At 37.9% G+C, this 57671-nt stretch carries 48 protein-coding genes and 1 other RNA gene (1 of these 49 running past the window's edge); 5 read left to right on the top strand and 44 right to left on the bottom strand.

Annotation, left to right across the window (positions count from 1 at the left end; genetic code table 11):
* The 6 genes from leuS to IJ535_RS06910 form a co-directional block, all read right to left on the bottom strand.
* Positions 1-2337, bottom strand: the 5' portion of a protein-coding gene (gene leuS, locus IJ535_RS06935) for a leucine--tRNA ligase (protein WP_294300507.1). It extends 69 nt beyond the left edge of the window; only the first 2337 of its 2406 coding nucleotides appear in the window; the start codon lies at positions 2335-2337; the stop codon falls past the left edge of the window.
* A 107-nt stretch (positions 2338-2444) separates the two neighbouring features.
* Entirely contained in the window at positions 2445-4106 is a 1662-nt protein-coding gene (locus IJ535_RS06930; protein ID WP_294300504.1) for a cation:dicarboxylate symporter family transporter, read from the bottom strand.
* A gap of 19 nt (positions 4107-4125) precedes the next feature.
* Positions 4126-5130, bottom strand: coding sequence for a hypothetical protein (locus tag IJ535_RS06925; protein ID WP_294300502.1), 1005 nt, complete (start codon positions 5128-5130; stop codon positions 4126-4128).
* 236 nt (positions 5131-5366) lie between these two features.
* The gene (locus IJ535_RS06920) at positions 5367-7712 is read right to left on the bottom strand and encodes a hypothetical protein (RefSeq protein ID WP_294300496.1); all 2346 of its coding nucleotides are present in this window, start codon (positions 7710-7712) and stop codon (positions 5367-5369) included.
* Between the two features lie 298 nt (positions 7713-8010).
* Complete coding sequence (locus IJ535_RS06915) at positions 8011-8724, bottom strand: DUF3592 domain-containing protein (RefSeq protein ID WP_294300493.1); 714 nt, start codon at positions 8722-8724, stop codon at positions 8011-8013.
* A gap of 56 nt (positions 8725-8780) precedes the next feature.
* Entirely contained in the window at positions 8781-10877 is a 2097-nt protein-coding gene (locus tag IJ535_RS06910) for an elongation factor G (RefSeq protein WP_294300492.1), read from the bottom strand.
* A 226-nt stretch (positions 10878-11103) separates the two neighbouring features.
* On the opposite strand from IJ535_RS06910, the gene IJ535_RS06905 reads away from it, so the two are divergent.
* Together IJ535_RS06905 and aroA are read left to right on the top strand one after the other, a co-directional pair.
* Positions 11104-12204: a prephenate dehydrogenase gene (locus tag IJ535_RS06905; RefSeq protein ID WP_294300489.1), complete on the top strand. Its 1101-nt coding sequence runs from the start codon at positions 11104-11106 to the stop codon at positions 12202-12204.
* Positions 12204-13481 carry a 3-phosphoshikimate 1-carboxyvinyltransferase gene (gene aroA, locus IJ535_RS06900; RefSeq protein WP_294300486.1) on the top strand — a complete coding sequence of 426 codons (1278 nt, stop codon included), beginning with the start codon at positions 12204-12206 and terminating at the stop codon, positions 13479-13481. Before IJ535_RS06905 ends, aroA begins: the two co-directional genes overlap by 1 nt.
* 11 nt (positions 13482-13492) lie before the next feature.
* Here aroA and IJ535_RS06895 read toward each other — a convergent pair whose 3' ends face one another.
* The 24 genes from IJ535_RS06895 to IJ535_RS06780 all read right to left on the bottom strand — a co-directional run bounded on the left by IJ535_RS06895 (position 13493) and on the right by IJ535_RS06780 (position 37038).
* The gene (locus IJ535_RS06895) at positions 13493-14278 is read right to left on the bottom strand and encodes a ZIP family metal transporter (protein ID WP_294300483.1); all 786 of its coding nucleotides are present in this window, start codon (positions 14276-14278) and stop codon (positions 13493-13495) included.
* 97 nt (positions 14279-14375) lie between these two features.
* Positions 14376-14885 carry an SEC-C metal-binding domain-containing protein gene (locus tag IJ535_RS06890; RefSeq protein WP_294300480.1) on the bottom strand — a complete coding sequence of 170 codons (510 nt, stop codon included), beginning with the start codon at positions 14883-14885 and terminating at the stop codon, positions 14376-14378.
* A 107-nt stretch (positions 14886-14992) separates the two neighbouring features.
* Complete coding sequence (locus IJ535_RS06885; RefSeq protein ID WP_294300477.1) at positions 14993-16063, bottom strand: C40 family peptidase; 1071 nt, start codon at positions 16061-16063, stop codon at positions 14993-14995.
* Between the two features lie 98 nt (positions 16064-16161).
* The gene (locus tag IJ535_RS06880; RefSeq protein WP_294300474.1) at positions 16162-17082 is read right to left on the bottom strand and encodes a bifunctional riboflavin kinase/FAD synthetase; all 921 of its coding nucleotides are present in this window, start codon (positions 17080-17082) and stop codon (positions 16162-16164) included.
* Between the two features lie 2 nt (positions 17083-17084).
* Complete coding sequence (gene truB, locus IJ535_RS06875) at positions 17085-17990, bottom strand: tRNA pseudouridine(55) synthase TruB (protein WP_294300471.1); 906 nt, start codon at positions 17988-17990, stop codon at positions 17085-17087.
* Positions 17990-18967, bottom strand: a complete 978-nt coding sequence (locus IJ535_RS06870; RefSeq protein ID WP_294300468.1) for a DHH family phosphoesterase — start codon at positions 18965-18967, stop codon at positions 17990-17992. The genes truB and IJ535_RS06870 overlap by 1 nt, the downstream gene beginning before the upstream one ends.
* A gap of 56 nt (positions 18968-19023) precedes the next feature.
* The gene (gene rbfA, locus IJ535_RS06865) at positions 19024-19392 is read right to left on the bottom strand and encodes a 30S ribosome-binding factor RbfA (protein ID WP_294300465.1); all 369 of its coding nucleotides are present in this window, start codon (positions 19390-19392) and stop codon (positions 19024-19026) included.
* Positions 19392-22004: a translation initiation factor IF-2 gene (gene infB / locus IJ535_RS06860; RefSeq protein WP_294300463.1), complete on the bottom strand. Its 2613-nt coding sequence runs from the start codon at positions 22002-22004 to the stop codon at positions 19392-19394. The genes rbfA and infB overlap by 1 nt, the downstream gene beginning before the upstream one ends.
* Positions 22005-22020: 16 nt before the next feature.
* Complete coding sequence (locus tag IJ535_RS06855; protein WP_294289813.1) at positions 22021-22326, bottom strand: L7Ae/L30e/S12e/Gadd45 family ribosomal protein; 306 nt, start codon at positions 22324-22326, stop codon at positions 22021-22023.
* Positions 22316-22582: an RNase P modulator RnpM gene (gene rnpM, locus IJ535_RS06850; protein ID WP_294300461.1), complete on the bottom strand. Its 267-nt coding sequence runs from the start codon at positions 22580-22582 to the stop codon at positions 22316-22318. The genes IJ535_RS06855 and rnpM overlap by 11 nt, the downstream gene beginning before the upstream one ends.
* On the bottom strand, positions 22582-23775 hold the full coding sequence (gene nusA / locus IJ535_RS06845) for a transcription termination factor NusA (protein WP_294300458.1): 1194 nt from the start codon (positions 23773-23775) through the stop codon (positions 22582-22584). Before nusA ends, rnpM begins: the two co-directional genes overlap by 1 nt.
* Positions 23776-23789: 14 nt before the next feature.
* Positions 23790-24260, bottom strand: a complete 471-nt coding sequence (rimP, locus tag IJ535_RS06840) for a ribosome maturation factor RimP (RefSeq protein ID WP_294300455.1) — start codon at positions 24258-24260, stop codon at positions 23790-23792.
* Between the two features lie 148 nt (positions 24261-24408).
* On the bottom strand, positions 24409-25587 hold the full coding sequence (locus IJ535_RS06835; RefSeq protein WP_294300452.1) for a phosphoribosylaminoimidazolecarboxamide formyltransferase: 1179 nt from the start codon (positions 25585-25587) through the stop codon (positions 24409-24411).
* A 131-nt stretch (positions 25588-25718) separates the two neighbouring features.
* Positions 25719-26438: an IMP cyclohydrolase gene (locus tag IJ535_RS06830; protein WP_294289822.1), complete on the bottom strand. Its 720-nt coding sequence runs from the start codon at positions 26436-26438 to the stop codon at positions 25719-25721.
* Between the two features lie 321 nt (positions 26439-26759).
* Positions 26760-27536 (bottom strand): hypothetical protein, encoded by a 777-nt coding sequence (locus tag IJ535_RS06825; protein ID WP_294300448.1) that lies wholly within the window; start codon positions 27534-27536, stop codon positions 26760-26762.
* A 113-nt stretch (positions 27537-27649) separates the two neighbouring features.
* Positions 27650-28408: an imidazole glycerol phosphate synthase subunit HisF gene (gene hisF / locus IJ535_RS06820; protein WP_294289501.1), complete on the bottom strand. Its 759-nt coding sequence runs from the start codon at positions 28406-28408 to the stop codon at positions 27650-27652.
* Positions 28409-28476: 68 nt separating this feature from the next.
* Entirely contained in the window at positions 28477-29082 is a 606-nt protein-coding gene (gene hisH / locus IJ535_RS06815; protein ID WP_294300445.1) for an imidazole glycerol phosphate synthase subunit HisH, read from the bottom strand.
* Positions 29079-31022, bottom strand: a complete 1944-nt coding sequence (locus tag IJ535_RS06810; RefSeq protein WP_294300442.1) for a hypothetical protein — start codon at positions 31020-31022, stop codon at positions 29079-29081. The genes hisH and IJ535_RS06810 overlap by 4 nt, the downstream gene beginning before the upstream one ends.
* Before the next feature lie 62 nt (positions 31023-31084).
* Positions 31085-32008, bottom strand: a complete 924-nt coding sequence (locus tag IJ535_RS06805; protein ID WP_294300439.1) for a chemotaxis protein — start codon at positions 32006-32008, stop codon at positions 31085-31087.
* 32 nt (positions 32009-32040) lie between these two features.
* On the bottom strand, positions 32041-32820 hold the full coding sequence (locus IJ535_RS06800; protein ID WP_294300437.1) for a hypothetical protein: 780 nt from the start codon (positions 32818-32820) through the stop codon (positions 32041-32043).
* Between the two features lie 84 nt (positions 32821-32904).
* Positions 32905-34416 carry a sensor histidine kinase gene (locus IJ535_RS06795; RefSeq protein ID WP_294300435.1) on the bottom strand — a complete coding sequence of 504 codons (1512 nt, stop codon included), beginning with the start codon at positions 34414-34416 and terminating at the stop codon, positions 32905-32907.
* Positions 34394-35083, bottom strand: a complete 690-nt coding sequence (locus tag IJ535_RS06790) for a response regulator transcription factor (RefSeq protein WP_028243638.1) — start codon at positions 35081-35083, stop codon at positions 34394-34396. Before IJ535_RS06790 ends, IJ535_RS06795 begins: the two co-directional genes overlap by 23 nt.
* A gap of 24 nt (positions 35084-35107) precedes the next feature.
* Complete coding sequence (locus IJ535_RS06785; RefSeq protein WP_294300433.1) at positions 35108-35728, bottom strand: hypothetical protein; 621 nt, start codon at positions 35726-35728, stop codon at positions 35108-35110.
* Positions 35729-35799: 71 nt separating this feature from the next.
* Positions 35800-37038, bottom strand: a complete 1239-nt coding sequence (locus IJ535_RS06780) for an MFS transporter (protein WP_294300431.1) — start codon at positions 37036-37038, stop codon at positions 35800-35802.
* A gap of 104 nt (positions 37039-37142) precedes the next feature.
* Between IJ535_RS06780 and IJ535_RS06775 the strand changes: the two genes are divergently transcribed.
* The gene (locus IJ535_RS06775; protein WP_294300429.1) at positions 37143-38228 is read left to right on the top strand and encodes an endonuclease/exonuclease/phosphatase family protein; all 1086 of its coding nucleotides are present in this window, start codon (positions 37143-37145) and stop codon (positions 38226-38228) included.
* On the opposite strand, the gene IJ535_RS06770 is transcribed toward IJ535_RS06775, so the two are convergent.
* The 4 genes from IJ535_RS06770 to IJ535_RS06755 all read right to left on the bottom strand — a co-directional run bounded on the left by IJ535_RS06770 (position 38225) and on the right by IJ535_RS06755 (position 45131).
* Entirely contained in the window at positions 38225-39430 is a 1206-nt protein-coding gene (locus IJ535_RS06770; protein ID WP_294300427.1) for a hypothetical protein, read from the bottom strand. The two genes, IJ535_RS06775 and IJ535_RS06770, sit on opposite strands and share 4 nt — an antisense overlap.
* 20 nt (positions 39431-39450) lie before the next feature.
* On the bottom strand, positions 39451-40143 hold the full coding sequence (locus IJ535_RS06765; protein WP_294300425.1) for a hypothetical protein: 693 nt from the start codon (positions 40141-40143) through the stop codon (positions 39451-39453).
* 137 nt (positions 40144-40280) lie between these two features.
* Complete coding sequence (locus tag IJ535_RS06760; RefSeq protein WP_294300423.1) at positions 40281-41519, bottom strand: DUF5716 family protein; 1239 nt, start codon at positions 41517-41519, stop codon at positions 40281-40283.
* 15 nt (positions 41520-41534) lie between these two features.
* Entirely contained in the window at positions 41535-45131 is a 3597-nt protein-coding gene (locus tag IJ535_RS06755; RefSeq protein ID WP_294300421.1) for a DUF5717 family protein, read from the bottom strand.
* A 107-nt stretch (positions 45132-45238) separates the two neighbouring features.
* Between IJ535_RS06755 and IJ535_RS06750 the strand changes: the two genes are divergently transcribed.
* Entirely contained in the window at positions 45239-46333 is a 1095-nt protein-coding gene (locus IJ535_RS06750) for a pyridoxal phosphate-dependent aminotransferase (RefSeq protein WP_294300420.1), read from the top strand.
* Between the two features lie 290 nt (positions 46334-46623).
* Here IJ535_RS06750 and IJ535_RS06745 read toward each other — a convergent pair whose 3' ends face one another.
* Together IJ535_RS06745 and IJ535_RS06740 are read right to left on the bottom strand one after the other, a co-directional pair.
* A complete protein-coding gene (locus IJ535_RS06745) occupies positions 46624-47628 on the bottom strand; it encodes a glycoside hydrolase family 25 protein (protein WP_294300418.1) in 1005 nt (334 codons plus the stop codon).
* Between the two features lie 4 nt (positions 47629-47632).
* Positions 47633-48154 carry a GNAT family N-acetyltransferase gene (locus IJ535_RS06740; RefSeq protein WP_294300415.1) on the bottom strand — a complete coding sequence of 174 codons (522 nt, stop codon included), beginning with the start codon at positions 48152-48154 and terminating at the stop codon, positions 47633-47635.
* 125 nt (positions 48155-48279) lie between these two features.
* On the opposite strand from IJ535_RS06740, the gene IJ535_RS06735 reads away from it, so the two are divergent.
* Positions 48280-48930 (top strand): HAD family hydrolase, encoded by a 651-nt coding sequence (locus IJ535_RS06735; RefSeq protein ID WP_294300412.1) that lies wholly within the window; start codon positions 48280-48282, stop codon positions 48928-48930.
* A gap of 39 nt (positions 48931-48969) precedes the next feature.
* Here the strand turns inward: IJ535_RS06735 and IJ535_RS06730 are convergent, their stop codons facing one another.
* From IJ535_RS06730 to smpB, 8 genes are all read right to left on the bottom strand, one after another.
* Positions 48970-49680: a hypothetical protein gene (locus IJ535_RS06730; protein WP_294300409.1), complete on the bottom strand. Its 711-nt coding sequence runs from the start codon at positions 49678-49680 to the stop codon at positions 48970-48972.
* 5 nt (positions 49681-49685) lie between these two features.
* The gene (locus IJ535_RS06725) at positions 49686-52007 is read right to left on the bottom strand and encodes a hypothetical protein (RefSeq protein ID WP_294300407.1); all 2322 of its coding nucleotides are present in this window, start codon (positions 52005-52007) and stop codon (positions 49686-49688) included.
* 30 nt (positions 52008-52037) lie between these two features.
* The gene (locus IJ535_RS06720) at positions 52038-52532 is read right to left on the bottom strand and encodes a hypothetical protein (RefSeq protein WP_294300404.1); all 495 of its coding nucleotides are present in this window, start codon (positions 52530-52532) and stop codon (positions 52038-52040) included.
* A gap of 175 nt (positions 52533-52707) precedes the next feature.
* Positions 52708-53829 carry a D-alanyl-D-alanine carboxypeptidase family protein gene (locus IJ535_RS06715; protein ID WP_294300402.1) on the bottom strand — a complete coding sequence of 374 codons (1122 nt, stop codon included), beginning with the start codon at positions 53827-53829 and terminating at the stop codon, positions 52708-52710.
* A gap of 130 nt (positions 53830-53959) precedes the next feature.
* Positions 53960-56041, bottom strand: coding sequence for a methyl-accepting chemotaxis protein (locus IJ535_RS06710; RefSeq protein ID WP_294300399.1), 2082 nt, complete (start codon positions 56039-56041; stop codon positions 53960-53962).
* Positions 56042-56156: 115 nt separating this feature from the next.
* Positions 56157-56498: a transfer-messenger RNA gene (gene ssrA, locus IJ535_RS06705) on the bottom strand.
* Positions 56499-56650: 152 nt separating this feature from the next.
* Positions 56651-57196, bottom strand: coding sequence for a Maf family protein (locus IJ535_RS06700; protein ID WP_294300394.1), 546 nt, complete (start codon positions 57194-57196; stop codon positions 56651-56653).
* Positions 57196-57663 (bottom strand): SsrA-binding protein SmpB, encoded by a 468-nt coding sequence (smpB, locus tag IJ535_RS06695; protein WP_028247901.1) that lies wholly within the window; start codon positions 57661-57663, stop codon positions 57196-57198. The genes IJ535_RS06700 and smpB overlap by 1 nt, the downstream gene beginning before the upstream one ends.
* Between the last annotated feature and the right edge of the window lie 8 nt (positions 57664-57671).

The raw sequence follows: 57671 nt of genomic DNA, 5'->3' as shown, positions 1-57671 counted from the left end.
AGCCTTTGCGACAGCTTCGTCAGCCTTGGCTGTGGAAAGAGCTGTGTCTTTGTCGCATCCATTAGGGATGGTAATTGTAGCCTTAAGCTTGCCGTTGACCTGAACTGCGATTTCGATAGTAGATTCTACGATTTTGGCAGGGTCGTATTCTGGCCATGCAGCAAGTGAACAGTAGCCTTCGCCACCAAGCTCTGCATACATCTCTTCTGCAAGATGTGGAGCAAATGGGCAAAGAAGCTTAACAAGGATAACGAGATTGTCCTTTGTAATATGTCCTTCGGCAACGATATCGTTGAGAAGTCCCATCATAGCTGCAATAGCTGTGTTGTACTTCATAGCTTCGATATCTTCTGAAACCTTCTTGATTGTCTTTTGAATACCTGTCTCAATCTTTTCGCTGTTAGCTTCATCTGAAACTATGTCTGTAAGACCTGCAAAACGCTCTAAGAATCTCTTGCATCCACGAACTGAAGCATCTGACCAAGGAGCTGCTGCGCCGTAATCACCCATGAAAAGTACGTAAGTACGAAGTGTGTCAGCACCATAAGCATCTACAATATCAAGTGGGTCAATAACGTTTCCACGAGACTTAGACATCTTCTGTCCATCCTCACCAAGAATCATACCCTGAGCGCTACGCTTTAAATATGGCTCTGGAGTATTAACTACACCAAGGTCATAAAGGAAGTGATGCCAGAAACGTGAGTAAATTAAGTGACGTGTAACGTGCTCCATACCACCGTTATACCAATCAACTGGCATCCAGTAGTTAAGCTTGTCCATAGCAGCAAATTCATTATCGTTGTGTGGATCGATGTAACGAAGGAAGTACCAAGATGAACCAGCCCACTGTGGCATAGTATCTGTCTCACGCTTTGCAGCACCACCACACTTAGGACACTTGCAATTTACAAAGCTTTCTACTCTTGCAAGTGGTGACTCACCATCAGTACCAGGCTCGAACTTCTCCATTACTGGAAGCTTAAGTGGAAGCTCCTCAAATGGGACTGCAACATCGCCACATGTAGGACAGTGAACAATTGGAATAGGCTCGCCCCAGTAACGCTGTCTGTTAAATGCCCAATCCTTCATCTTGAACTGAACACCAGCCTTACCGCAGCCTAATTTCTCAAGCTCTGAAATCATTCTATCAATAGAGTCCTTCTTGTTGTTAAGACCATTTAAGAACTCTGAGTTAATCATGTTACCTTCGCCTGTGTATGCTTCCTTAGTAACATCGCCACCTTCGATAACAGGGATGATATCGATGCCAAACTTGGTAGCAAAATCCCAGTCACGCTGGTCGTGAGCAGGAACAGCCATGATAGCACCTGTACCGTAGCCCATCATTACGTAATCTGAAATATATACAGGAATTTTCTTGCCAGTGATTGGGTTGATTGCATCAAAGCCCTCTACCCTAACGCCTGTCTTGTCCTTAGAAACAAGCTGTGTACGCTCGAACTCAGACTTCTTCTGACACTCAGCTCTGTAAGCTAAGATAGCGTCCATGTTAGAAATCTTGTCAGCGTACTTATCAATGTATGGGTGCTCTGGTGCAATAACCATAAATGTAACACCGCAAAGCGTATCAGGACGAGTTGTATAAATCTCAAGCTTGTCCTCAATACCATCTAATGTAAAATTAACAAAGGCACCCTTAGATTTACCGATCCAGTTAACCTGCTGCTGCTTAATGTTCTCAGGGAAATCAAGTCCGTTAAGTCCCTCAAGAAGCTTATCAGCGTACTCTGTAATACGAAGATACCAAACATCCTTTTCCTTTTGGATAACATCAGTATCGCAGATATCACACTTACCGCCCTGTGAATCCTCGTTTGAAAGAACTACCTTACAATGTGGACAGTAGTTAACTAAAGTCTTATCTCTGAATACAAGACCCTTTTCGAACATCTTAAGGAAAATCCACTGAGTCCACTTGTAGTAATCCTCCTGAGTTGTGTCGATTGTACGGCTGTAATCAAAAGAAAAACCTACGCTCTTAAGCTGTTTAGTGAACTTCTTAATGTTGTCGTCAGTAATCTTTCTAGGATGAGTGTTTGTCTTTACAGCGTAATTCTCTGTAGGAAGACCAAATGCATCGAATCCGATAGGGAATAATACATTGTAGCCCTGCATTCTACGCTTTCTAGAAACTACCTCAACAGAAGAATAAGCCTTGATATGACCAACGTGCATACCAGCACCTGATGGATATGGGAACTCAACCAATCCATAGAACTTAGGCTTATCAGAACCATCAACAGCCTTGAAAATATCGTCTTTTTCCCAGGCTGCCTGCCATTTTTTCTCAATTGCTTTAAAATTGTGCTTCATCTATTTCACCTCGTAATAATCTAACTAAACAAGAATTATAATAAAAGCTGTGTAGATTTGCAATAAATCTACACAGCTTAAAATAATTTTTTATATATAAGCAATAATTAAGTCCTGTAACTCTTTAAAAACTTTTGTTTATCTAATAATCCTTCGCTATTGGCAACTATTGTTGTTACTACCACATCTCCCAAGCAATTGCTGACTGCTAAAAACATTCCTACTATCGGGCTTATTCCTATAACAAGCTCTAAGGCGCTGGTAGGCACATTAAGCTGAGTTAAAAGCGCGGATAAACATATTATCAAGCCTCCTGGCACACCTGGTGCACCAATAGAGAATATAATAATAGAAAGGGCAAATGATAACATTGCCGCAACCGAGACATTTACCCCGTACATTTTAGCAAGTGCTAGTGCTTGTACCGCAAGAAAAATACAAGTTCCATCCATATTGATGGTAGCTCCAAGAGGAATGGAAAAGCTATACACCTTTTTGTCTATACCTAATTTCTTCTCACAGGCTTCCATATTGATAGGAATTGCCGGATTGCTGGCAGCAATAGAAAATACATTAAGCATAGTTGGAAAATATTTCTTAAGAAATACAATAGGATTAAGCCTTCCAAAAATTAAAAGTAACAGGCAATAAATAATCATCATACATATTATGCCAAACAATAATGATGCAACTATGCCAATAAGAGAAAGCAAAGTATCTACCCCAAGTGTAAGTATAAGTGATGTGATTGAGCAGTATACAGCAATTGGCATAAATAGCATAATTATAGAAATAATCTTTAAAAAAAGCTCATTAAAAGCCTGCAAAAGATTTCTAAGTGAAGTTGAATATTCACCAATCATGCCAACAGCAATTCCACATAGGATTGCCAAAAAGATTAGCTGTAGCATATTAGATTCCAAAAAAGGTTTTACAAAATTATCAGGAACAACGCCTACTATGCTATCTAATAACATATCAGACAAAGAGGTCTTTTCTGCTTGCTCTTCCACAAAATCCGGATGATTAACAATTTCCCTTCCAGGCTTTAATAAAAGGAAGGTCATTATCCCAACAAAAGTCGCAATTAATGTGGTGCAAAAATATGATATAAGGGTTTTGATGCCAACTCTTCCAAGCTCCTTATAGTTTGAAAAACCACTAACACATGAAATAATTGAAAAGAAAACCACTGGCGCAACAATAGCCTTTAGAGCATTTAAAAACATAGTTTTGACAGGAACAAGCAAATAGTGACAGAGATTTTCATTAAATGAATCTGCCCCTATGCCCGTAAGCAGTAGCCCGGATAATAATGCAAGTGATAGAGCCCCTAGCGTCCTATATAAAAGGATATGCTTGGATTTATGTATAGTCATTTTTACATTATTTTTTCCTAACTTGTGATTATACTGTAAATCATCTACATAAGCCTTAAATAAAGCACCTCTGATTATGTTTTGTGCTTCGTCACCATCAACACAATCAATAGATTCCTTCACACCTTTAATACCATCTGAGATACTAAATTCCTCTCCTGTAGAATGAAATTCTATGGTAGTTTTGCCAAAGATGCTATTAATTGCTATGTCAATTTCGCTGTCACTTTCAGCATGATCTATAAGACTGCCTAAAGCCTCCTCCACAGTAAGAATCGCCCTGCCTATTTCCTTGGTTGATACATTATGCTTTTTTAAAATACCATTAACGCTATTTAACACCCCATCAACGGCATTATATTTTGCTGGAATTCTTATATGTTTTCTCATATTCTACAAATAAAAGTCATTAATATCCATAACTAACTAATTCCCATTGTCCACCATCTTCTCTTGCAAGCCACCACTCCCAATCTTTATAGATACAATTGGCGCTTACTACTTCTGTGTCTTCAAGAGGGGTTCTAAAATCAGTTACAAATTCAATACATTCTGTATAATTGTTTTCATTACCATTAAGCCATTCAAGATATATATCATCAGCACAATCATCCGAAATATATCTCACATTATGTAATTCATAACCTTCCCAGGTATCAAATTCATCCAAGATTACATTTATTGCACTATCCATATCTTCTTGTGTATAGATATCTGATTCTCCATAGTCATACTCTACATTACCATCAAAGAATTCAAATACTGCTACAAAGTCCGCACTTCCATCTACATCATAGGTAACTGTAGGCTCTGCAGCGTAATCTTCACCATCTTTAGTCCATTTAACAAACGACCAACCTTCATCTAGAGTTCTTGCAGATAATGTATATGTAGCTGGTTCATCAATATTTATTTGAGATGACTGATAGTAATCATCATCAGTAAATTGAGCTTCTGTTCCCTCCATATAGGCAACTTCACCCATTCCATCGATGTTTAAGGTGACTGAATAACCTTCTGCTAAAGCTGTTTCATCCTGTGGTTTGAAATGATATGTATCACCATTTTCAACCTCTACTAAAACTCCATCTTCACCTTCTTCTGAAACTGTTACTATGAATTCCCCATCCTCACCTTCAGCAGTAAGATCTCCGTAAAGAGTTTCACCTACCTGTTCAATATACCAGCCGTGCATTTCACTTGTATTATACAGTCCAACAAACCAACCTGGATATTCGTCAAGTTGGGATTCATCAATGTACAGAGTATTCATATTATCATCTTGAAAATATCCTGTTCTAGTCCATTCAAATGAACCATTATCTGTGTCTTTATGTTTACTGATTTCAAAAGTGCAGCCCATCAATAAAAAAATCATACTTAATGAAATTACTACCCCAAATAATCTCTTCATATGTACCTCCTCATATTTTGATTATTTATTCATGTGAAAACTGATTCGTATGGCAGTTCATCCAGTGTAACTGTTATTTATTACAGAAAATATGATATCAGATAAATTTTTCGAAATTGTGTACATTGTAGACAAATAAAAATCCCCCTTCAGTGGTCTTTCCACTAGAAGAGGGACTATTCTTTATATTGAGTTAATTCTATATGGTTTTACTATTATTCTTCAAACGTCATATTTTACTGCCTTTGGAAAATCAAAATGGTATAGTTTGTTTTATTTCTGCTCCACAGATTATAGAATTCTGTTTTTTCAATGTTAGCACCCTTTTTATTTATTTCTACTGCATTAAAATAATAACTAGTAAAATCATCTTTACCTTTTGCATGTGGTCCTGCAAGGATATAACTAGATTTAAAAATTCCTGTTCTAATCTCACTATCTGTACCTTTAATTAAAGGTGAATATGATAACATTTTGACTGCAGCATCAATAGTAACATTAGTCGCCTCATCTATTCCTTTACCACATGTAAATCCAACTTTGTCAAATAGGTATTCAGATATTGTATAACCCTTAGCTGTACAATAATCTGCTATTGCCTTAACCTGTTCTTCAGATAATGTATAGTTAGTGATTTCTTTAGGTAAGCTCCAGACGGTTACTGTAACACCACTGCTATGACGACCTCTACCACGAGTTTCATGTTTATAGCAATCATTCTCACCATTATATATGTCGATTTCGCCTTTTAAAGCTATATGCTGAGTAGGATCCTGAGACTTATTCACGAAAATAAAATCACTATTATTATTAACAAAGGTGTAGAAATTAGTAATTATACCTTCACTATTTGGATTAAATTTACCATCAACTATGCCACCTGTTCTTTCAAGCATTACTTTTCTAGCATTAGCTACTCCTACAGCGTCATACTTTGTCTTTTCACAAGCGTCTAGTATCATATTTTGAACCGCATAGCCTCTAAGATATACACTTATTTGCCTCAAGACATATGGAGTAATTGCTACTTCCGCTTCTTTTGAAAACATAACGTTATTACATTCCAATTTATATGCTTTCATAATGATTGAGTCACCATTATACGCACTTGGATTGCCAGTTTCAAACACACTAGTAGCATTATTTAAAGCTGTATCTAAATTATCCCATGCTGGTCTATCATATAAAGCTGCTATTTCCATGTCACGTCTAGCTGCATCAATTTCGCCCCTATTATAATCAACCATAATACCATCTATTCGATGCTCTAATGCTTGTGAGGCGCCAACAACTTCTTGTATCTTACTAGCCTGTGTTGTAAACTCTGCAACATTTAAAGTCTGGAGCTTTAATTCTTGCTCTGCCTTTTTTAGATTTTTATCAACTTCTTTAATTTCGTCTATAATCTTACTGGTATCATCTTCGCCTTGTAGCCCTAATACACCTAGTATAAGTTTTTCAAAAGCACCCGATAATGGATCAACACCTAGCGATTTTGTCAATGCCTTTATACAAGCTTTAGTTGTATCTTTTACAGCAGTCTTTGCGGAGGAAACAGCTAAAGCTTCAAGATCTTTTATCTTTTCATCATCAGTGGCAACTATATTACCATCATCTGTTACTATAGATACTGATGTATCTGTAGTTATATCAGGAACTTTAGATTTGGAATAAATAGAAAACTTATTTCCAGTTTGTGAGTTTATAAAATTGCCTTCTTCATCAGGTGTGAATACACGTCCCTCATCATCTGTCCAGGTATAATCACTAAGCTTTAAATTAACCTTGGATAAATCAGATGTAAGAACTCCATCATAATTAGTTCTTGTTCCATAAACATAGAATTCTATGAAATCATTAAGATCATTTACATAACCAAAAAGATCAAGCCTTGGTGTTGATTCTAAGTAAACAGCTGTAACTGTTTCGTTCTTCTGTACATTATTTGAATTTCCTACCCATGTTAAGAATGTATAATTCTCATGTACAGGTGGAGTTGGAATTTGAGTCACACTTGCGTCCTTTGGTACAACAATAGTATCAATCACACTATTATCAAATGAATCTACGTAAGTAACAGTATAGAATCCTCTTGCGTTCCATTCTTCTACGTTATTAAGTAATCCGCACCAGTCTATTTCATTACCAGCTTCATCATATACTTTTATATATCTGAATTCAGAACCATATAAATCATATAGTTTGCCTTCCAGATCTGTAGGATTAATTGTATTTCCATCTTTATCAAAGATTGGAATATTAATATTTGTCTTTTTTGATGCCAATATATCAACCGGGTTAACTTCATTTCCTTGCTCATCATAAATTGGCCTATAATCACCAGATGCATTAGCATTATCATATACATTAGTTGGTGTATTGCTATTATTAGTAGTATTTGTTTTCTCAGTTACATTTTCTGTTGAATTATCAAAATTAGCAAGGAAATTAGGATCATTCAATTGACCAGTGTAATCAACTTCATTTCCATATTCATCGTATAAAGGTGTATACCCCGCACCCGAATTTTCTTCTGCAAATGCAGTAAGCACATTGGTTTGCTCAAATGCAAATATTGCCATTAGCATAAGAGCTATTAATCATTTTCTCATATTGCTACCTCCTTAACTTAAAATGCAATACATGAACCTTCTCACTCAATTGATGTGCCATTTGTTATTTGTTATTAGCATTATATAAAACTATATGTCACACAAATGTCACACTGTATATAACGCTTTGATAATTATTTCTTGCAATATTTATAGCAAATAATTAAATCTATATTGTGAATAATTTAAAAAATATGTGTGAACAGCATAATAAAGGGCTTTACTAAGGATTGAACCGTTAGTAAAGCCCTTCTAATAAATATTCGATTTACATAAATCCATCTTCAGATTTATCACGTACTTCCACATAGTACTTATCTTTATTATATTGGTCTATATAAACATCTATTTTGTCACCAGGTCTATAGAATTCGTTTGGATTGAAGGTAATAGGATGACTCTTAAAGAAATATTTTTCTTTAGTTGAAATATCCTCATAACTGCAATTAACAACATATGGATGTCTATCCATATATGTTCTTTGCATATCAAGCTCTATGCTATCTACCGTTGCATATATATGCTTGCCATTTTCTAACAGTTTTTTATGCTTTAGCTTTCTTAGGAATGTACTAATAAGAATCCCCATACCTACTACAAGTGCAAAACCACCAATACCAAATAAAATCTTTCTTTCAAGTAAGATGTTTTCTTCTGTGTTAACGTTAACAGGATTATCAGGGTCTATGAGTAATATCATTTCCCTTCCTACGTATAGATTTGTCTGCCCAACCGAAAGTTTTACATGTTTATATTCCTTACCATTAAATTCATAAGAAGCGTAATAATCATAGGTGTCAGAGTCCGTCCCTGATGAAGTATGGGAAATATCGACAATCTCGCCTTCCACAGGAACAGCTTTTTCCATAAATTCATTATTGATTTGAATTCTATAAAAGTTTAGTGCGATTACTGCAATACCAAACAAAGTAAAAAAAACTCCTAGTAGTACAACTACATACTTTCGCATTTTTCTTTTCATAAAACACCCCGTTTTCTAATTAACAACAGGCTGCCCCAAGGCAGCCTGCAAAAAACTTACTCTTCGTCCACATCCTTAATCTTGTTAGCTCTTCGCTCCACTTCCTTAGCCTGTACATCAGATGGAACCTGTTCGTATCTTGCCAATTCATAAGAGAATGTTCCATAGCCTCCTGTCATAGAACGAAGTGTGGTATCGTAGCCATAAAGCTCTGCCATTGGTACCTCTGCAAGCACTTCGGTCTTGCCACCTGCATCTGTAGGATTCATGCCAAGTACTCTGCCTCGTCTCTTGTTAAGGTCACCCATTACATCGCCTGTGTATGCATCTGGAACCACTACCTTAAGTGTTTCGATTGGCTCAAGCAGGATTGGATTTGCCTTCATGATACCTTCCTTGAAAGCCCCCTTGGCAGCTACCTTAAATGCCATTTCAGATGAATCTACAGGATGATAGCTTCCATCATACAGATTAGCATGGATTCCAACTACTGGATATGCTGCAAGTGGACCTGCAAGCACTGCCTCCTGCAATCCCTTTTCAACAGCTGGGAAATAGTTCTTTGGAACAGCACCACCTACTACTGATTCTGTAAAGTTGTAATGCTCTTCCATATTGCCAGATGGTTCAAAGGTCATCTTTACATGTCCATACTGACCATGGCCACCAGTCTGTTTCTTATATTTGTATTCAACATCTGACTTGCCACGGATTGTTTCCTTGAAAGCAATCTTTGGTTGACTAAGCTCAATATCTACCTTGTACTTTTCGTTGAGCTTCTGCACCAGCATATCAATGTGTCTGTCACCAATTCCATAAATAAGAGACTGGCTGTTTTCTCCATCATTTACAACCTTAAGAGTAAGATCCTCTGCACACAGCTTTGCAAGTGCCTGTGCAATCTTATCCTCATCACCCTTGTTCTTAGCCTTATATCTCTTGTAGGTATAAGGTGTAGATAAAGGTGTTCTTATATAAAGAATTGGATTAGCCTTTGTTGAAAGGGAATCTGTGGTGGCAACCTTCTGTAGCTTAGAAAGTGCACCAATGTCTCCTGCGTGAAGCTCTGGAACCTCCTCTGCCTTACTTCCTGTCAGGATATAAAGCTTTCCGATTTTTTCTTCTGTTTCCTTATGCTTGTTATAAAGCAAATCGTCTGTCTTAAGTACACCGGAATTTACTTTAATAAGTGAATATTTACCTACGAAAGGATCTACGATTGTCTTGAATACGTAAGCACTCTTAGGCTTAGAGAAATCATAATTAGCCTCGTAAACCTCATTTGTGTTTGCGTTAATTCCAGATACCTTTCTGTCTTCAGGGCTTGGAAGATATTTTACAATATCTACAAGCATAGTGTATTGACCTCTGTTCAGTGTATTGCTTCCCATCATAACAGGAACAATATCCCCTGTTCCTACATTGGCACGGAGAGCCTGACGAATTTCATCCTCAGAGAATTCTTCTCCACCAAAATATCTATCCATGAATTCCTCTGATGTTTCTGCAACAGATTCCATCAGTGCCTCACGGTATTTCTCTAAGTATTCCTTATTGTAATCTGGAACCTCACAATGCTCTGGTGCACCGCTTGCCTTCCATTTCTTTCCAACCTGCTGAATAACATTTACATAGCCAACAAACTCTCCATTTTCTCTGATTGGAAGATGGAAAGGAGCTATCTTTTTGCCGTACAGACCCTGAAGTTCTTCCACGATTTCTCGATAGCTGGCATCATCTATATCCATGTCAGTTACAAAAACCATTCTTGGCAGATTAAACTTATCGCACATCTCCCAAGCCTTCTTTGTACCAACCTCAATTCCGCTTTTACCTGAAATAACAATAATAGCTGCGTCAGCTGCACTAACAGCTTCCTCAACCTCTCCGACGAAATCAAAATAGCCTGGTGTATCTAGGAAATTAATCTTAGTGTCGCCCCAAATGATTGGTGCTAAAGATGTGTAGATAGAAAACTTGTTTTTCTGTTCCAACTTGTCATAGTCGCTGATAGTATTACCAGCCTCGATGGTACCTGGCTTTGTGATTTGACCTGCCAGATATGCCATTGATTCTATGAGACTGGTTTTGCCCGCCCCGCTGTGACCAAGTAACACAACATTTCTAATCTTGTCCGTAGTAAAAACCTTCATGTGCCGTACCTCCCAACTATTTTTTGACGCCTAAAACCCCGCCGCGCCTTGATGTAAACTAGAATCCCCATTCTAGTCAGATTTTCAACCAGCTTATACTTAGCTGACTGATATTATAAATACATTCTATCTAATATTCAGACTATTTACAATGCATAAATGTGATATTATTAAATAAAATAAATGCTTTAAAGTGTTAAAGCGTAATGGATAAAAGGGGCATGCTATGAAAACAAAAACAATCGGCTTTGTTGGACTTGGACTTATAGGTGGAAGCATTGCAAAAGCAATCCTTAAAATCTATCCTAACACCAGAATCCTTGCCACAGCATCTAGAGAAGCTACAATCGAGACTGCATTTGAGGAACGACTAATTGACAACAACGGACTACTTAAGATTCACCAGTTTGGCCAGTGCGACATAATATTCTTATGCTCTCCTGTTAAAATAAACTGTGAATATCTTGAAAAGCTAAAAGATGTTGTTAAGCCTGATTGCATCATAACTGATGTTGGAAGCGTAAAGGGAGATATTACAGCTGTAGCAAGAAAGCTTGGGATAACAAATCAATTCATCGGCGGACATCCAATGACAGGCTCAGAGCTAACAGGATTAGAACATTCTTCTGCTTCCCTGCTTGAGAATGCATACTATATATTAACTGCTGACCCTGAAATGAACCAAGATACCTATAGCCAGTTTGCTGATTACATAAAAAGCCTTGGGGCTATTCCTATTCAGCTTACACCAGAGGAGCATGATGAAGCTACTGCCACTGTGTCTCACTTACCACATGTAGTTGCAGCTTCGCTTGTCAATCTTGTAAATGACAATGATGATGAGCGAAACATTTGTAAAACTATTGCAGCAGGTGGATTTAAGGACATAACAAGAATCGCATCTGGTTCTCCTACTATGTGGCAGCACATTTTCCTTAGCAACAAGGATGCTGTGCTAAAACTGATAGGGGATTTTAAGGAGCAGCTTAGCTATTTTGAAAATTCTATCGCATCCGGAGATGCTGATGAAATACTTAAGCTTTGGACTAAGGCTAAGGATTACAGAGATTCAATCACAATACCTGATGGTGGAAGCTTTAAATTCTTTGAGCTATACTGTGACATTGACGACAAGCCTGGTACCTTAGTTGGGGTACTTCAGCTACTTGCCAATGCTGATATTAGCGTTAAAAATATCGATATCATACATAACCGTGAGTTTGAGCCAGGTGTTCTTCGTATAGAATTCTACTCTCAGGATTCTTTGGACAAGGCAAAGACTGTACTTACACATAACAATTATTACGTACGACAGAGGACAAATTAATGAAAATTACTAAAGCTAAAAGTTTAAAGGGTGAAATTACAGTTCCTGGAGACAAATCCATAAGCCATAGAGGTGTTATGTTTGGGGCCATCTCCGAAGGCATAACAGAGCTTACTGGATTTTTAGATGGTGCTGATTGCAGAAGCACTATTTCATGTTTTCGTGCCATGGGCATTGATATATCCCAGGATAAGGACCATGTAGTGATTCACGGAAAAGGCCTTCACGGACTAACTGCCCCTTCTAATATGTTAGATGTAGGAAACAGTGGAACTACTACCAGACTTATTTCTGGTATCTTAGCTGGTCAAACATTTATCAGTTCATTAAATGGGGATGAGTCCATCCAAAAGCGTCCAATGGGACGAATAATTACACCTTTAACACAGATGGGGGCTAATATCAAATCAATCAAAGATAATGGCTGTGCCCCACTGGAAATTGGTGGAAGTCAGCTACATTCCATCCACTATGATTCGCCTGTTGCCAGTGCCCAAGTCAAATCCTGTGTGCTTCTTGCAGGATTATATGCTGATGGCATTACATCTGTTACCGAGCCTGTTGTATCACGTAATCACACTGAGCTTATGCTTTCTGGTTTTGGTGCAGACATTAAATCAGAAGGACTTACTGCATCTATTATTGGTAATCCTAAGCTTTTAGGTCAAAAGATAGCAGTTCCTGGTGATATATCTTCTGCTGCTTATTTTATTGCAGCAGGACTTATATGTGAAAATTCTGATTTGTTAATTAAAAACGTAAATACGAATCCAACTAGAGCCGGTATTATCAAAGTTGCTTTAGATATGGGCGGAAAATTGGAACTATTAAATGAACGAATTGTATCAGGGGAACCTGTTGCAGATATTCATGTTAGTACAAGCAGCTTACATGGATGCGAAATATCCGGTGATATTATTCCTACACTTATAGATGAGCTTCCTGTTATTGCTGTGATGGCTGCAGTGGCTTCTGGCACTACTATTATTAAGGACGCCGCTGAGCTTAAGGTTAAAGAAAGTGACAGAATTGCTACGGTTACTGAGAATCTTAAGGCTATGGGAGCTGATGTTACGGCTACTGATGATGGAATGATTATTGTAGGCGGCAAAGAATTGCAGGGAACTACAATAAAGACATATAAAGACCACCGCATTGCTATGGCCTTTGCGGTGGCTGGGTTGATTGCGGATGGTAAGACTGATTTTGATGATGAGAAGTGCCCAGTTATCTCATATCCTAATTTCTTTGAAACATTAAATAGGCTTCTCTCATAAATGCTATTTTTTTAGCCTAAAGCTACATCTAATACCATCATAAGCACAAAGCCTAGGGAGAAGGCGATTGTTCCCAGGTTAGAGTGCTTTCCTTCGGACATCTCAGGAATCAGTTCCTCTACTACTACATACATCATAGCGCCGGCGGCAAATGATAGGAAATAAGGCATAAGCGGTACTACAAGGCCTGCAGCAAGAATAGTGATAAATGCAGCAATTGGCTCAACTATGCCTGATAAAACGCCCCATAAGAAGGTCATGCCCTTTGGCATTCCTTCCGATAAAAGAGGCATGGAAACAATAGCTCCCTCTGGAAAATTCTGAATAGCAATTCCAAGTGACAGGGCTAAAGCTCCTGCAGCTGCAATTCCAGCATGTCCTGATACTATACCTGCATATACAACACCTACAGCCATTCCCTCAGGGATATTGTGAAGTGTTACAGCAAGAATCAGTTTGGTGGTTCTTTTTAGTTTACTCTCAGGGCCTTCAGTCTGCTTATCCATATGCATATGTGGTGTTACCATATCAAGAAACAGCAAAAAGAATGTACCAACTAAAAAACCAACAGCCGCTGGTATAAAAGAAAGCCTTCCTAGATATTCGCTGCTTTCAAGTGCTGGTGAAAGCAAGCTCCAAAATGAAGCTGCCACCATAACACCTGCGGCAAATCCCGTTAGAACCTTTTGAAGCTTCTCTGATATATTATCCTTTAAAATAAAAACCATACCAGCGCCTAAGCTGGTACCTATAAATGGGATTAAAATTCCTAAAATAATATTAATATTAAAATGCATAAAAATAGCCCTCCATTATCAGTACAATAATAATGTACCATAAAGGAGGGCTATATGTTGTTAAAATTATGTTAATGATAAATTTTCCTAAAGAAAATTATTTCTTGTTCATGCAGCAGTGCTTATACTTCTTGCCAGAACCGCATGGACATGGATCATTACGTCCAACCTTCTTTTCTGAACGAACAATAGTATGCATGTTCTTAGCTTCCTTTGTAAGAGCCTTTCTCTTGTCCTCGTCAAAGATGTTCTCCCACTGTGGAAGACCATAAAGCCAATCAGCCTTAGCATCAATCATGTTCTTGAAAAGCTTTTCCTTATCAAACTTAAGAGAAACAACTGTATCCTCTTCCATTGTCTCGATTGGGTTAGGAGTAACAAGTGACTCGTTAATTCCATCAAGGAAACCAACCATAGGCATAACCTCGATGTTATATTTCTCAGCAAGCTCTTTAACTGTACCCTTAACTTCTGTATCAGGGTCGTTAAGAAGCTGCTCGTAAATTCCTTTCTCTAAAAGAAAATAATTCTGCCAGAATTTCTGTAAATCAGCCTGTGATTGATTCTGGTTGTAGGCAATCTTTTGCCAGTTTTCTAACAAACTCATAATAATTCCTCTCCAACTTTTACTCAAAATATGTGGCAAGCCACGATAGAAATTATAACACAATGCATAATAAAAGGCTAGCCGAAGCTAGCCTATAAAATCAAATATTAATCGTAAAGTACTCTTACGCATTTAATAGGTGTACGGTACATATAATTAGATATCTTAATACCATCACGCTTATTAGATGCATGAACAATCTGACCACCGCCAATATAAATAGCAACATGGTTGATGCGTCCACCCTTGCCGTAGAAAATAAGGTCACCAGGCTTAAGCTCTGATGTAGAAACCTTAGTTCCTTCGTTAGCCTGAGCACGTGATGAATGTGAAAGATATACGCCGTACTTAGCCATAATCTGCATAGTAAAGCCAGAGCAATCAACACCGTTAGTAAGGGATGTTCCACCCCAAACATATCTGTTACCAACAAACTGAAGAGCGTAATCGCAAAGTGCTGAACGGACATCAGAAACACCCTCACCATATCTTGCTTCAGTAAGTGTCATAGCTGTCTTAAGCGAAAGATCAACATCTACATATTCTGCATATACATAACCCTCATCACCATCAACATCTACCTTAATCCAATCCTGATCCTGTGTATTATCAAGGATGGCTATTTCTTCACCTTCTGCAAGCTGATAGATAATCTCACATTCAGTGTTGCCCTCTGCTCTAACACGAAGACCGCCTGTCTTAGCTGTAGCAACATATTCTGCAAGCTCAACAGCCTTATCCCAAGCTGCCTGACCTGTAAGAAGATATTCTGTAAGTACGTAACCTTCTACTTCACCGGATTTAATGTAGCTCCAGTCTCCCTCTTCCCTAAGAATTTCGCAACCAGCGTTAGCAGGGAACTTACCAGCAAGCTTACCATCTGTAGATGCGCTCTCTCGGATATTAAGATTACCCTCAGAAACATTACAGATACCAAGATTATTATAGCCGTAAATATCACCAAGTGATTTTGCAGTAGCAATAGCATCTGAATCAGTAACTGAAATAGAATTAAGTGATGCAATATCAACAGCTCCAGCTGTGATAGCACCAGCTGTAAGTGTAGCTTCTGTATTAGATGCTGTATGTGTATTTTTATTATTAGAATCTAAGCAAAAATCAAAAATAAGTGCAGATGCACAAACTAATGAGAAAGCCGATATTATGCGCTTTTTCATAAAACCTCCAAAACTAATTCATTTAACGCAACAGCTGTATTATAGCAATTGTTCAACCTGTAGTCAAGATTTTGTAACAATTATGTAATAAATCATGATCAACCCTTGTTAAAATAATCTTTAGCTACTATTTTATCCTTTGACATCTGTGTCTTAAGCTCATCAACAGAACCAAACTTCATTTCAGGACGAAGGAAAGCTTTAAAGGTTACCTTTACATACTTTCCGTATAAATCGCCTTTATAATCCAATATGTGAGTTTCAATGCCTACTATCTTCTTATCTGATACAGACGGCTTTGTTCCTACATTAGTAACGCCATGGTAGATTCTGCCATCAAAATCAATGGTGGTAACATATACTCCAAACTTAGGAACAAGCTTTAGAGCAGATGGCATAATATTAATAGTAGGGATTCCGATTTTAGTTCCAAGGTGTGCGCCGTGAACAACTTCACCCCAAACAAAATAATCGTAACCTAGCATTTCATTTACTATACCAATATGGCCTTCCTTTAGCTCCTCTCGAATGTAAGTGCTGCTAATATCTCTATCGTTAATCTGGATTTTCTTAATCTCCTTGTATTCAAATCCAAGGTCTTTAGAAATATCCTTAAGCATAGAGGTATTACCAGCTCCGTATTTACCAAAGGTAAAATCAGAGCCTGAAACCATATATTTCATGTTAAGATTGTCGCAAAGGAATTTGATGAAATCGAAAGCCTCTGTGTTCATCAGCCTTTCATCAAAAGGACATTCTATTAGATAGTTAAGGCCCCCTTGCTCAAGCATGTACATCCTCTCCTTATTGGTGATTAAGCTAGGACTGTTGTCATCATTAATCACCTGTCTAGGTGAGTTGGTAAATGTAATCATACATGAGGCAAGGCCTTCATTATTCTTACTGATAATATCAGAAGCAAGTAGATGGTGTCCTCTGTGAACCCCATCAAACTTACCTACTGTAATTGCTGTGTCGCAATCTAGTTTTGTGTCAAAAAGTGAATGTAAATACTCCATAATTATTCCAAAAACATTTTCTCCAAAGTAAATATATCATCATTGAAGGAATAAACTCCAATGAATCTGTTGTCAGGTAAATAAATCCTGTATTTATGCCCATTGTTAAAGGCGCTTATTGATTCTGCAAAAACCTGAGATGCAGGAATTGGACTGCCATTAACCGCATGCTTTATTGCTTCTTCCGTAGGAATAACAAAAACAGTCTCCATTCCTTCAAAGGCCTGGTCTATAGGAAGCATTATTCCATCAAGATTGCCAGCCTTAACAATGCGTTCTATCTCATCTAGTGTTCTTGCATCAGAGATATCAAACATACTTACCCTCGTACGTACCAGTGATTTCATTGCACAACCACAGCCAAGCTTCTGTCCAACATCATGACAAAGGGACCTTATATATGTACCCTTGCTACAATGAATCCTAATGCTAACCTCTGGTAAGCTGATATTTAAAATATCGATGCTAAAAATGGTAACAGGTCTAGCCTTTCTTTCAACCTCTATTCCTTCTCGTGCAAGCTCGTATAGCTTCTTGCCGTTGACCTTAAGGGCTGAATACATAGGTGGAACCTGCATGATATCCCCCACAAAGGAATTAATCGCCCCTACAATCTCTTCCTCTGTTGAATTAACTGATTTTCTATCAAGGATACGTCCGCTTAAATCATAGGTGTCTGTTTCAACCCCTAGCATCATTACACATTCGTATACCTTGTCCTTATCTGTGAGCATATCGCAAAGCTTAGTCGCCTTACCAACACATACAGGAAGTACCCCTGTTGCATCTGGGTCTAAGGTTCCGGTATGCCCAATCTTTTTTATTTTTAATATGCCACGAAGCCTGGCAACTACATCAAATGAAGTATACCCGGCTTCTTTATAGACATTAATTATGCCACTATTCATTAGCAAATTCCTAACTCTATTAATTGTTTTTCTACCATAGAGACAATGTTATCAATAACATCCCATGGCTTATTAGTGTTTACAGAAAAGCCTGCGGCTTTCTTATGACCGCCTCCACCGTAAACACCTGTAATTACTGTAAGGTCTACATCCCCTGTGGCTCTGGTGCTTCCTTTGAAATCACCATCCTCAAGCTCATAAAGGAATACTGCCACCTCTACACCTGTAGTGTCACGAAGCTGCTGTACAATTCCTTCTAAGTGCTTACTCTGGGCACCAAACTCTGCCATATCCTCAGCTGTAATAACAGCTGCAATTACCTTACCATCAAGGTATGTCTTGCAGGAAAGAAGTGCTTTACCAAGCATACGATTTTGAATCATAGTCTTGGCAAAATATGTATCAGTACAAATCTTAGGATAATCAATACCCTTTGTCATTAAAAAGCCTGCAGCCGCCATTGTAGACTCTGTAGTGCATGAGTACTGAAATACTCCTGTATCATGGATAATTCCAAGATATAGGCACTCTGCAATATCCTTTGTGATTTTATCCTTGCCAAATTGATTGTAAAGAAGCTCGCAGGTAGAGCTATCATCAGGAATGATATAGCTAAACTCTGCAAAGCCTCCGTTTGTCATGTGATGGTCGATACATATAGTGTGCTTTGCCTTTTCAAAAAAGGCAAAGGCATCACCAAGTCTGCCTCCATCGCTACAATCTAAGGCGATGTATAAATCAAAGACCTTGTCCTCTGAAAGGGTGTGTATGTCCTCTATCTTATCCGCGTTTTTCAAAAACTTGAATATGTTTGGGATAGGCTCTAGATAAACATGAACATCGCAGTTTGGGTAATAGGTATTTATGTAGTTGTATACTGCAAGGCATGAACCTACACAGTCGCCATCTGGGCGAATGTGGCCGCTGATGGCGATGGTGGTGGATGCAGCGATTAAATCGTTGAAATTGTTAATCATAAAAGACCCTCATCCGCCCCTGCGGGGCACCTTCCCCCTTAAAGGGGGAAGGCTCATTATTCTTTCTCATGTAGAGGTGCGTTGACCTCGTCGATTAGTTTGCTCATTTTAGCAGCGTAAGCGATTGATTGGTCTGAAACAAATGTAATCTCAGGTGTATTGCGAAGGTTTACCCTGTGGGCAAGCTCACGACGGATAAATCCTGCTGAGCTTTTAAGGCCTTCGATAGTCTTTGCAACAGCCTCATCATCACCTAAAACTGAAATATAAGCCTTACATGTCTTAAGGTCTGGTGCAACCTCTACAGATACAACAGATGTAACTGGAGAGATGCGTGGATCCTTAACCTCAAGACGTATAATATTAGCAAGTTCACGCATAACTTCTTCGTTGATACGTGTGTTTTTTACTGAATTCTTTCTCATTATCTTGGTACCTCAACCATCTTGTAAGCCTCAATAATATCCATTTCCTGAACATCATTAAAGTCTTCAATAACAAGACCACATTCAAAGTTAGACTTAACTTCCTTAACGTCATCCTTGAATCTCTTAAGAGAAGCAAGCTTGCCTTCGAAGATTTGCTCACCATCACGATTTACGCGGACCATACAATCTCTTTCGAAGTAACCGTCTGTAACGTAAGAACCAGCGATGTTACCAACACCAGAAGCCTTAAATATCTGACGAACCTCTGCGTGACCAATAACCTTTTCCTCATATACAGGATCAAGCATACCCTTCATAGCAGCCTCTACATCGTTGATTGCATCGTAGATAACCTTGTAGAGACGAAGGTCTACACCTTCTCTATCTGCAGTAGCCTTAGCCTGAGGATCGATACGTACATTAAATCCAATGATAATAGCGTTAGATGCAGATGCAAGAACTACATCGGATTCGTTGATTGTACCAACACCGCCGTGGATTGTCTTAACAACAACCTCTTCGTTAGAAAGCTTCTCAAGTGACTGCTTAACAGCCTCAACAGAACCCTGAACGTCGGCCTTAACAATAATATCAAGTTCCTTAAGATTTCCTGACTCAATCTCGCTAAAGAGTGCGTCAAGAGACATCTTAGATTTAGTCTGTTCAACAAGACGATTCTTGTGCTCTGCAACGAATGTATCTGCAAATGCATGAGCTTCCTTCTCTGAATCAAATGCCATGAATACTTCACCAGCATTTGGAACCTCTGAAAGACCAAGAATCTCAACTGGTACAGATGGACCAGCAGTCTTAACACGTGCTCCTGTATCATCGATCATAGCACGTACCTTACCATGACAGCTTCCGCAGGCAACAGGATCACCAACGTGAAGTGTACCCTTCTGAACAAGTACTGTAGCAACAGCACCACGTCCCTTATCAAGCTGAGCCTCAATAACAAGACCACGGGCCTTACGCTTAGGGTTAGCCTTAAGCTCAAGTACCTCAGCTGTAAGAAGAATCATTTCAAGAAGGTTATCAATACCTTCCTTAGTGTGAGCTGAAACTGGACAGAATACTGTGCTTCCACCCCAATCCTCTGGGATAAGCTGATACTCTGAAAGCTCCTGCTTAACTCTGTCAATATTTGCGTTTGGCTTATCAATCTTGTTAATTGCAACAATGATTTCGATGCCAGCTGCCTTGGCGTGGTTAATAGCCTCAACTGTTTGTGGCATTACACCATCATCAGCAGCAACTACTAGGATAGCGATATCTGTTGAATTAGCACCACGCATACGCATAGCTGTAAATGCCTCATGACCTGGTGTATCAAGGAATGTGATATCCTGTCCATTAATTGAAACTGTATAAGCACCGATATGCTGTGTGATTCCACCAGCCTCACGGTCTGTAACCTTAGTATCACGGATTGCATCAAGAAGTGATGTTTTACCGTGGTCAACGTGACCCATTACGCAGACAACAGGAGGACGTGATGGGAAATTAGATGTGTCTTCTTCTTCTTCCTTAAGAAGCTCTGCAATAACATCTACCTTTTCTTCTTCCTCGCAGATGCAGTTGAACTCAAGAGCGATTTCAGAAGCTTCCTCAAAATCAACCTCCTGGTTAACTGTAACCATTTTGCCCTTCATAAACAGTGTCTTTACAACAGCAGAAGGCTGAACCTTCATCTTGTCTGCAAGATCCTTGATAGTGATTCTATCTGCAATTGTAATTGTAAGAACTTCATTCATATCACGCTCAGGTGCCTTAGGTGTATTGTTCTTTTTCTTCTTGCCACCGTTCTTCTCAAGGTTGATGAAGTTCTCCTGCTTCTTGCCACCTAAATTGTTGTTGTCACGGTTGTTCTTCTTTTTCTTGTCATCGCGACGTCCGCCCTTGCCGCTATTAGCTGGTGCAACGTCAGCTGCAGGTGCAGCCTGTGAAGGACGATTGTTTCTTGAAGAATTTCTGTCGCCCTTGCCCTGGCCTCTGTCATTTCTATCGTTTCTATTGTTGTCACGATTGTCTCTCTTGTTATTGTCGTTCTTCTCTGAACGATTGCCCTGCTGGCCTCTTTCGTTTCTAGGACGGTCGTTCTTCTCCTGACGTTCATTTCTCTCAGGACGGTCGTTCTTCTTCTCAGGCTTGTTGTTAGCCTCTGCCTCTACAGGCTTCTTCTTTGAAACAAACTCTGTATCAGTAGACTGTGCAGAAGCTCTCTGTGAAGGACGAAGTCCATCTGAGAATGTACGTGGTCTAATTGGTCCACGTGGTGCAGCTGCCTGCTGATTCTTCTTATCACGGTTATCCTTAGAATTAGACTTATCGTTTCTAGCTCCTTCATTGCCTGAGCCGCTACGTCTCTTTCTATCGTCACTACCACGAGTAACAACAAAAACGTTCTTTTTCTTTTTAATAGGATTACCATCCTTATCTACTGGACGCTGTTTCTTTGTAAAATGCTTGCGCACCTTTTCAGCCACATCATCCTCAATACCACTTTGTGCCTTTGCCTCTATACCGTTAGATTCAAGATAAGCAATTACATCCTTGCTCTCTTTACCTAACTCTTTAGCTAATTCATGTACTTTAATTTTTGCCATCAAATATCCTCCTCATCTACGCGTTTTGTATCTTATCTAGAATGCTTAAGGATAGATTTTCATCGCACACTACAATTGATGCCCGATATTCTTTTCCAATTGCATGACCTAAAGATTCTTTAGTTCCGTATTCTATGTAATTAATCTCATAGAAATTACAAGAATTAGAAAATGATTTCTTAGTATTATCGGATGCATCAGAAGCAACAATACAAAGGAAGCCGCTTCCATCCTTAATGGCCTGCTCACATGCAAACTCACCGGATACCAAAGCTCCTGCCTTCATCGCTATGCTTATCATGTTAAGTGCTTTATCTGTCATTCTCCAACTCCATATATAAATTATCAAAAACCTCTGTAGGAACTGCCTGTTTAAGACTGCGATTGAAGCCCTTCTTCTTAAGGGCTAAATCTATGCAGGATTTGTTCTTGCATACATAAGCGCCTCTGCCTTGCATTTTATAGGTTAAATCAAGATGGATGCCATCTGATAATCTAACAAGCCTAAAAAGCTTATCCTTTTCAAACATGCCATTACAGGCAACACATTTTCTAAGAGGTAATTGTTTTGTATCCATTACTCTTCCTCAGATGACTCTTCAGAATCCTCATATTCTTCATCAGAATATTCCTCATCTGTATACTCGCCATCCTCATCATAATATTCATCATCATCGTAGTACTCGTCATCCTCGTACTCTTCCTCATAATCAAGGAAGTCACCAGCCTCACGAGCCTGAGTCTCTGACTTAATATCAATCTTGAAGCCTGTAAGACGAGCTGCAAGACGAGCATTCTGTCCTTCCTTACCAATTGCAAGTGAAAGCTGATAATCAGGAACTACTACGCGAGCGCTCTTCTCATCTGCATCTGCAACAACTGCAACAACCTTTGCAGGTGAAAGTGCATTTTCAATAAGGTAAGCAGGGTTCTCATCCCACTCAACAATATCGATCTTCTCACCACGAAGCTCATTAACAATTGCGTTAACACGTGTACCGTTCTGACCTACACATGCTCCAACTGGATCAACATCCTCGTCGTTAGACCAAACTGCAATCTTAGTACGGCTACCAGCCTCACGAGATATTGACTTAATCTCAACGATACCCTCACGTACCTCTGAAACCTCTTCCTCGAAAAGCTTCTTAACAAGCTCTGGATGTGTACGAGATACAAGGATACGTGGTCCCTTGTTAGATGTCTTAACCTCTACGATATATACCTTAATACGGTCCTGAGGCTTGTAGAACTCGCCTCTAACCTGCTCGCTCTCAGAAAGGAAGCCCTCAAGCTTACCAAGGTTAACATGGATATTGTTGCCAGAGAAACGTGTAACAACACCAGTAACTACCTTGTGCTGAAGCTCATAGTACTCCTCGTAAAGAACCTTACGCTCTTCCTCACGAATCTTCTGTGTGATTGTGTTCTTAGCTGCTGTAGCTGCGATACGGCCAAAGTCTCTAGACTTAACCTCTACACGAACCACATCACCTATCTGATGCTTACCATTGATGTTCTGTGCCTCTGTAAGAGAAATCTCCTCAACTGGGTCCATAACCTCATCAACTACTGTCTTAGAAAGGTATACATGGTACTCACCAGTAGCCTTATCAATTTCAACAGAAGCATTATCTGCTTTACCATAATTGTTCTTACATGCAATAAGAAGTGAATTCTCGATTGTCTCGATTAACACGTCCATGCTGATATTTTTCTCTTTTGCAAGATCTGTAAGAGCATCCCAAAAATCATTTGTATTAGCTGCCATTATTTCCTCCTAATTTAAAAATCTATTAATAGTCTTATTTGTGCAACATCTGATCTGTTAAACTTCTCAGTGCCATCTTCAAACTCTATAGTGAAGCTGTCCTTATCAAAAGCAACAAGTGTGCCTGTGAATTCTTTAGCTCCGTTAACAGGCTTGTAGGTCTTAATATCTACATCCTGTCCAATTGCCTTTTCAAAATGCTTATCCTTCTTTAAAACTCTGCCAAGACCTGGTGAGCTTACCTCGAAGATGTAACCCTCGTCTCCACCAATCTGTGGCTCTGCGTCAAGTAAATCGTTCATGCGACGACTTACATCTACGCAATCATCAATTGTGATACCACCTTCCTTGTCGATGTAGGCTCTTAAGTAGTAATCTGCGCCTTCTTTAACGTATTCTACGTCGTAAAGCTCAAAGCCCATCTCATCAAGAATAGGAGTTATCAATTCTTCCGTACGTTTTTCGTAATCGGTGTGTTTTGACATAAATGTCCTCCTTATTCAGTTGTAAGTGTATAAAGAGCAAAATGCATAAACAAAGAGAGAGCAAATATTGCTCTCTCTTAAGTCGCTCTCTTCAATAACAATAGATATTATATCAGAAATATTAGATTTTTCAAGGCTTTTTGCTATTTTAGTGATGGAATAGACGAAGTCCTGTAAATGCCATTACCATTCCGTACTTGTTGCAAGTGTCAATTACGTTGTCGTCACGTACTGAACCACCTGGCTGTGCAACATATTTAACACCAGACTTGTGAGCACGCTCGATATTGTCGCCAAATGGGAAGAATGCATCACTTCCAAGTGCTACATCTGTCATTCTATCAAGCCATGCACGCTTTTCAGCCTTTGTAAACTCAGAAGGACGTGTTTTAAATGTCTTTTGCCATACATCATCACCGATTACATCCTCAAACTCCTCGCCAATGTAAAGGTCGATTGCATTGTCTCTGTCTGCTCTCTTAATTCCATTAACAAAATCAAGACCTAAAACCTTTGGTGACTGTCTAAGCCACCAGTTATCTGCCTTCTGTCCAGCAAGACGTGTACAGTGAATACGTGACTGCTGACCTGCGCCGATACCGATTGCCTGACCATCCTTAACATAACAAACTGAATTTGACTGTGTATATTTAAGAGTAATCATGGCGATTGCAAGGTCAATCTTTGCCTGCTCAGTAAGCTCTTTATTCTCTGTAACGATGTTTGCAAAGAAATCATCATCAATAACAAGCTCATTTCTACCTTGCTCAAATGTGATACCAAATACTTCCTTACGCTCTAGCTGCTTTGGAATATAATTTGGATCAATCTTGATTACAGCATAGTTACCATTCTTCTTAGCCTTGAGAATCTCAAGTGCCTCTGGCTCATATCCTGGTGCAATAACACCGTCTGAAACCTCACGCTTAATAAGCTTTGCAGTAGCTACATCGCAAACATCTGAAAGTGAAATAAAATCACCAAATGAAGACATTCTATCAGCACCTCTAGCTCTTGCATAAGCATTAGCAAGTGGAGTAAACTCCATATCCAAATCATCACACCAGTAAATCTTACGCTCTATTTCTGAAAGAGGAAGTCCCACAGCAGCACCTGCCGGGCTTACATGCTTAAATGAAGTTGCAGCTGCAAGGCCTGTAGCCTTCTTAAGCTCTGAAACAAGCTGCCATCCATTAAATGCATCAAGAAAATTAATATAACCTGGCTTACCAGATAATACTTCGATAGGAAGCTCGCCTTCTTCCATATAAATCCTTGAAGGCTTCTGATTAGGGTTACATCCATACTTTAATTCCAATTCTTTCATCTTTTCTCTCCTTTAAATCCGACTGTTACGGCCACAAGCCTTAGTAATTCTCCGGTCGACTGATGTCTCCCTTGAGAATTCTAAGAGCTTGTTGCCTACAGTCTCATCAAATAATTTACTTTAACTATTCCTTACACCCTTACGTTTTTATTTATGATGCGGGTTTCTACGGCACCGGTGGCGATGTCGATGTAGCGAACAAAAAGTGAAACCTTGTTATCGTTATTAAGGTTTGTCCAAATCATATCTGTGAACTCATCAATATCTCCCTTGATTTCAATAGGAGTTGGCTCACCTTCATAGGATGGAAGTGGATTACCATCGTTCATGTATGTATGAATAAATCGGCCGTATCCAGCCTTTGGATTGGAATAATCAAATGTATATCTGTTACAAGAATCGCTGTCGCCCATGTTGGACTTAAGAATTGACATCAAATAAGAAAACTCACCGTTTTCGATGTGAAGTAGACCTGAAATACGAGGTGTGAAATTAGGGCCATCTGGCTCAAATTCACGGCGGCGAAGTGCCTGCTCAAATGTCTCGCCCTTTTCCATGTACTCATAAATAGTGTCTGTCTGGTCACCATTTGTAACAATAGTATCATTGCCAAGTACTCTAACTGGTGCATAGATAATAAGGCTTGGGTCTGTCAACTTGGAAGGGTCAAAAGCCTCTGTACGAATGCCCTTTCCTTCTTCTACAAAAACTCTGTTTCTGGAATTCTCAGAACGCCCCATAATAAAATAAGCAGAGACAGCCTTGGTTCCGTCTTCTGAACGGCCAATGACAATGCCTCTGCCTGGATACGTGGTTTCTGATAATTCTCTAGCTAAAGATTTTACTACCATGGGTTCCTCCTCATTGTATGTTTTCCGCAACAAATTATAACCGAACCCAAGGTTTATGTCTAGCACAAAATATCTAGTTTTTTGGCTCGCTGGTTACGGTCACAAGTATAATATTTCCACAGTCGACTAAGAATGTCTCCCTTAGGAAATATTATCCTTGTTACCTACCAGCTATTTTTAACTTTTTTAGCTCGCTTGTTACGCTAACAATAAAAAGTATTACTCCGTCGCGGGATTGCTCCTTGAGTAATACTTTTCATTGATAGCTACAAGCTACTTATACTTTTTATAACATGCTACTTTTCAAAAAACCATTGTAGATTACGTTGTGGTGTTGAACTTGCTAATCATGTCGTCGGCGGAAAGGGAGTAGTCGCCGGTGTTGGTGTAGGACTTACGACCGGTGGCTTGAGCTAGTTCGTTGCTGGCGTAAGAATTGGCCATGGATGATTTGTTGGCAACCTGGTAGGCGTAGCTACCTGTGCCGTTGAATAAATCCTTAACATAAGTCATGTTAGCCTTGTTTTTAAGGAAGTCCTCGTCCACGTTTAGATGATTATTGCTATCAATGGTAATGCCGGCTTTACCTAGAGTCTGCGCTGTTTTGGCAGATGTAGTAACCATTGATGCTACCTGAGACAGGATTCCTGTACTTTCAGCCTTTTGACCACTGTCTACCAGCTCATTATAGGCTTCTGTAAAATCCTTAATGGCGCCATAAATCTTATCCTTGTCGTAGTCTTTGGTAGTATTTCCATCTTCATCGGTAGTCTCTACCTGATCCCAAATAGAATTCTTGCCCTTTGCAAGAAGCTTATCTGTGGCCTTGCTTAAGGCAGATGAATCATTTCTTATTTCGCTAAGATTACTATCGGCAGCCTTTGATTTCTTAGTAGAATCAGACTTAAGATTCCCTTCTTTATCATACTTGGCATAATAAGACTTTACCAGCTTTCCATATGAACCTGATTTAATCTGGGACAAGCTTGAAAGAGAACCTTCCAGTCCTCCAAACATTGAGCTTACGCCTGATGAATTACTTCCACCAATCAATGAATAAATAGAATTATTACCAAAAGAATTAATAGTTAAAGACATAAACATCACTCCTTTGAAAAATTACATCGAACATCCTTGTTCCTTATGTCATTACATACTTATACTTATGATTATATTACTAAATTCCTTTGTTAATTCTGTGAACAGTTTTTCTACAATCTTACAGGTATGCCCTCTTTATGCAAATACTTCTTTAAATCTAAGATTTCTAATTCCTTGTAATGAAATAGTGAAGCTGCAAGGGCTGCATCAGCGCCACCTTCTGTTAGGGCATCCTTGAAATGCTCCATGGTACCAGCGCCACCTGATGCAATAACAGGAATGGATACCGCACTTGAAACTGCTTTTGTAAGAGCTATATCAAAGCCTGCCTTTGTTCCATCACAGTCCATAGATGTAAGAAGAATTTCTCCGGCTCCAAGCTTTTCTGCCTTCATGGCCCATTCAACTGCATCAATACCGCAGTCTAATCTTCCACCGTGCTTATAAATATTAAAGCCCCCATCAGGGCGTCTCTTAGCATCTATTGCTACAACAACACACTGACTACCAAATTTATCAGCTGCATCAGAAATAAGACGTGGATTATCTATCGCTGCTGAATTAACAGATATCTTGTCTGCACCTTCTCTTAGAAGAGCCTTAAAATCATCTACAGTGCGGATACCACCGCCTACTGTAAATGGAATGAATACCTGCTCTGCCACACGACGAACCATATCTACTACTGTATTTCGTCCATCAGATGATGCAGTGATATCTAAAAATACTACCTCATCTGCGCCAGCCTTGTCGTAGGCCGCTGCTATTTCTACAGGGTCACCTGCGTCTTTTAAATCTACGAAATTAACACCTTTTACTACTCTGCCATCTTTTACGTCCAGGCAGGGAATTATGCGTTTTGTGAACATATTATTCTCCTATAGTATTGAGTACCCTCATCCGGCTCTTCGAGCCACCTTCTCCCAGAGGGGGAAGGCTATTGGGTAGCAAAGTTTTTAAGAATTTTTAATCCTACAGTAGAGGATTTTTCCGGGTGGAACTGACAGGCAAAAATGTTATCCTTTTCTACAGAGGCATGGATGTGACAGCCATATTCTGTGGAGGCGGTAACAATGGATGGCTCTTTTGCCTGTAGATAATATGAATGAACAAAATAAACAAAAGCCCCCTCATCTATTCCATTAAATAAGCGGCCTTCATTAGGGAAATCTAAAGAGTTCCAACCAATATGAGGAACCTTGATTCCTTCACTGTCAGGAATCCTCTTTACAATTCCGTCAAGAACATGTAAGCCCTCTACACCAGGTGATTCCTCGGATGATTCAAACAAAAGCTGTAAGCCTAAACATATTCCAAGAAACGGCTTGCCTGTGGCAACAAATTCATGAATTGCCTTATCAAGCTCATATTTCTTAAGATTGTCCATAGCTGCAGCAAAAGAGCCGACACCTGGTAACACCAAGCGGTCGGCTTTTTTAATTACACTAAAATCCCTGGTGAGGATAGTTTCCTCACCAAGGATTTTGAATGCTTTTTCTACACTTTTAATATTTCCTGCATCATAATCTAGTATCGCTATCATTTGTCTGGTAACCCTAAGCCTCTCAGCACCTTTCTAAGTTCTATTGTATAGTAATGTCGGTTAGGTTGCTTATAAATAGCCAAGGCTTCTTCTTCTGACAAGCCAAACTGATCATTTAGCTCAGCTTTTATCTGATTTCCATAGGCTTCGTATTGCTCTGAAATACCATATTCTACAGCATTATCCTTGTATTTCTCGTAACGTCCAATTCCTATAATTAGGGCATCTAACGCGTAAGGATATTGCTCATACTCAATAAAGGCTTCATATTGCTGTTGACATGTCTGCAAATCAGCCAATGTTCTTGCTTGATTTCTAAGAAGCTCTACTTCCTCATCACTCTTAAAATCAAATCCATTTAGCTTTTCGTATGCAGCAATATAATCTCCATTTTCAAACAGGGTATTTGCCTGCTCCATATGACGCTTCAATCCAGTGAAGGTCATACCCACCATTACTACACCAATTATTGATATAGATAATACCAAAAAAGTAGCTATGATGGAAAGAGGAATTTTTGGAGAATTGTCAGGTTCTTTTGGTTTTTTCTCTTTTTTAGGCTTTGGAGGCTTAGGTGGCTTATCTTTTTTAGCTGCCGCTTTCTCCTTTTTAGCCGCCTCTTTTTCCTTTTTGGCAGCTTCTTTTGCTGCCTTCTTTTCTTCCTTTTCTCTCTTTTTCTTAGCCTTAGGATCCTCTTCCTCCTCGGGAACGATTGGATTACCTTCCTCATCGTAGGTTATCTCAACTGTTTTACCAGCTTTCTTTTTGGCAGCTTCCTCAGCCTCTGCAATATCGTCCTCATCAGGAGCACCAAAAATAATAAGCAAAAGCTTTTCTATTATTGGATTAGGTTTCTTTTCACCTTTTTCCTTTTTCTTCTTTTCCTTTTTTTCTTTCTTTCCCTTCTTTTTGCCTTTAACCTCATCACCTTCAGCTTCATCAGAGGCATTTTCTGCTTCCTCGGCGCTATCATCTATCTCAGCCCCATCTGCAGCACCTTCCTCATCACCATTCAAAAGAGATTGGATATCAAGAAGATCCTCGTCTCCACCTTCAAGCAGATTATCTAAATCCAAGTCGCCATCACCGGATAAATCAGGCTCTTCACCATCACCAAATTCAGCCTCATCTAAGGCATCCATATCATCTGGCATAAATTCCTTCATGGATTCATCTAAAGGCTCTTCTTCTGTTTCCTCAACAAGGTCATCTAAAGAAAATCCTAAGTCATCATCGCCATCATCAGATGCTTTCCCTGCCCCCTCTGACTCTCCTGACTCTTCTGTATCTTCCTCTATAAAAGCAGATAAATCAATATCCTCATCATCTGGAAGTGACAATGGTGCATCATCATCCTCTATAGGCTCGTTTGTATCTTCTGCCTCCTCTAAAGCAGGCTCTTCACTTTGACCTTCCTCATTATCATCTTCTTCATCATTCATAACAGAGTCTAAGTCAGGGAAGTCTACATCCTCCTCAACCTCTTCATGTATGTCATTATCAAGTACTGGATTTTCTTCAAGCTCATCAGTTTCTTTTTTTACTGCAGATTTTATGTTGTTTAATAGATTATCAACAACCCCCTCAGAATCAGGAACCTCTCCTGTTTCTTCAAAGCGTCGCTCTTCATCATCTATTTCCTGCTCAAAATTGCTTATAAACAAATCAACATCATCTGTATCAAGCTCTTCTTCAAATTGGCGCAAAAAATCCTCCTCAGAAAGAACCTTCCTGAGGTAAGGATGTGAGCTTTTAGTCTGAACTTCGTCTACATTGATTCCAGTTGCTTCGAAAAAATCTTCGTTATAGGCAACTGCCTTGCGGCTTTCTACAGCCTGCCTTCTTGATTCTTCCGCCTTCTCTTGAACCTGTATAGCATCAGTCTTAGCCTTATTTATTGAATTAAGTAGTCCATCTAAGTAGTCCTCTGACTGAGACATTATTTTTCCTCCCTATACCAAAACAAGGGGCATGCATGGCATACCCCTCATAATTTCAATTGTTAATTGCCGCGGCGCGCTTCCTCATACTTAGCAACCAGCTCATCAACTACTGTAATAAGCTTACCAATTTCTGGTTTTGTAAGCTGTGCATCTGCACCAAGGCTTTCACCCTTTCTTCTAATCTCATCATTAATAAGAGATGAGAAGATAATAACAGGAATGTTTTTAAGAGTGTCATTTTCCTTAACAAGCTTACAAAGTCTATGACCATCCATAAGAGGCATCTCAATATCTGTAATAATAAGGTGAACATCGTTAAGAACTGTTCCTGCCTTATGAAGTTCAACAAGCTTGTCCCAGCCCTCTTGTCCATTCATATTAACAAGAAGATTTGTGTAACCTGCCTTCTTCAAGCACTCAACAATAAGCTTTGAAAGAAGTGGTGAATCCTCGCAAAGCATAATAGGTGATTTACTTCTATCCTTTGTCTCGTATTCATCCATTTCAGAAACCTTAAGACCAGTCTCTGGATTAATATCTGTAACAATCTTCTCAAAGTCAAGAATAACAACAAGTCTATCCTCTAGCTTAATAACACCTGTTGAAACGCCAGATTCATCAGAACTAATAGTTGCATCCGGTTTGATAATATCTTCCCAGGATACACGATGTATTCCAAGAACTTCATCTACATGGAAGGCTGTATTCAAGCTGTTAAAGTTTGTGATAATAAACAGACCATCTGTTGTAGCTTCATCCTGAATATTCAAACATTTGTGAAGAGAAATAACAGATATCATAATATCTCTTGGCATAAATATTCCTTCTATGGAAGGATGCGCATTAGGTAGCGGTGTTACTGGTTGATATAACAAAATCTCCCTAATCTTGGCAACGTTGATTCCATAGAAATTCTTGCCAACCTTGAATTCAAGTACCTCAAGTTCGTTTGTGCCCGATTCCAATAAAATATTAGTATCCATGCAAATCTCCTCTCATTTAAATCAATACTGATTTATATGGTTGTGCCTCGTGTGGTGCCTTCGCTTGTAACAAAAAGGTCCATAGAAGTTATATTTTCTACTGACGAGTCGCTGAATTGAAAAACTAAAATTAAAGATTTTTTATCACCAGCTGCCAGTATACCATCATAATTAACTAAATCATTCCCCAGTGGTGTAAAGCTAGCACTTGCTTTATCTTTGCCATTTAAAGATAAGCTATAGCTCTTATCCTTGTACTGAGAAAAATCAACTGATTTATCTGAAGTATTTTTTGCTTCTATTGATAAAACTACATATTTCTTTCCTGATACTTTTTCCATAAAGAATTTTTTTGTTTTAAATTCTTCTGATACATCAAATTCAGAACAACTAAACTCTACACGTTCAATTCCTATGGCTTCTGTAAAGGAATATCCTAAATCTTGAGAACTATCTTCTACTGTACCTTCTCCTGATTCTTCTCCTGATTCTTCCGTCTTTTCTGAAGAAGCATCTATATTAATAGGTTCTCCAGTCTCTGGATCAATTTCAGGTTGTTCTAAAGCCTCATCATCAGTTACTTCTTCAGGTTCATCAGGGCTGTATTCTTCGTCTAATTCACCTTCTCTTACTCTGGCATTTGCTATTCCAATAGTCTGATTCTTGTTAAATTTAGAAACAGCTTTGGAAGCGTAAGCCGTAATAATTGCCTCTTCTTCGGCAGTCATTTCCATTAATGGCTCACCACAGCCTGTGAATAGAAAAGATATACTCAATATAGAAATTAAAAGGCCTAAACTTTTAATTTTCATACCATCTCCTAGAAGAATAAACTAATCATTAATGGTATATTAGCATTAATATGTGTACACTTCAACGTAAAAAATCAGAAAATTCTATGAATTTTTATTGATTTTTGTGTCTTTTGCCAAAGTTAGTTCGCACCAAAATTCAACACCATCGGAAACATTTTCCACGCCAAACTTCTCATGTAGAAGATCCATAGTTGCTTTAACTACCGAAAGACCTATACCACTTCCACCATATTCACGGCTTCTGGCTTTGTCAGCTTTGTAGAATTTCTCCCAAATACGCTTAATATCCTTCTTGGCAATATTATTACCCGAATTGAATACACTAATTCGAACTTTTCCTTTTTTTGCGAAATCATATCTAACATTTATTATGTTCTCGTTCATAACATAATGAATAGCATTGCTAATAAAGTTGGTAATAACCTGCTCTACTAAAAATTCATCAGCATGAACATAACACTCAGCCTTATTAATAAATGAATATTTGATATTCTGAGCCTCAAAATTAATCTTATTACTGTCAACAATACTGTCAATCATTTCAGTAACATCAAAATCCACAAGATCCATATTCATCTGACCAGCCTCAAGCTGATTAAGAATAAGCATCTCTCTAACCAGGCGATTCATTTTATTGGCTTCATCAATGATGATGTCTAAGTAAATCTGTCTGCTGACTTCATCATCCATAATGCCTTCCTGCAAGCCCTCAGCGTAGCCTTGAATAAGAGCAATAGGAGTCTTAAGCTCATGAGAAACGTTAGAAACAAATTCCTTTCTCATGTTCTCAGTTTCTTCCTTTACCTCCAAATCATGCTTTAAGCTTTCATTGGCCGCCCTAAGCTGGGTGATTGCGCGCTTAAGTGTGGTGGACATTTCATTTATATGTTCACCTAAATCATCTATTTCATTGTATATTCGCTGCGGTCTATACTTGGCATCAAAATCAAAATTAGAAATCCTCTTCGTAATATCAATTAGATTTATAAGAGGACGTGTAAATCTTGAAATAACAGCAAAGCCAATTATGGCAGTAAAAACAACCGCCCACATTACCATATGAATAAAGAACTTATTCATCACCCCGGTAATATGCCTCATTGAAGATTCTGTTACCCTAAGAAATATACTATTTCCATCCGGCAACAAACCAACTAAAACAAGATATTCAACCTTTGAACCAGGAAATACCTGTTTGAATATCTTATAAGAATCAGTTTCGTTTAAAGCATTCTCTGATTTATTATTTGAAAACATTGCGTAGTTGAGCTGATTTAGCAGAAGCTCAGAATCCATGTTGGATGAGACTAATGGCTCCCCGTCAGCGCCTGCAATTATGCAAGCCACTGTATACATATCAAATAATGCTGCCGTCTCTTGTGTGTACTCTTCCCCGTATAAAGTGCCATTTTCACAGCGTTTTGTAAGCGTGCCATAGATGGCCTTCAAATCTTTTCTTTTTTCATAAATATAATAATCGCCTAAAAAGCAGGATGATATTAGACTGACTAATACCAGTGCTGATATTATAGTCACAACTATCAGTCCTACAATTTGGCGATTAATTTTATTAGACTTTTGCGTCGACTTCAAATTTATACCCCATGCCCCAAATAGTTTTGATGTAATTTCCCTTGTCGTCTAACTTACTACGAAGCTTTTTTACGTGAGTATCAATTGTTCTCGCGTCTCCGAAATAATCGTAATCCCATACATGATTAAGAATCTTTTCTCTAGATAGTGCTATGCCTTCATTGTTAATGAAGTAATAAAGAAGCTCGAACTCCTTAACAGAAAGCTCTACAGGATTACCGTCGTTTGTAGCCACGTGTGCATCAACATCTAATTGGATACCACCGGCTTCAACAACCTTCTTGCCTATAGAATCATCTGTGCTTCTACGGAGTACTGCATTAACTCTGGCCATAAGAATCTTTGGTGAGAATGGTTTGTTAATATATTCATCTGCACCAAGCTCGAAACCATTAAGCACATCGTTCTCTTCGCCCTTAGCTGTAAGCATAAGGACTGGAATAGAAGAAGTTTCGCGGATTTCCTTAAGAACAGCAAAGCCGTCAACCTTTGGCATCATAACGTCTAATATGATAAGAGCGATTTCGCTATCCATATAGAACATGTCAAGAGCCTGTTCTCCGTTCTCTGCTTCGATTACTTCGTAATCTTCTCTTACTAAATAATCTTTGATTAACTTCCTCATTCGGCTTTCATCATCAGCCACAAGAATTTTGTTTTTTGCCATAACACCAACCCCATCCTTGAAAAATTATTGTTGTTGTAGTTCCTTCTCCTTAACAGCCGCCTCCCTTTCGGTAAGCTCTTGCTCCCATGAAGAATACTTATCTATAAGTTTCTCCTCATAGTTGAGGATTGTAGGACTGTTTATAGTGGAGTTCACATAAAACATTCCCAGCACACATAACAATAATGTTATGCAAAGGATTAATAAAATCCTGTTGATTAGCTTGAGCCTTTTAAGCTCTTTTAAGTGATCATCGCCACTCACAACAGATTTATCGGCTATTTTCTTCTTGACTTTAGGCTTTTCTTCTAATTTTTCCTCATTTTCTTTAGATTGTACTGCTGATATAGGATTATCCCTAGAAGTGTCATCCGATTCGTCCAAGCTGTAAACTAAAGGAACATCCTCCTCTGTAAAAGCCCCTGAGGAAACAAGATTTTGCCTAAGTTGAGATAGAAAACCCATACCTATCTCAGTGGAAAAAGGCCTTTGATTTAAGAGCTTCTTGTAAACTGAAAGTACTCCTTTTTCATCAGCATCCTTAATCTGACCTAAGATATACTCTACAGCCTTAAGCTCTTTGGCGGCCTTCTTTGCTTTATTCTCATCGTCGAAAATGTACCCACCAATATTGTACTTAGCCATATTAATCCTTTTTTACAATTCTTATATAGTTATTTTAGCAATTTACAATACAAAAATCTATATTATATTAATTATTTTTGTTTTATTTTTACAAGGCCATAAATTGATACTACAACTCCGCAAAGTGTAACTATTGTTCCAAACCAAAGAGAAGCTGTAACACCTACTAATCTAATAAGAATTCCGCCTAACAGACTAGAAAGCAGATTGCTAAGTGTCATAGCAACAGTAACAAATGACTGCCCCTTTACCGCATCCTTTTCAGACATTATCTCATCCACAAAATGAACGGAAGCAGGAATAAATACTGCAAAAGCCAACGCCTGGAAAATCATACTAAAATACAACATGCCAACAGATGTTGCTATAGTAGTGGCAAATATCTTTACAAAATAAAATACTGCGGAAAAAGAAAGAAGAAGCTTTGAGCCGAATCTGTCTTTTAACCAGGTAAAGAATATCATTGCAGGTAACTCCACAATAGCCTGCATTGCAAGAAGTCCACCTGTATCCGCCTCATCTCCACCTACGTTTACAGTAATCTGATATAGGAAATTATTAATAAGCACATGACCAAAATAAAATCCCATTAAACCTATCAGAAAAATAAAAAACATTTTGTATTTTTCAATAAATAACTTAATTGAATCTGAATCCAAAATATCAAAGGAACTATCATTAGCAGTTTGAAATGGATCATAATCCTTCGCAGGCTCCTTCCCTGTGCTTTTAAGCTCCTTAAAAATCCAAAAGACATTTGCGATAAAAAGAATTGTGACAATAAGTCCTAATGCAGGTGCTGCCTTTTCAGAAATGCTCTTCATAAGATTGCCAGCAAGCAAGCTCATAATAAAGAAAAAGAATGAACCGCTAGCTCTAGCCACTCCATAATTCATCTTAATATCATATTTTTCAATATGAAAATTAAGCGCATTAAGAAATGGTTGCATAATAGTTGCTATCATGGCAGCTATAAGAAAAGTAAATCCTGTGCCAAATCCCTTTACATCAGTATTAACTGCAAAAAGCAAATCAATTGCAAGAACAGCTCCAAGTACAGCTAACACATCTAATACATTAAACCTGCTGCTTTTATCAGTTTCAATTGAAATAAGCTGCTGTAAGATACTTGCAATAAGATATGCAATAGCAAACAAAGCTCCTATTCCAACAGTAGAATAGCCTCTGTTAGACAAATACGCGCTGCCAAGGCTGATAGTGCAGCATACAATCATCCAGTAAAGCCCTTGAATGGCTATGTAGGATAAGTTCAAACGTAATTCCAGTGACTCTTTAATTTTGTAAATCATACTCTCTCCTTAAAAAATCTTTAATTTATTATGAAAAATAATTTAATGCAAAATTTTTATGATATATTAATGTTGACTTCAAAAATATAGGAAAGGAGATATTTATGGTAAAAAAAATATTAAAATCAATCCTAATCATTATCCTTGCAATAGTAGTTTTATTTGGTGCTTATTTCGCATACGTTCTTCTAAGCTATCATCGTATTGAAGATAACTTGCAACTTGACATTGAGGGCGAATCTGCAACAGATGCACTAAAAACCAATGAGATGTATCGTATTTCATCAGCCAATCTAGGATTTGGTGCCTATTCTGATGACTATTCCTTCTTTATGGATGGCGGAACTGAGTCTTGGGCTTTTTCTAAACATGCTGTAAATAAAAATATTAAAGGCTCTATAAATAGTATCCTTACCCTAAATCCTAACCTGATGCTATTTCAGGAGGTAGACCTTAATTCCACCAGAAGCTACCACGTTAATGAAAAGGATTTAATAATCGATATTCTAAAAAACAGTAGCTACGATAATGTTAATTATACATTTGCAATGAACTATGACAGTCCATTTTTACTTTATCCATTAACTCAACCTCATGGTAAATCAAGAGCTGGTTTACTTACTGTATCACCTGCTACTATCACTGATTCCACCAGACGCTCTCTTCCTATTGAAGAAGGTTTATCAAAGTTTATTGATTTAGACAGATGTTATAGCAAAAACTGTATCAACCTTGAAAATGGCAAGCAGTTAATCCTCTACAATGTACATCTTTCAGCCTACACCACCGACCCATCTACAGCAGAAAATCAGGTGGTAATGCTTAACGCTGATATGCAAGAGGAATTTGAAAAAGGCAATTATATAATCGCAGGTGGCGATATGAACAAGGATGTACTTGGTGATTCATCTGTTTATTTTGGTACCACAAGCACCGAAAACTGGGCTCAGCCAATTCCTGATGGTCTTCTTAATGAAAGCTTTACAATTATCGGACCAGTTGATGAAGCAAATCCTGTTCCCTCTTGTAGAAACGCCGATAAGCCATATTCTAAGAATTCTTATGTACTTACAATAGATGGCTTTATTGTATCAAGTAACATAGAGGTATTATCAGCAAACGTACTTGATACCGGATTTAAGTATTCAGATCACAACCCTGTTTATATGGATTTTATCCTTAAGGATTAAGCATCTAATTTGTTGCTTGAGCTGGTTCCACAAAGCTTATCAACAGATTTAATAATTTCTGTGATTTCAGGTAGATAGTGCTCATGACTCATCATGAGCCTATCTATTTCATCACGTTCTTCCTGAACAATTCTGCGATGGTCATCTAATCTTTCTCTTATTTTTTTACGTCTGGTTACAAGCCTATGTCTGCAATCAGCCATCTCTTGTCTATCTATCAAAGCATTAATCTGATTAATCCAGATTTTTTCATCTGCAAGCCCTATACTGCCTAGGATATTTTCAAGCTTATTACTATAGAATTCCAAATCCTCGTTATTTTCCATGTAGCGAATCTGGTCACGAACCTTATCCTGGTATTGCTCCCAAACATACTGAAGCTCAGCTGCATTGTTAACAGAATATTTATCCTTTGAATACTCAACGCTGTTAGTAACATTAACGTATTTCATTCTTTCCACATTAAGCATACTAATAGCCTGATTCAAATGAATAATAGCAACCTTCTTTTCTTTAGCTATTTTGTTTTGTCTAAGAAATACCAAAAATCCGCTGACAGCACATATAAATAAAACTGCAAAAACCCATACTGAAATATCTACTTCTGTAGCAGAGCTCATAGTAAAAAGCAAAATAAGAAGGGTCATAAAAGACACCATTATTGTAAGAGCCATTCTTTTAAAAAGCTTAACCTGATACCTAAGCTCTTCTCTTTCTATCTCCCATCTGCTTTTTTCTCCTTCCAGGTAAGAAAGATTTCTTTTAAGCTTGGCCTGATAAATCTCGTCTGATGTAAAACGATTTATGATTTCAGGCATATCCTCCTCATCATCGGAAATCACCTGGAACTGCTCATCTGTAATATTACGCTGAATAGCTCTGGCATTTACCAAGTTTTCTTCTAGCTCAACAATCTTAGATGCTGTAGTTCTTAAATCCTTAGCCTTTTCCTTAGGTAGATTTTCGATTGCCTTAATATCATTCAGATATCTGGTAACAATTCGATACTCCATCTTTTGACGCTCCATAGCCTTAGTGCTTGCTATGATTTGCTCACAGGAATCTAAGATATATCGCTCCAGCTTTTTAGGATCGTCTGCAGAACCCATCCCCTCTATCTGAGAATACACCCTGTTAAAAGCATCATCTATCCTGGCTGCTCTTATTTCTTTTTTCTTTTTTTTACTTGAAAAAAATCCCATATACTTCTCCCCATTTATGATTATATTCTACAAAGTCTTATATATTCATTTTTCCAATTTTGAATTACATTATTTATAGTCTCACTGACTTCTTGTCCATTGCCACCATAAAGCATGTCATTTATTGAGCTGTCAAAGCCTACAATATCATCCTTTACTGTAGCCCTGCTAACAATCTGCAATACCTCTTCCACATCAGCTCTTGGTACCTGATATTTGTTAACATATTCATCAAATGCTGCCTTATCCTTAGCACATCTGGCTGAATAAAGTAATTGATATAATGTCTGCTTCTTTTGATTGCGCTTGTACCCTTCATCAAAGGAGCGACAGGCTTCTTCAAAAAAGAATAGCTTGGCAAAGGCACATCCAAGATTGTGATAAACATCACCTTCAACTGTCCTTGGCATTGTGCTTGATACCTCTTCTGAAAGAAGGGTTTCGTATTCATAAATAGCATCTACAAGCTTGCCACCAGCCATAAGCCTGTCAGCCCTAAGCTTTCTTCTTTCAGCCTCTGATTTGTTCTCAAAGGTAGATATTATAGCAAGGGCGTCCTTAATTTCTTTGTTAGATGCAAAACCATTAGCACTAAGAATATGACCTACAAAAATATGCAAAGGCGAATTATTCTGCACCATTTGATGCAATTCCTTAGACAGGTTAGGTAGCTTAAGCTCTCTGCCAATCCAATTGCAAAGTTCTGTACTCATAAACTTGCTAGATAAAAGATATACATTATTTAATATAAAATAGCTAAGCTCCTCCAATGAATACACATTAAGAGAGACTTCCTCAATATAATACGGAGTAGCCGCTATTGGAGTTTTACAATAGATTAAAGTACTCATTACTCTCCCTTCAAGGATATTGTATGTTCCCAATTCTTGCCTGAGGCAGGAGAAATTTCACCAAATCCTAAATCTGTAATAATAATAGATACTGCAACATCTGAAATAGGACTAGCCTCTATTCTAAGTCTTGTTGTACGATTCTCTCGCTTTGGTAAATCTGTAAGCTCCAGCACGTCTGTATGTGCTTCTCTTGATTCGGGACGTTGAACGTAAAATTCTATTTCAGGCTCCCCATCAAGTATTACTTCACATTCCCCCTTAGCATCGTACCAGCTTTGGCCTGCATCTATAAGAGGCAAAAACTTCATCACATTGTTATCCAAAATCTTAAGTGAAAGATTAAGCTTAAGGTCATTATCTCCAATGAATATAAATGGCCAGTCCCTCTTGCCTTCCTTTACATAACCTGCATAGCAGGCTCCCTTAGAATATAGATTCTTTCCCAAGAAAACCTTTCTACCTTTGCAAAGACGCGACAGGCTAAGCTTCATCCAATCACCATCAAAGCCATCCCCTACCAGATAAACTGATGAAAACAGCTTGCTACCAAATGTGTTTGCAATAATTGAATCAAACATTTCATCTTTATTTTCAGTGATGTCACCATGATTAACCACATCAAGTGTGATTAACTGTGGCCTTGTGGATTGATTTCTATTCATGACAACAGAAATCATATTGCTTCCGCTGTAATCAAATAGAGCCACGCTATAAAGGAACAGCTCAGGCTTTCCAGAAAGTGCGTAGAAATAAAAGCATTCATTTCTATCTATAAGCATTACCTTCTTAGAATCAATGCCAAGCTTACCTGTGACATAATTCATAAGCTCCATAACCTCTAGCTTTACCTGTTCTACGCAGATAACCAGCTTTTCTATATCTCCCATGGCAACCATCATGCCAGGAATAGAAAAAAGCTTATTAAAATAAATCACCAGTAAATCCCTTGCAAAGAAGTTATCCCCATCAACATAAACCTGCTCATTTCTAAGGGAAAGATTGTACAAATCCTCAACAAGTATTGCTTCCTTTGTCCTACCTTTAAGCAGAGCCTCTTCTCCAAAAAACCACTGGCCCATACCATTTCTTTTAGCAAGCACTGTAGGAATTGAGTAATTCTCTTCTCCAAGAACCGTGCTTACAGTAGTAGGCTCATCCATATTCGATTTGTAAATACTAAGCACTGTACTTCTAGGATTAATATCTATTCCTATAATTGCACCAGAATCACTCATAACTTTTCCTAACCTTTATATAATAGTAAATAAATCTTTTGTAACAACATCTAAGCCCTGGTATGTTTTTAGAGCTGTAGCAAGCTCTCCTGTTTCTCCATACATGTTGTACCTGCTAATATTATTCATAATTGCAAATCTGCCATTTTTCACATCTGGCTCTTCACTCATAACGATAGTCTCACTTTTAAGAGGCTCGTCTGAAAGCTCGTCACAGTAGATTTCGTAACGAAGCTCGTCACCATAAAATAGAATAAACTGCTTAACATACAAGCCATCATACATTTCAATCATGTCATCCTCCCTAGGTGAGGCGCCATTTATTGAATATGTAATAACCACAGACTTGCGCTTATCAGTATTTATCTCAATAAAATGCTTATCATACAGATGATATTTAATCTTAAGCTTTTCATTACATCTCACATAGAACCCAAAGTATTGATTCTTAAGGATTGCATCACCCAAAAGCATATCAAGCATGTTAAGCTCATCTTCATTTAAATCCTTGCTTTCGCATAGGAATTTAAGAAGAGCTATTCGCATACTTTCATTTACATTAAGCCCCTTTTTGAAGCGATTGAAAATATGGGCAAAAATCTCCTCAGGAATTGTAACTCCCAAAGAAAGATAACTGTGAGCCTGATAGGTAAGGAAGGCTTCCACAATCATCTTATTGTTTCTTCTATTAATGTATGTTTCAAAAACATCCATTATGCCATCGCAAAGGAAATCTCTGTATAAGACCTGGGTGAGAATACGTTCTGCAAACTCGACGATATCCTCCCCTCGTTCCAAGCCATTATCGTATATACGAAGCATAGTATCTGTAGGACCAACAAAATACTTAATAAGATAATGAATAACATCACCGTGTATAAGCCCCTTATTTACAAGCTTACTGCAAAGAAGAATTAAGAAATCCTCTGGTTCATCAGGCTTTTCGTTAATAAAATATCTGCAAAGCTTAGAAAGAACCTCTGGCTTTATCTTAGTTCCATTAGTGTGCTTGAGCATATAATATGCTTCATCATATTTGCTACGAGATACAAATACCTCTAATACATCTGCAATAACCTCTGCGCTAAGTCCCTTTAAATCAGCCTCATTCATAAAGAAGTTTTCGATATAGGCTTCCTCTTCGTTAAATCTAAAAAGCTCTATAATCTTAGGATAAAGATGCCCTATATAATCACTGGATATCTGTTTAGATTCAAGCAATAGCTTCACTGCATCTACAGTAGATTTGTTAGGCTCACTAAAATCAAATCCCTTTTCAAAATCCATAAGCACATAAGCCATATTAAGAGGCGTAAGAGACTTTAGATTATCAAGATATCCTGTAGCATCAATAATATCCTCTGTAAGATATGCTTCATCATCTACAAATAAATATCCGTTATTATCTTCTAAGAAAATAACACCCTTGCTTCCAACATAATTAATATATGCCTTATGGTCAGAAACATTGGAAATATTTGGCGCCTTAAATTCATCCTGATACAAAAATACTCTTCTTACGCCAGGATTAATAACTGCAATCTTTTTCTTAAATGCAAGCTCTGAAACAAGACGTGCAACCTCTGAATCAAATATTCCAAGCTCCATAAGACGTTGGTAGCATACAGCAAGATTCTCATCTAGTCTGCCAAGTCTCAGCTGCTCTAAGGCAAATTTTTCAATTGCCTCTTCATAGTGTTCATAGGTTTTATTATCCTCTTGCCTGTGAAGAATGATATTGGCATAAAGAAGCGCTTTTTTCTCATAGGACAAATCATTATTGTATTTGAAAAACATGGTCAAAAGCTGTGGAAACTTATCTACTGAATAGGTAGGCATTGCATCCATGTATGCCTCAAAAATACCTGACACATGTAAGTTAGCCTCAATAGCCAGCTTGAACCACTTTAAAAACTTAGGCTCAACATAGTTTGCCTTAAGAATATATGTAACAATTGCAAGCAAAAGCTGTAAATCAGGATATATCTCATAGCAGCTATCGATAATAGGCAGTACCTTTGGATTAAAGCTTCGCTCATTTTCTAAAATATGAACCATTTGGATTGCTATATCCTTAGAAAGAGCCCCTCTTTTTCTAGCCCAGTTAAGTATCTTAATGGTAAATTCATCCAGGCCTGAAATAAGATATGGATCCTGTACAAAAATATAGTATGCTTCGATATATAAAAGCGGAGAATCCACCCCTGAATTAACCCATGTAGCTATATCTCTAAGCTTTGCTGTAGAGTTTTTTATGTATTCCTTTCTAAGGAACAAAAGGAACCAGAATATCCTAACATCATCAGGATGTTCCCTGAAAATAGTCTCAATATTTTCTGTTAATCTATCTACATAATCCTCTTCACGCTCAATAAGAGTACAGATATACAGTAAAAATGCCCACTCACAGCTGCTCTTGTCCTCTATAGAGCGCTTTAAATCCTGGATAATCCATAAAGCTTCCTGCTTTTGATTATTTGTAACATACAAAAATGCCTTGGTAAGAAGTAGGAAATTATCCTCATTATTCTTTTCATCTGAAAGCTCTTCCACAATGGCAAGTGATTCCTGACACCACATAGGTGTGGTAATTCTTCTTAATCTGAATTCCTCGTACAATCTGCAAGCTTTAAGGATCTTCATATCCTTATCATGACTTTCAGATTCTAGAACTGCTCCCTCCTTATGTGTAGATGCAAGAATGATAATCTCCTTATGAATATCTCTATAATCAAAGCAAATCTTTGCCAGATTTATACCCTCATGCATCTTATCCTTATGGATGTAATAGCTCATATTAAAAATAGAGCCAAGGAAGAAATCAGAAGTTATATGTTCTTTTTCAATAGAAACAAAATCTGCATCACAGCAAACTGCAACATCAATAAAGCCCCAGGTAGAACGAACAATTTCTATCTCGCCACGGATATTCTCATCTACCTCATAATACCTGTCCTCTCGCTCCTTTACATCAAAGGTCATCTTAGGCTTTAGGTTGCAAGCCACCAAAAACTCATCCACATTGCATGCAGCAATAGGTGCAGCCTTAAAGCCCCTGTATAAAAGCCTGGTTCTTTTATCTAATGTCTTTATAAACTCTGCAAATCTGTCTGAATAAAAAATTGAAACAGCTTCAGTAAAATGATTCTGGGCAAGCTCAACATAATCCTCAAGGCTTGTTATCTCCCCTTCCGATGAAACAAGAGGCCTTTTTACATAGCTGATAGTAAAAGGAAGGTGTTTTTCTATTCCAACTGCAACAATAACAAATTCTCCAGTAAGTGTTTCTCCTACTTTGAAATTATAATCCTCCACCTTATAGGTAATATGCACATTAGCCTTATCAAAAAGAGGCTCATCTATCTGTACATAAGGATTGTCGCAGTAAATCACACCACGAATCTTAACATCATTAGTGCTTTTAAAATAAATATCACCCTTAAAAACATCAGAAACAAAGCAGCTTTCTACAATCTGCTCATGTTCAAACTCTATATTTGGTTTAACGTCATCGAATTTATCTTCCGATATACGATAGATTCTTTTTCTCAAAACATTTCCCTCATTTACTATAGAAGTGTTGGCTTCGCCCACTACTCCTAGCATATTCATATCAAATTATAGCACAACATGTAGTGTTTTCAAACGAATACGGGACAAAAAAGTTGTAGATTATTATTCAACTTGATGCTACTATGTAAACTGTGAGGTGAATAACTATGATAAAACACAAAGACCATTTTCATGGAAGTGATTTAGAAAAAATCGAAAAGATATATGGAATAAAAAAGGAAGATATCATTAGCTTTTCTGCTAACGTAAATCCGCTTGGAATATCTCCTAAATTAAAGGAAGGAATCAAGGAGCACATAGATTGCATTACCACCTACCCAGACAGAGAGTACAGTGAACTTCGCGGATGCATTGCAAACTATGCGGGCTGCGAAACAGAAAATGTAATCGTAGGCAACGGCTCTACAGAGCTTATCTCTCTTTTCGTTCAGATTGAACATCCAAAGAAGGCTCTAATCCTAGGTCCTACCTATTCAGAATACGAAAGAGAAATATCTTTAGTAGGAGGCAAGACAATATACTACCCTCTAAGGGAAGAAAACGACTTTGTACTTGATACTGCAGATTTTGTTAGTAAGCTTACAGAAGATATTGACCTTCTCATTATCTGCAATCCTAACAACCCTACCGGCACAGCCATCGATACCCATGACATGCGAAAGATTCTCGATGCATGTATGGCCTGCCACATCTTTGTTATGGTTGATGAAACTTATGTAGAATTTGCTGAGGATGTATCAAAGATTTCCGCTGTAGGTCTAACACGTACCTATGGCAACATAGCCATTCTTCGTGGTACCTCTAAGTTCTTTTCTGCTCCTGGATTGCGTCTGGGCTACGCCATCTGCTCTAACGCCGATTTGATTTCAGAAATCAATAAGCGTAAGGACCCATGGACAATCAATTCCATTGCAGTAGTCGCAGGAACTCTTATGTTTACAGACCAGGAATACATCGATAAAACAAGAGCACTCATCGGTTCAGAACGTGACAGACTATATAAGCTTTTTGCCGAAAGCAACCGCTTTAAGCCTTACAAACCACATGGCAATTTCATGCTGCTTAAGATTTTAGAAGAAGGCATAACCAGCGGCGACCTTTTCGACAAAGCTATCCGCAAGGGCCTCATGATTCGCGATTGTTCCACCTTCCCATACCTAGGTGACAACTACATTCGCTTCTGCTTCATGAATCCCGCCGACAACGACACCCTCTCCGCCATATTATTAGAACGCAACTAGCACCGGGACATCTTCAAAAACGTAGGGAGCATGTGTATTAGATAGACTGTGCAGTATTTCTTTTACTATTACATTCACTAAGAAAAATTAAAAAAGCAGGTTTTGAATATATAGGCACCGTGCTTGATGCAACGTCCTGTTGCTTGCGCACTTGTGCCGCCGTCCTGGCGGCACATGCCAATATATACAAAACCTGCTTTTTATTTTTCTAAGTTCATTTCAAAGTATAAGAAATATTGCACAGTCTATCTAATACACATGTACAAAAACTTTCGGGAGATGTCCCTTCCTTAATTGCCTTCCAGCCATATATCCAGGTCTACGTTTCCATTAATTCCATTTACCCGTCCAGTTTCAGAATACTGCCAAATATTGTATTCGTATGGCCAGTAAAATTCACGATTGTAGCCTGCAAACCACTTAGGGTATTCTGTAAGCTGGGTGAGATCTAAAAGCATAGCTCCCATCTCTGTGTTGTGATAAAACATTGGCTGATAGCCTGCATTTTTCACAGCCTCAAGAAATGTCTTAGTAAGGTCTGTACGCTCCTGTACTGTAAGGGCATTTGTTCTAGCTGTGCTGTCTGCCACCTTTTCTACATCAAATACTATTGGAAGCTGTAATGTATAGCCATCAAGTAAGCCAATAACTGTAGAAGCTTCTTCTAAAACCTCAGCCTGATTAATTGCCTGAGAGAATACATATACACCTACATCAATGCCTACCGCCTGGGCTCCTTCAATATTTTGAAGGCATTTTTCATCTATTACAAGCTTTCCTGTACCGTAGCCTCTGTAGATAGCTCTTACAAATACAAATTCTACACCTTCAGCCTTAACAGCTTCCCAGTCTATATCTCCCTGATGTGAGCTTACATCTATTCCAAAGCGAGATTTTAACTCTCCGTCTGTTTTGTATACATATCGTCCTAATTCATCTTCCGAAAGATTGTCTATATCAAAGCTGTTCTTCGATAAATCCTTGTTGATTTCAACGAAATTGTATTTAGAGTTGGCAGCTACAACTATGTACTCAGGGTATAAGGATTTTAGTACAGAAATTATGGCATTTCCGTTTTCTAGAGATTCCTTTATGGAATCCAGCACACTGTTTCGTCCCTCCTCCTTAGCTTCACTTACAAGCTCTTCTACTTCTTCCGAAGAATATGTTTCTTTGTTATCCTGTACCTTTATTCTGCTGTGTGTATCTGCAACTATATAAATAATGCCTACTGCTATCAATGTAAAAATAATTGATAGTATAGAAATCAAAAAATATCTAAACGCTCTTTTCATAACATTATCGTGGCATATCAGCTAAAGAACCAATTTGCTTCCTGTACCACACTATTCCTTTCCAATTACCAAATTTGTAACCAATATCTGTAAAATGCCCTACCTCTTCAAATCCAAGAGCCCTGTGAAAGGCAATGCTTGCATCATTATCATCTGTAATAACACCATACATGAATTTGTAGCCCATACTAGTAAGCCTTTTTTCAAGCTCTGTATACAAAAGCTTACCAATTCCAGAATGCTTAGGTACATCTGGTCCTAAATAAATGGTAGTTTCAACAGCGTATTTGTAGGCATCATGATGACGAACCCTACCGCCGTAGGCCATGCCTACCACCTTATCATTTTCATCCACTGCAACAATGTATGGATAATCCTTCTTCGTATTTACGATACTTTCTGCATAAGAATCTACATCAGGATTAACCTCTGAAAATGTGACATAAGTATTAGCCACATAGTATCCATAAATATCGTGAATTGCTTTAGCGTCGGAAGTTTCAGCCTCTCTAATCTTGTAATTCATATCATCCTCCTAGCATTTAATATATAAAAATCATATCAGAGGGGTGTTTATTATTCAATATTTTCCTTTACAAAAAACTATAATAGTCTTATAACATAAAGAAATAATCAAAAGGAAGTAAAATAATGAAATACGATACAATTCTATTTGACCTAGACGGAACTTTACTATATACACTTGAGGATCTTACAGATTCTATCAACTACATGCTTGATAAATACGGCTTTCCAACTCACTCTATAGATGATGTTCGCCGCTTTGTAGGCAATGGTCTTAGGATGCTTGTGGTAAGAGCCCTTCCAATGGGAGAAGATTATGAGCATTTTGATGAATTCTTTAAGGAGTTCGTTGATTATTACAACACACACAATCTTATTAAAACAAAGCCTTACGATGGCATTATTGAAACTACAAAAGAGCTTTCTGATATGGGTATTAAAATGGCAATTGTAACTAACAAAGGTCAAACTGCCAGCGAATCTCTTCTTAATGATTTCTTTAAGCCTAATATAAATATAGTAATCGGCGATAATGGAAAGCATGAAAGAAAGCCTGATCCTGCTCCTGTAAACATGGCACTTAATGCTCTTGGTGTTACTGATAAATCAAGGGTGCTTTATGTAGGAGATTCTGAGGTGGATGCTGCCACTGGAGAAAATGCAGGACTTGATTATGTTCTATGCACCTACGGCTTTAGGGATATGGATGTGTTATCTAAGTTTAAGCCTGTGGCTTTTATTGATAATATTCGCAAGCTCATAGACATTGTAAAATAAAAACCTTGGCCAAAAGGCCAAGGTTTACTAAATTATTTGTTAAAAACTATATACTTTTTCTATGCCATCAAGGTAATCAGAAACTACGCCATCTCCGTCAGCAATTGTTTTCACTTGATCCTTAGAAAATTCTTGATTAAAAATCTGTGTCAAATCATTTTGGCGGTCCTGTTTAAATTCCATATCAGTCTCATCCGTAGCCCACCATTGTTCTAAATCAGCAATTTTTTCAATAGTGCCGTCTTCCGAAACAGCTGCTATACTTACTCGTTCACATGAAAGTGAACCTTCACCTAATGGGTCACAATCATATTGAAGCATCACATAATACTTTCCGTCAATATAGCTACCAGCAGATATTGTATAAGCATTTTCAACACCTGAGCGTTCAATATTTGTAAGCAACTCATTCGCAACCGACTCTACACCACCATTAGTATTTGCAGAATATGTCTTAATATAAACGCCTGCATCATCACTGTTATATTCAATGTCTACTAGAATATTTCCGTCATTGATTTCAGAATAATAAACCGTTCCACTTTCTGCATCAACCTCTGTAAGCATATTAAAAGTCGATTCATAGTTTTCAAAGACATTATAATCAGCAGTCTCTGTCTCATTGATAGTTTCAACTACTTCTGTTGTATCTATCTCGTTAGCACCATTATTCTTTATATTTAAACCTATAGTTGTAGCTACTCCAATAGCAGCTACAGCTCCAACACCTAAAATTAATCCTTTTTTCATATTCGCTACTCCATTATCATCTTTGATTTTTCTGGTTCTATCCAACTTCCTGATGGACAACATGTATTAACCTTGGAATTATATTCAGCTTCACTGATATCAACACCATCCCATGTATACTCACCATCACTAGTATAACGTCCAACGTTTATTTCTATGAACTCGCCATTCTTTAATTGAACAACTTTGTCATAATAAACATCCATTGCACCACCTGTATAAAATAAATATCCAGAATATGGAGAATATGATGGGTAAGCATCCGACATTTTGCCACTATATTCCACAGCCTTTCCATCATGAATTGTAAGAACATAGCTAGCATAGTTCATATAAGGTGTATAAACAACTAATTCAGGAATATTATCATCATCAATGTGAATATATGCGACATCAAATTCATTTTTAAAGGCAGAATACCAATCTCCTTGGTTTATCCACTCTTTATACTCTGGCTCCAAATCCGCCCAAGTAACAGGTAAAAATTCTTCTGCTTTTGCCTCTCCAGAAAACTTAATTTTAGGATCAGCTTTATGACTTTCCCCATCAGGATAATGAGTACATACAGAAGCATTGCCCAATGGGTCATCCAATTTATTAAACTCAGGAGAAATTTCTATATGGGTATATTCCGCATTAACAAAATCACTAACATCAGGATCATTTAATACAATTTCACTAGGCCATCTATTTATAGATATTACCCCTCCCATAACCGAAAAATCATCATCACGAGTTAGTTCAATCTCAACTATTGGGCAGGCATTTCTAACTTCAATACAGCCAACATCATAGTCCCCTACTGGGTCCAACGCCTTTGCAGCAACTTCAATAGTAATATTTAGTTTAGGATCACATATTGTTATACCTAATAAGCTAGCCTTTACTTCAATACCAAAACCTCGAGAAATTTTAGCATTCACTGACAAATCCAAGGATTCACTTGAAATGAAATCTACTATATTACAATCCAGTGGTGGGCTGTTCGCCATTTGTTTATTGTTATGCTCACCCATATGAACCCCAACCGAAATTGGGTATGTTGGCTCAAGCTTTATTGATACATCAAGATTAGTACTGATCTCTACAGTAATCGAAACATTTACTTCCGCAAATTTATTACCTAGAGGAAGTTCTCCTATCGGAATAGATATATCTCCAGATAATCCTTCCTCACATTCAACTACAGGTAAGTAGGATACTTCTATCTCAGCTGCTTCGTTATTCTTAAAATATGTATATAGAGTTAAATCATTTAAAGAGATATCAATAGATTTAGTTGAAGCACCAGAAATTTTATCGTCAGATGCATTTAAACCATCGACAACTTTTTGAGCAGCTTCAACATAGCCTGTGATATCAAAATCACCTAATTCTGCAGCCCTTACTCTAACCTTCTGTTTATTTTTTCCTGCCTCTTTAATGACATCAAGTTTTAAATGTAAATCTGTTGAACCTGACCATTCATGTTTGGTACTTGTCTGAGTAAATTCTCCAGTCGGAAAATCATCTGAAAAATCTGCTTGATAAGCGATATTTTCCCCTGTGTCTATTGTTGCAGAATTAAGGGTTTGTATATAAGAAAAATCAACATATCCCGCTATTGTATAATCTTCAATAACATTATCTTCAGCAGTAAATGGCGATAAAAGCATATCATACTTTCCTTTACCGCGTTCTTGCACCGCAACAACAGTGCCGCCTCGTAAAACGCCACCTAAGTCTGTAAAAACTATCTGTTCATTGACTTGTGGAATATAATCACCAGTTTCAATGATAACTTCCTCTTTATCATCTATTACTGCATAGTACTGGGCATTCCATGTTGTGCCATCAATAATTCCATCAGCCAACTGAATTTCGTTAATGTCTACATGATAGTCTGATAGCGATTGAATAGCTTTGAGATTATTAATTAGGATTTCTGCCTGCTCTTCGCCAATATATGAATCCAAATAATCTTCACTAATTACATCAAGGTTAACTGCAACACTAGCCTTATTTTCGGCAGTATTATCTAATCCTTCAAGGACATAATCTTCAAAGGCAATACCTAGCTGATCAAAACCAGCCGCAACTGCATCTTTACCTAGAATCTTTTCATCACTGTATTCTTCAGGATCATCATATCCAAATTCACTAGAAAGAAGATGCATCCACTCAGTAACAGTTAATGCATCTTCCTCTGAAATCTCTATATAATCCATGTCCTGAAGTTTTAACGAATTATCGTCATTATTATTATTTTTCTTAGAAAAAATAATTGCAGCTATAGCGCCAATCAAAATCACTGCTATAGCAATAATAAATAATACTTTCTTCTTCATAGGATATTTCTCTAATAATTATATAAACAACTAAGCGCGAGTTTTATCACCTTTAAATGTCTTGTAGCATTCCTCACCACAGAATCTACATACGTAGTTACGCTGATAAACCTTCTGATTATAAGCAACAGTATTAGTTTGTGTTACTGGTACCCTAACATCTACAGATCCAAAAACTGTGTTAGTGTCAGCCTTCGTATTAACATATGATGTGCTTGTTTCATTACCAATAGACTGCTCATTGCCTACCTCTTCAATACCACATCCCTTAAGTGCAAAGTTTCTAAGGCAGCTTGGGCAACGATATGGCTTTAAAAACCATGAATTAATGAATAACCATGTTATTAAGGCAGAAACAGCAGTTACAACAAGCATGACTAAAAACTCTGACATACTGTGATCTTCAAATATTGCTACAAAAATCATCAAGAAAAAGAAAATTGTTAAAAAGGCCATTATCAATGCAACAATAAAATGCCAAATATTGTTCCATAATACATTGATAAAATACTTAATTTTGTCCATAATTTTAAAACCTCCAAATTATGATTACATTTATAACAGATAAATACATTATATATATATATATATATTGTCAAATATGTTTTTTTATAACGTTTTATCTCAAAATAAAAGACTTAGTAGATAACTACTAAGTCTCAGAGTGTAGACAACTTCTCCCATAGGGAGAAGCTGGTTTTTATTTTGCATAAGTTTTATAGATAGCCACATGGTCGTATATACAACGCCAACCAGAGGTTGAATTAGTTGTACAACAGATATATTCGGTACCTGAGGCTGAAATCATGGAGCTTACAGCACAATTTCCAGATTCATTAACAAAACCTGTTTTCGCTCCTTCTATCTCGCCCCCAATATCTTTATCCTCGATTTTTCTTAGGAACCAGTTAGAAATAGTAATTCCCTCTGGATTCACATTAGTTCCAGTAGAGTTGTATACCTTGGTACTTAAAACCTCTTTACATATTTCGTTATCTAATGCCGCCATCATAATAATTGAAATATCGTAAGGCGTACTATAATGATTCTCGTTATGAAAACCAACAGGGTTAGTAAAATGCGAATCTGTAAGCCCTAAAGCCGCCACCTCTTCATTCATCATAGCAACAAAGCTGTCTATATCACCTGCTACATACATAGCAAGTTCAGCTGCGGCATCACCACCAGATGGAAGTATAGTACCATAGAAAAGATCCTTTACAGTAACCTCTTCCCCTTCAACAAATCCAGAAGTAGAACCGCCACCAGCATAAGAATAATCAGTAGCCTCATGAGACATTGTAACCACCTCATTAAGCTGCTCTTTAGAAATATGATTAGCTGCAGTAAGCACAGTCATTACCTTTGTCATAGATGCTGGAACGATTTTATCATGAGCACCTCTAGTAGCTACTATCTCTTTAGTCTGATTATTAATCAGCACCGCATTTTGGCTTACAACATCTCCCTCTATATTAACGGTATTATCATTTTCTTTTGCCGAATAAGCAGCTGCCTTTGGAGTTTCTTCTTCCTCTACCGTTTCTGTAGGTTCAGGTTCATCTGCCTTTGCTGAAACCTTAAGCCCTGAATCCTCTTCCTTTGATGCTGTTTCAAGACTCTCCTTTTTGGTCTCTTCTTTTGCAACACTAAGCTTATCTTTATTTCCACTAAAATGGGTAATTATCAGACCTGCTGACACTATGATTAACAAAGAAATGATTGCTATCTCGCTGTATACCTGTATTTTACGAATAAGCCTTTTTTTCTTTCTATAGGCCTTTCGTTCATCATCAGTCATATTTCTATTATACCTTGCCATAAAATTACTCTCCGCTCCCCACTAAAATTACTTATAATTTTAGCATTAAGAAATATCCTGTTCAATTCAGAACGGAATTTCTGTTAAATATAACGAAAAGGCGGAAAGGTTTGCCCCTTCCGCCTTGCATTTACTCAGAATCCATATCATCTTTTATTTTGTTTGCAGCATCAATTGTGAATCGAACCAGGTTGTTATTGATTGTATCAACAGCTGTAGAAACATTTGATGCAGCGTTAGCAACCTTTTCAGAAGAAGCTGCAACCTCCTTAGCAGATTCCGTTACCTTCTCCACATTAGATGCAATTTCCTGTGTGGCTGCAGACTGCTGTTCTGATACCGATGCCATGTTGGTAGCAACATCGTTCACTCTTCTCATCTGCTCAGCCATGTCGTTAAGTGTAGAGCTTGCTGTATTTAATTCTGTAGTAATCTGTAAGAATGTATCAGCAGCATTGTTAATTGATTCTGCACTATTATTAATAAGCTCTGTATTGGCTGTAGATTTCTCTGACAAATCCTTAACTCTATCAGACATTTCTTTAATAATATCAACAATCTGATTTGTTGCATCAGCAGAATTGTTTGCAAGGGCACCAATCTCTGTTGCAACTACCGCAAATCCCTTGCCAGCCTCACCAGCTCTTGCTGCTTCAATAGAAGCATTAAGTGAAAGTAGGTTAGTCTGTGAAGAAATAGAATTAATCATATCAACAATCTGAGTAATCTGCTGTGCAGCATCATCTACGCTTCTAACAGCTTCTGCCATATCATTCATAGAAAGTACGATGTTGTCCATTCCTTCAGATACAGTCTTCATATCTTTTTGACCAACATCTGCCTTCTTAACCAAATCATTCATTGTATTTTCGATTTCTTCTTCTTCGCTTGTAACATCTGAAATGGTTTGAGCCAAGGTTGTGGCATTTTCAGCTACCTCTGTAACTGCATCTGCCATATCATCGATGTTACTTCTAATCTGATCCATTGATACAGATTGCTCATTAGCAGCAAGCTCCAGATTCTCAGCTGTATCCTTAGATATTTGGGCATCATCAATTAACCTTGTAGACACCGTCTTGATTTCACTTAAACTATTTCGCATACCATTTATAAATCCGCCCATGGCAGTATTCATAAATGCAATCTCATCATTGCCTTTCGATGCAATCTCAACAGTGAAATCACCATTTGCAATCTTTTCGATATTTTCAGTAAGCGCTGTTACAGGCTTCTTAATCATATTAGAAAGAACCTTAATCATTACAAGAACAACTATAAGGACTGCAGCTATAGTAAATCCAATAAGAATATATACTATTGTAAAGAGTGAAGCCAAAACTTCTGATCTCTTAGCGTAAACAATTACCTGCCAATCAGTTCCACTTACAGGAGCTGATACCATATAATAAGCAGTCCCTTTAGCCATAACAGTTTTTACAATTCCATGCTCTTCAGCAAGGAATGAATTAACACCTGAGAAAAAGGCATCTTTGTTATCTGCAATATTTGTTCCGCAAATAGAAGTATCCTTGTGGGATAGAATTTGACCTTCACCTGTGACCATAATACAGCCACCAGTCTTGTATAGCTTAACCTCATTAAGCTGCTCTTGAATAGATGTAAGAATCAAATCAGATGCAAACACACCTTCTCTACCATCCTTTAGCTTTACGTGACGAATTACTGTAGCGCACAAATCACCGGTAGCTGCATCAAAGTAAGGCTGATCATAATAGTAAAACCATGTATTATCATAGCCCATGCCGTCCTTATACCAGCCTTTTTCTGTCACAATATAATCTGAATCCGGAACCCAGCCTGATGCATCAAGGAACTTTCCATCATTTGTTCCGATATAAGCTCCCAGTGGAATTAGAGGATATCTGTCAACAGTTGGTGCCAGGTAGTGAAGAATTGCTGCATCATCCTCAAAGGTTTCATTTTCTACTCCATCAGCTATACCATTCAGATAATAGAAAATAGAATTAAGCTCTCTGTTAACTTCTCCTGCTTCCGCAACAACCTGATTATTCAAAGATTTATCAATTAAATCCTTAATCATGCCATAACCAAGTGTAATAATAATTCCTTCAGCAAGTAGCGTACTAGCTATCAACATAAGCACAAATAAAAGAGTTAGTCTCTTGCTTATAGCCTTAGGAGATGGTCCTTTTTTAGATTGATTATTTACATTAGTTTGTTTATTCATAGTTTCCTCCTAAACGTACTAAAATATCTTATATTCAATATACTAGACACATATGAAGAAACTGTGCGCAATTTGTTAAAAAAATACCCGTAAGACTAAATCTTACGGGTATTTATAGTGGACTAGACGGGAGTCGAACCCGTGTCCAAAAGCCAATTCCCGGCCCTTCTACGAGTGTAGTTTGTAATTTAACATTCCCTCCACATGGCTCTTACAAACAAGATACATGCTTTAGTAGCTTCATGATACGCCCATTACCGCAAAGCTTTGGCAATGTCGTTTCCTACAGAGTCGAAGTCTGGGTCTTAAAGTGTAGGTGCTCTAAGTCAGACTGCAGCAACTAGGCTGCGTATGCTAAATTATCTTCAGCGTTTAATTTTAAGTTTGGCCATTTAACCCATTACCGTGGGACTCGCTTCTTCCGCTGCATGACCCCTGTCGAAACCTTTACTAGCCCTTATAAAGCCTATAGACTGAGCCGGTTTCTGACGCTAACAAGTCTCCCTTCGGTCGGCTTTTAGCATCATTTTGTCGAAACCATTACTAGCCCTTGTATATCCTTGCAGCACATTTTATTATATAGGTTTTGACGCAAAAATCAATAAACTTCTAGTATAAATTGCGATAAACCTTTGCAAGTGGAAGTCCTACCACATTATTGTAATCTCCACATATCTCCTTAACAAGAACTGCGCCCTTGCCCTGGATGCCATAGGCTCCTGCCTTATCCATAGGCTCACCTGTTGCAATGTATCTATTTATAAGCTCATCTGAATTATCATACATACTAACAGCTGTTGCCTCATAGAAGGTATTAACCCTTCCATCCTCTTCAATAATGGTAACACCTGTATAAACATGATGAGTCTCTCCTGATAGCTCCTTTAACATTCTAAAGGCATCAGCTTCATCCTTTGGCTTTCCAAGAATCTGTCCATTAAAAGCAACTACTGTATCAGCAGCAATTATCCTTCTGCCTGGATTATCCTTTGCGATAGCCTTAGCCTTAAGCTGACTCAAATCCATAACAACTTCCTCAGGCTTAGTCTTATCTGTTATTTCTTCAACATCAGCAGACTTAACCTCAAAATCAATATCTGCCTGTGTAAGCAATTCTTTTCTTCTTGGTGAGTTTGATGCAAGTATAATCTTCATTAGCCTAAATTCCTTATCTTAAAATCTCTTTCTGCTTCTCGTTTCATATCCTTCTTTTGGATATCTGCACGCTTATCATATAATTTCTTACCTTTTGCAAGGGCAATCTTTACCTTAACAAGACCATTGTTAAGATAAACCTCCAAAGGAACTATAGTATAACCGCTTTCCTTTATCTTACTAAGTAAGCGATTAATCTCTGATTTATGCAAAAGAAGCTTTCTAGGGCGAAGTGGGTCACGGTTAAAAATGTTACCCTTTTCATAAGGATTTACATGCATCTGATAGATAAACATTTCACCATTATCTATACGCACGAAAGCTTCCTTAATGGAGCACTGGCCCATTCTCATAGACTTCACTTCAGTGCCGTGAAGCTCAATTCCTGCCTCATACTCCTCCTCCATGAAATATTCATGATAAGCCTTTTTATTATTAGCAATTAATTTACGTCCTTCTTTATTCATAATCAAAT

Origin of the sequence: Pseudobutyrivibrio sp. (assembly GCF_017471675.1) — a bacterium.
In the GTDB taxonomy this organism is placed as follows: Bacteria; Bacillota; Clostridia; order Lachnospirales; family Lachnospiraceae; genus Pseudobutyrivibrio.
This window is presented reverse-complemented; position numbering and strand designations above follow the sequence as displayed.

Bases quoted from the DNA above. Each gene is read 5' to 3' on its own strand.
- IJ535_RS06930 (WP_294300504.1), bottom strand. From the start codon at position 4,106: ATGAGAAAACATATAAGAATTCCAGCAAAATATAATGCCGTTGATGGG.
- IJ535_RS06925 (WP_294300502.1), bottom strand. From the start codon at position 5,130: ATGAAGAGATTATTTGGGGTAGTAATTTCATTAAGTATGATTTTTTTA.
- IJ535_RS06920 (WP_294300496.1), bottom strand. From the start codon at position 7,712: ATGGCAATATTTGCATTTGAGCAAACCAATGTGCTTACTGCATTTGCA.
- IJ535_RS06915 (WP_294300493.1), bottom strand. From the start codon at position 8,724: ATGAAAAGAAAAATGCGAAAGTATGTAGTTGTACTACTAGGAGTTTTT.
- IJ535_RS06910 (WP_294300492.1), bottom strand. From the start codon at position 10,877: ATGAAGGTTTTTACTACGGACAAGATTAGAAATGTTGTGTTACTTGGT.
- IJ535_RS06905 (WP_294300489.1), top strand. From the start codon at position 11,104: ATGAAAACAAAAACAATCGGCTTTGTTGGACTTGGACTTATAGGTGGA.
- aroA (WP_294300486.1), top strand. From the start codon at position 12,204: ATGAAAATTACTAAAGCTAAAAGTTTAAAGGGTGAAATTACAGTTCCT.
- IJ535_RS06895 (WP_294300483.1), bottom strand. From the start codon at position 14,278: ATGCATTTTAATATTAATATTATTTTAGGAATTTTAATCCCATTTATA.
- IJ535_RS06890 (WP_294300480.1), bottom strand. From the start codon at position 14,885: ATGAGTTTGTTAGAAAACTGGCAAAAGATTGCCTACAACCAGAATCAA.
- IJ535_RS06885 (WP_294300477.1), bottom strand. From the start codon at position 16,063: ATGAAAAAGCGCATAATATCGGCTTTCTCATTAGTTTGTGCATCTGCA.
- IJ535_RS06880 (WP_294300474.1), bottom strand. From the start codon at position 17,082: ATGGAGTATTTACATTCACTTTTTGACACAAAACTAGATTGCGACACA.
- truB (WP_294300471.1), bottom strand. From the start codon at position 17,990: ATGAATAGTGGCATAATTAATGTCTATAAAGAAGCCGGGTATACTTCA.
- IJ535_RS06870 (WP_294300468.1), bottom strand. From the start codon at position 18,967: ATGATTAACAATTTCAACGATTTAATCGCTGCATCCACCACCATCGCC.
- rbfA (WP_294300465.1), bottom strand. From the start codon at position 19,392: ATGAGAAAGAATTCAGTAAAAAACACACGTATCAACGAAGAAGTTATG.
- infB (WP_294300463.1), bottom strand. From the start codon at position 22,004: ATGGCAAAAATTAAAGTACATGAATTAGCTAAAGAGTTAGGTAAAGAG.
- IJ535_RS06855 (WP_294289813.1), bottom strand. From the start codon at position 22,326: ATGACAGATAAAGCACTTAACATGATAAGCATAGCGATGAAGGCAGGA.
- rnpM (WP_294300461.1), bottom strand. From the start codon at position 22,582: ATGGATACAAAACAATTACCTCTTAGAAAATGTGTTGCCTGTAATGGC.
- nusA (WP_294300458.1), bottom strand. From the start codon at position 23,775: ATGGCAGCTAATACAAATGATTTTTGGGATGCTCTTACAGATCTTGCA.
- rimP (WP_294300455.1), bottom strand. From the start codon at position 24,260: ATGTCAAAACACACCGATTACGAAAAACGTACGGAAGAATTGATAACT.
- IJ535_RS06835 (WP_294300452.1), bottom strand. From the start codon at position 25,587: ATGAAAGAATTGGAATTAAAGTATGGATGTAACCCTAATCAGAAGCCT.
- IJ535_RS06830 (WP_294289822.1), bottom strand. From the start codon at position 26,438: ATGGTAGTAAAATCTTTAGCTAGAGAATTATCAGAAACCACGTATCCA.
- IJ535_RS06825 (WP_294300448.1), bottom strand. From the start codon at position 27,536: ATGTCTTTAACTATTAATTCTTTTGGTAATAATTCTATTTATTCATTG.
- hisF (WP_294289501.1), bottom strand. From the start codon at position 28,408: ATGTTCACAAAACGCATAATTCCCTGCCTGGACGTAAAAGATGGCAGA.
- hisH (WP_294300445.1), bottom strand. From the start codon at position 29,082: ATGATAGCGATACTAGATTATGATGCAGGAAATATTAAAAGTGTAGAA.
- IJ535_RS06810 (WP_294300442.1), bottom strand. From the start codon at position 31,022: ATGTCTCAGTCAGAGGACTACTTAGATGGACTACTTAATTCAATAAAT.
- IJ535_RS06805 (WP_294300439.1), bottom strand. From the start codon at position 32,008: ATGGATACTAATATTTTATTGGAATCGGGCACAAACGAACTTGAGGTA.
- IJ535_RS06800 (WP_294300437.1), bottom strand. From the start codon at position 32,820: ATGAAAATTAAAAGTTTAGGCCTTTTAATTTCTATATTGAGTATATCT.
- IJ535_RS06790 (WP_028243638.1), bottom strand. From the start codon at position 35,083: ATGGCAAAAAACAAAATTCTTGTGGCTGATGATGAAAGCCGAATGAGG.
- IJ535_RS06785 (WP_294300433.1), bottom strand. From the start codon at position 35,728: ATGGCTAAGTACAATATTGGTGGGTACATTTTCGACGATGAGAATAAA.
- IJ535_RS06780 (WP_294300431.1), bottom strand. From the start codon at position 37,038: ATGATTTACAAAATTAAAGAGTCACTGGAATTACGTTTGAACTTATCC.
- IJ535_RS06775 (WP_294300429.1), top strand. From the start codon at position 37,143: ATGGTAAAAAAAATATTAAAATCAATCCTAATCATTATCCTTGCAATA.
- IJ535_RS06770 (WP_294300427.1), bottom strand. From the start codon at position 39,430: ATGGGATTTTTTTCAAGTAAAAAAAAGAAAAAAGAAATAAGAGCAGCC.
- IJ535_RS06765 (WP_294300425.1), bottom strand. From the start codon at position 40,143: ATGAGTACAGAACTTTGCAATTGGATTGGCAGAGAGCTTAAGCTACCT.
- IJ535_RS06760 (WP_294300423.1), bottom strand. From the start codon at position 41,519: ATGAGTGATTCTGGTGCAATTATAGGAATAGATATTAATCCTAGAAGT.
- IJ535_RS06755 (WP_294300421.1), bottom strand. From the start codon at position 45,131: ATGAATATGCTAGGAGTAGTGGGCGAAGCCAACACTTCTATAGTAAAT.
- IJ535_RS06750 (WP_294300420.1), top strand. From the start codon at position 45,239: ATGATAAAACACAAAGACCATTTTCATGGAAGTGATTTAGAAAAAATC.
- IJ535_RS06745 (WP_294300418.1), bottom strand. From the start codon at position 47,628: ATGAAAAGAGCGTTTAGATATTTTTTGATTTCTATACTATCAATTATT.
- IJ535_RS06740 (WP_294300415.1), bottom strand. From the start codon at position 48,154: ATGAATTACAAGATTAGAGAGGCTGAAACTTCCGACGCTAAAGCAATT.
- IJ535_RS06735 (WP_294300412.1), top strand. From the start codon at position 48,280: ATGAAATACGATACAATTCTATTTGACCTAGACGGAACTTTACTATAT.
- IJ535_RS06730 (WP_294300409.1), bottom strand. From the start codon at position 49,680: ATGAAAAAAGGATTAATTTTAGGTGTTGGAGCTGTAGCTGCTATTGGA.
- IJ535_RS06725 (WP_294300407.1), bottom strand. From the start codon at position 52,007: ATGAAGAAGAAAGTATTATTTATTATTGCTATAGCAGTGATTTTGATT.
- IJ535_RS06720 (WP_294300404.1), bottom strand. From the start codon at position 52,532: ATGGACAAAATTAAGTATTTTATCAATGTATTATGGAACAATATTTGG.
- IJ535_RS06715 (WP_294300402.1), bottom strand. From the start codon at position 53,829: ATGGCAAGGTATAATAGAAATATGACTGATGATGAACGAAAGGCCTAT.
- IJ535_RS06710 (WP_294300399.1), bottom strand. From the start codon at position 56,041: ATGAATAAACAAACTAATGTAAATAATCAATCTAAAAAAGGACCATCT.
- IJ535_RS06700 (WP_294300394.1), bottom strand. From the start codon at position 57,196: ATGAAGATTATACTTGCATCAAACTCACCAAGAAGAAAAGAATTGCTT.
- smpB (WP_028247901.1), bottom strand. From the start codon at position 57,663: ATGAATAAAGAAGGACGTAAATTAATTGCTAATAATAAAAAGGCTTAT.